Annotated in this window: 58 protein-coding genes (1 of these 58 running past the window's edge); 36 read left to right on the top strand and 22 right to left on the bottom strand. The window is 40.0% G+C overall.

Going from position 1 to position 57,671, the window contains the following annotated elements; all coding sequences use genetic code 11:
• On the top strand, nucleotides 1-1,035 hold the 3' portion of the coding sequence (locus P8610_RS16300; RefSeq protein ID WP_394605274.1) for a S8 family serine peptidase. It extends 654 nt beyond the left edge of the window; 1,035 of the gene's 1,689 nt are visible here — the last part of the coding sequence; the start codon falls outside the window, past its left edge; it ends in the stop codon at nucleotides 1,033-1,035.
• Between the two features lie 332 nt (nucleotides 1,036-1,367).
• Here the strand turns inward: P8610_RS16300 and P8610_RS16295 are convergent, their stop codons facing one another.
• From P8610_RS16295 to P8610_RS16285, 3 genes are all read right to left on the bottom strand, one after another.
• Nucleotides 1,368-2,408: an acyltransferase family protein gene (locus P8610_RS16295; RefSeq protein WP_394605273.1), complete on the bottom strand. Its 1,041-nt coding sequence runs from the start codon at nucleotides 2,406-2,408 to the stop codon at nucleotides 1,368-1,370.
• A gap of 165 nt (nucleotides 2,409-2,573) precedes the next feature.
• On the bottom strand, nucleotides 2,574-3,608 hold the full coding sequence (gene ytvI / locus P8610_RS16290; protein WP_066235986.1) for a sporulation integral membrane protein YtvI: 1,035 nt from the start codon (nucleotides 3,606-3,608) through the stop codon (nucleotides 2,574-2,576).
• Nucleotides 3,609-3,754: 146 nt separating this feature from the next.
• The gene (locus P8610_RS16285; RefSeq protein WP_394605272.1) at nucleotides 3,755-4,579 is read right to left on the bottom strand and encodes a YihY/virulence factor BrkB family protein; all 825 of its coding nucleotides are present in this window, start codon (nucleotides 4,577-4,579) and stop codon (nucleotides 3,755-3,757) included.
• Between the two features lie 437 nt (nucleotides 4,580-5,016).
• Here P8610_RS16285 and P8610_RS16280 point away from each other — a divergent pair, with 437 nt between their 5' ends.
• Nucleotides 5,017-5,724 (top strand): TerC family protein, encoded by a 708-nt coding sequence (locus tag P8610_RS16280; protein ID WP_394605271.1) that lies wholly within the window; start codon nucleotides 5,017-5,019, stop codon nucleotides 5,722-5,724.
• 238 nt (nucleotides 5,725-5,962) lie between these two features.
• Here P8610_RS16280 and P8610_RS16275 read toward each other — a convergent pair whose 3' ends face one another.
• The 3 genes from P8610_RS16275 to P8610_RS16265 are packed head-to-tail and all read right to left on the bottom strand — an operon-like array spanning nucleotide 5,963 to nucleotide 8,650.
• Nucleotides 5,963-6,943, bottom strand: a complete 981-nt coding sequence (locus P8610_RS16275) for an ABC transporter permease (RefSeq protein ID WP_394605270.1) — start codon at nucleotides 6,941-6,943, stop codon at nucleotides 5,963-5,965.
• Nucleotides 6,936-7,850, bottom strand: coding sequence for an ABC transporter ATP-binding protein (locus P8610_RS16270; RefSeq protein ID WP_289496804.1), 915 nt, complete (start codon nucleotides 7,848-7,850; stop codon nucleotides 6,936-6,938). Before P8610_RS16270 ends, P8610_RS16275 begins: the two co-directional genes overlap by 8 nt.
• Nucleotides 7,847-8,650 carry an SGNH/GDSL hydrolase family protein gene (locus P8610_RS16265; protein ID WP_394605269.1) on the bottom strand — a complete coding sequence of 268 codons (804 nt, stop codon included), beginning with the start codon at nucleotides 8,648-8,650 and terminating at the stop codon, nucleotides 7,847-7,849. The genes P8610_RS16270 and P8610_RS16265 overlap by 4 nt, the downstream gene beginning before the upstream one ends.
• 145 nt (nucleotides 8,651-8,795) lie before the next feature.
• On the opposite strand from P8610_RS16265, the gene P8610_RS16260 reads away from it, so the two are divergent.
• From P8610_RS16260 to copZ, 8 genes are all read left to right on the top strand, one after another.
• Complete coding sequence (locus P8610_RS16260) at nucleotides 8,796-10,007, top strand: DUF418 domain-containing protein (protein ID WP_394605267.1); 1,212 nt, start codon at nucleotides 8,796-8,798, stop codon at nucleotides 10,005-10,007.
• 448 nt (nucleotides 10,008-10,455) lie between these two features.
• Nucleotides 10,456-10,650, top strand: coding sequence for a hypothetical protein (locus P8610_RS16255; protein WP_394605266.1), 195 nt, complete (start codon nucleotides 10,456-10,458; stop codon nucleotides 10,648-10,650).
• Nucleotides 10,651-10,708: 58 nt separating this feature from the next.
• A complete protein-coding gene (locus P8610_RS16250; RefSeq protein ID WP_289496800.1) occupies nucleotides 10,709-11,023 on the top strand; it encodes an ArsR/SmtB family transcription factor in 315 nt (104 codons plus the stop codon).
• A 17-nt stretch (nucleotides 11,024-11,040) separates the two neighbouring features.
• On the top strand, nucleotides 11,041-13,095 hold the full coding sequence (locus tag P8610_RS16245; RefSeq protein WP_394605264.1) for a heavy metal translocating P-type ATPase: 2,055 nt from the start codon (nucleotides 11,041-11,043) through the stop codon (nucleotides 13,093-13,095).
• A gap of 84 nt (nucleotides 13,096-13,179) precedes the next feature.
• The gene (locus P8610_RS16240; RefSeq protein ID WP_394605262.1) at nucleotides 13,180-13,725 is read left to right on the top strand and encodes a TVP38/TMEM64 family protein; all 546 of its coding nucleotides are present in this window, start codon (nucleotides 13,180-13,182) and stop codon (nucleotides 13,723-13,725) included.
• Between the two features lie 79 nt (nucleotides 13,726-13,804).
• Nucleotides 13,805-14,092, top strand: coding sequence for a metal-sensing transcriptional repressor (locus P8610_RS16235; protein WP_066236004.1), 288 nt, complete (start codon nucleotides 13,805-13,807; stop codon nucleotides 14,090-14,092).
• Between the two features lie 16 nt (nucleotides 14,093-14,108).
• Nucleotides 14,109-16,511 carry a heavy metal translocating P-type ATPase gene (locus P8610_RS16230; RefSeq protein ID WP_394605261.1) on the top strand — a complete coding sequence of 801 codons (2,403 nt, stop codon included), beginning with the start codon at nucleotides 14,109-14,111 and terminating at the stop codon, nucleotides 16,509-16,511.
• 12 nt (nucleotides 16,512-16,523) lie between these two features.
• A complete protein-coding gene (gene copZ, locus P8610_RS16225; RefSeq protein ID WP_394605260.1) occupies nucleotides 16,524-16,733 on the top strand; it encodes a copper chaperone CopZ in 210 nt (69 codons plus the stop codon).
• A gap of 277 nt (nucleotides 16,734-17,010) precedes the next feature.
• Here copZ and wrbA read toward each other — a convergent pair whose 3' ends face one another.
• From wrbA to P8610_RS16210, 3 genes are all read right to left on the bottom strand, one after another.
• Nucleotides 17,011-17,637 carry an NAD(P)H:quinone oxidoreductase gene (gene wrbA / locus P8610_RS16220; RefSeq protein WP_289496795.1) on the bottom strand — a complete coding sequence of 209 codons (627 nt, stop codon included), beginning with the start codon at nucleotides 17,635-17,637 and terminating at the stop codon, nucleotides 17,011-17,013.
• A gap of 97 nt (nucleotides 17,638-17,734) precedes the next feature.
• A complete protein-coding gene (locus tag P8610_RS16215) occupies nucleotides 17,735-18,178 on the bottom strand; it encodes a hypothetical protein (protein WP_394605259.1) in 444 nt (147 codons plus the stop codon).
• A 507-nt stretch (nucleotides 18,179-18,685) separates the two neighbouring features.
• A complete protein-coding gene (locus P8610_RS16210; protein WP_394605258.1) occupies nucleotides 18,686-19,351 on the bottom strand; it encodes a phosphatase PAP2 family protein in 666 nt (221 codons plus the stop codon).
• A gap of 328 nt (nucleotides 19,352-19,679) precedes the next feature.
• Between P8610_RS16210 and P8610_RS16205 the strand changes: the two genes are divergently transcribed.
• The 7 genes from P8610_RS16205 to P8610_RS16175 all read left to right on the top strand — a co-directional run bounded on the left by P8610_RS16205 (nucleotide 19,680) and on the right by P8610_RS16175 (nucleotide 24,133).
• Nucleotides 19,680-19,904 (top strand): hypothetical protein, encoded by a 225-nt coding sequence (locus P8610_RS16205; RefSeq protein ID WP_394605257.1) that lies wholly within the window; start codon nucleotides 19,680-19,682, stop codon nucleotides 19,902-19,904.
• A gap of 244 nt (nucleotides 19,905-20,148) precedes the next feature.
• Entirely contained in the window at nucleotides 20,149-20,364 is a 216-nt protein-coding gene (locus P8610_RS16200) for a hypothetical protein (RefSeq protein WP_289496791.1), read from the top strand.
• 399 nt (nucleotides 20,365-20,763) lie between these two features.
• Nucleotides 20,764-21,321: a DJ-1/PfpI family protein gene (locus tag P8610_RS16195; protein ID WP_394605256.1), complete on the top strand. Its 558-nt coding sequence runs from the start codon at nucleotides 20,764-20,766 to the stop codon at nucleotides 21,319-21,321.
• A gap of 209 nt (nucleotides 21,322-21,530) precedes the next feature.
• Nucleotides 21,531-22,175 carry an FMN-dependent NADH-azoreductase gene (locus P8610_RS16190; RefSeq protein ID WP_394605255.1) on the top strand — a complete coding sequence of 215 codons (645 nt, stop codon included), beginning with the start codon at nucleotides 21,531-21,533 and terminating at the stop codon, nucleotides 22,173-22,175.
• Between the two features lie 123 nt (nucleotides 22,176-22,298).
• Complete coding sequence (locus P8610_RS16185; protein WP_394605254.1) at nucleotides 22,299-22,910, top strand: nitroreductase family protein; 612 nt, start codon at nucleotides 22,299-22,301, stop codon at nucleotides 22,908-22,910.
• A 102-nt stretch (nucleotides 22,911-23,012) separates the two neighbouring features.
• Nucleotides 23,013-23,192 (top strand): YtzI protein, encoded by a 180-nt coding sequence (ytzI, locus tag P8610_RS16180; RefSeq protein ID WP_394605253.1) that lies wholly within the window; start codon nucleotides 23,013-23,015, stop codon nucleotides 23,190-23,192.
• 17 nt (nucleotides 23,193-23,209) lie between these two features.
• Nucleotides 23,210-24,133 carry a DNA-3-methyladenine glycosylase family protein gene (locus P8610_RS16175; protein ID WP_394605252.1) on the top strand — a complete coding sequence of 308 codons (924 nt, stop codon included), beginning with the start codon at nucleotides 23,210-23,212 and terminating at the stop codon, nucleotides 24,131-24,133.
• Between the two features lie 236 nt (nucleotides 24,134-24,369).
• Here P8610_RS16175 and P8610_RS16170 read toward each other — a convergent pair whose 3' ends face one another.
• From P8610_RS16170 to P8610_RS16145, 6 genes are all read right to left on the bottom strand, one after another.
• Complete coding sequence (locus P8610_RS16170; RefSeq protein WP_394605251.1) at nucleotides 24,370-25,299, bottom strand: ATP-grasp domain-containing protein; 930 nt, start codon at nucleotides 25,297-25,299, stop codon at nucleotides 24,370-24,372.
• Nucleotides 25,300-25,397: 98 nt separating this feature from the next.
• A complete protein-coding gene (locus P8610_RS16165; RefSeq protein WP_394605250.1) occupies nucleotides 25,398-26,606 on the bottom strand; it encodes a DUF4129 domain-containing protein in 1,209 nt (402 codons plus the stop codon).
• Nucleotides 26,600-27,814 carry a DUF58 domain-containing protein gene (locus tag P8610_RS16160; RefSeq protein WP_394605249.1) on the bottom strand — a complete coding sequence of 405 codons (1,215 nt, stop codon included), beginning with the start codon at nucleotides 27,812-27,814 and terminating at the stop codon, nucleotides 26,600-26,602. Before P8610_RS16160 ends, P8610_RS16165 begins: the two co-directional genes overlap by 7 nt.
• A gap of 1 nt (nucleotide 27,815) precedes the next feature.
• Nucleotides 27,816-28,757: an AAA family ATPase gene (locus P8610_RS16155; RefSeq protein WP_394605297.1), complete on the bottom strand. Its 942-nt coding sequence runs from the start codon at nucleotides 28,755-28,757 to the stop codon at nucleotides 27,816-27,818.
• Nucleotides 28,758-28,929: 172 nt separating this feature from the next.
• Nucleotides 28,930-29,517: a 3D domain-containing protein gene (locus P8610_RS16150; protein ID WP_394605248.1), complete on the bottom strand. Its 588-nt coding sequence runs from the start codon at nucleotides 29,515-29,517 to the stop codon at nucleotides 28,930-28,932.
• Between the two features lie 221 nt (nucleotides 29,518-29,738).
• Entirely contained in the window at nucleotides 29,739-29,897 is a 159-nt protein-coding gene (locus P8610_RS16145) for an aspartyl-phosphate phosphatase Spo0E family protein (RefSeq protein WP_289496780.1), read from the bottom strand.
• Nucleotides 29,898-30,114: 217 nt separating this feature from the next.
• Here P8610_RS16145 and P8610_RS16140 point away from each other — a divergent pair, with 217 nt between their 5' ends.
• Nucleotides 30,115-31,689, top strand: coding sequence for a cation:proton antiporter (locus P8610_RS16140; protein ID WP_394605247.1), 1,575 nt, complete (start codon nucleotides 30,115-30,117; stop codon nucleotides 31,687-31,689).
• A 23-nt stretch (nucleotides 31,690-31,712) separates the two neighbouring features.
• Here P8610_RS16140 and P8610_RS16135 read toward each other — a convergent pair whose 3' ends face one another.
• On the bottom strand, nucleotides 31,713-31,877 hold the full coding sequence (locus P8610_RS16135) for a Spo0E family sporulation regulatory protein-aspartic acid phosphatase (RefSeq protein ID WP_394605246.1): 165 nt from the start codon (nucleotides 31,875-31,877) through the stop codon (nucleotides 31,713-31,715).
• Nucleotides 31,878-31,907: 30 nt separating this feature from the next.
• The gene (locus P8610_RS16130; protein WP_394605245.1) at nucleotides 31,908-32,036 is read right to left on the bottom strand and encodes a hypothetical protein; all 129 of its coding nucleotides are present in this window, start codon (nucleotides 32,034-32,036) and stop codon (nucleotides 31,908-31,910) included.
• Nucleotides 32,037-32,330: 294 nt separating this feature from the next.
• Here P8610_RS16130 and P8610_RS16125 point away from each other — a divergent pair, with 294 nt between their 5' ends.
• The 12 genes from P8610_RS16125 (at nucleotide 32,331) to P8610_RS16070 (ending at nucleotide 46,137) form a co-directional block, all read left to right on the top strand.
• Complete coding sequence (locus P8610_RS16125; RefSeq protein WP_394605244.1) at nucleotides 32,331-33,644, top strand: hypothetical protein; 1,314 nt, start codon at nucleotides 32,331-32,333, stop codon at nucleotides 33,642-33,644.
• Entirely contained in the window at nucleotides 33,641-36,433 is a 2,793-nt protein-coding gene (locus P8610_RS16120; protein WP_394605243.1) for a DEAD/DEAH box helicase, read from the top strand. Before P8610_RS16125 ends, P8610_RS16120 begins: the two co-directional genes overlap by 4 nt.
• 246 nt (nucleotides 36,434-36,679) lie before the next feature.
• A complete protein-coding gene (locus tag P8610_RS16115; protein WP_394605242.1) occupies nucleotides 36,680-37,612 on the top strand; it encodes a hypothetical protein in 933 nt (310 codons plus the stop codon).
• Between the two features lie 19 nt (nucleotides 37,613-37,631).
• Complete coding sequence (locus P8610_RS16110; protein ID WP_394605241.1) at nucleotides 37,632-38,402, top strand: SDR family NAD(P)-dependent oxidoreductase; 771 nt, start codon at nucleotides 37,632-37,634, stop codon at nucleotides 38,400-38,402.
• 71 nt (nucleotides 38,403-38,473) lie between these two features.
• Nucleotides 38,474-38,602: a hypothetical protein gene (locus P8610_RS16105; protein WP_394605240.1), complete on the top strand. Its 129-nt coding sequence runs from the start codon at nucleotides 38,474-38,476 to the stop codon at nucleotides 38,600-38,602.
• A gap of 152 nt (nucleotides 38,603-38,754) precedes the next feature.
• Nucleotides 38,755-39,033, top strand: coding sequence for an HU family DNA-binding protein (locus tag P8610_RS16100; RefSeq protein ID WP_066236049.1), 279 nt, complete (start codon nucleotides 38,755-38,757; stop codon nucleotides 39,031-39,033).
• A 170-nt stretch (nucleotides 39,034-39,203) separates the two neighbouring features.
• Nucleotides 39,204-41,048 carry a PAS domain S-box protein gene (locus P8610_RS16095; RefSeq protein ID WP_394605239.1) on the top strand — a complete coding sequence of 615 codons (1,845 nt, stop codon included), beginning with the start codon at nucleotides 39,204-39,206 and terminating at the stop codon, nucleotides 41,046-41,048.
• A 54-nt stretch (nucleotides 41,049-41,102) separates the two neighbouring features.
• Nucleotides 41,103-41,351, top strand: a complete 249-nt coding sequence (locus tag P8610_RS16090) for a hypothetical protein (RefSeq protein WP_289496769.1) — start codon at nucleotides 41,103-41,105, stop codon at nucleotides 41,349-41,351.
• Nucleotides 41,352-41,427: 76 nt separating this feature from the next.
• A complete protein-coding gene (locus P8610_RS16085) occupies nucleotides 41,428-41,871 on the top strand; it encodes a helix-turn-helix transcriptional regulator (protein WP_394605238.1) in 444 nt (147 codons plus the stop codon).
• A gap of 100 nt (nucleotides 41,872-41,971) precedes the next feature.
• Complete coding sequence (locus P8610_RS16080) at nucleotides 41,972-43,720, top strand: metallophosphoesterase family protein (RefSeq protein WP_394605237.1); 1,749 nt, start codon at nucleotides 41,972-41,974, stop codon at nucleotides 43,718-43,720.
• 277 nt (nucleotides 43,721-43,997) lie between these two features.
• The gene (locus P8610_RS16075; RefSeq protein ID WP_394605236.1) at nucleotides 43,998-44,438 is read left to right on the top strand and encodes a chemotaxis protein CheW; all 441 of its coding nucleotides are present in this window, start codon (nucleotides 43,998-44,000) and stop codon (nucleotides 44,436-44,438) included.
• A 10-nt stretch (nucleotides 44,439-44,448) separates the two neighbouring features.
• Complete coding sequence (locus tag P8610_RS16070; RefSeq protein ID WP_394605235.1) at nucleotides 44,449-46,137, top strand: methyl-accepting chemotaxis protein; 1,689 nt, start codon at nucleotides 44,449-44,451, stop codon at nucleotides 46,135-46,137.
• A gap of 224 nt (nucleotides 46,138-46,361) precedes the next feature.
• Here the strand turns inward: P8610_RS16070 and P8610_RS16065 are convergent, their stop codons facing one another.
• The 3 genes from P8610_RS16065 to P8610_RS16055 form a co-directional block, all read right to left on the bottom strand.
• Nucleotides 46,362-46,592 (bottom strand): hypothetical protein, encoded by a 231-nt coding sequence (locus P8610_RS16065; protein WP_289496764.1) that lies wholly within the window; start codon nucleotides 46,590-46,592, stop codon nucleotides 46,362-46,364.
• The gene (locus P8610_RS16060) at nucleotides 46,589-46,909 is read right to left on the bottom strand and encodes a YbjQ family protein (protein ID WP_289496763.1); all 321 of its coding nucleotides are present in this window, start codon (nucleotides 46,907-46,909) and stop codon (nucleotides 46,589-46,591) included. The genes P8610_RS16065 and P8610_RS16060 overlap by 4 nt, the downstream gene beginning before the upstream one ends.
• A 64-nt stretch (nucleotides 46,910-46,973) precedes the next feature.
• Nucleotides 46,974-48,350, bottom strand: coding sequence for an FAD-binding oxidoreductase (locus P8610_RS16055; protein ID WP_394605234.1), 1,377 nt, complete (start codon nucleotides 48,348-48,350; stop codon nucleotides 46,974-46,976).
• A gap of 118 nt (nucleotides 48,351-48,468) precedes the next feature.
• Between P8610_RS16055 and P8610_RS16050 the strand changes: the two genes are divergently transcribed.
• On the top strand, nucleotides 48,469-49,032 hold the full coding sequence (locus P8610_RS16050) for a BsuPI-related putative proteinase inhibitor (RefSeq protein ID WP_289496760.1): 564 nt from the start codon (nucleotides 48,469-48,471) through the stop codon (nucleotides 49,030-49,032).
• A gap of 438 nt (nucleotides 49,033-49,470) precedes the next feature.
• Entirely contained in the window at nucleotides 49,471-51,615 is a 2,145-nt protein-coding gene (locus P8610_RS16045) for an ATP-dependent Clp protease ATP-binding subunit (RefSeq protein WP_394605233.1), read from the top strand.
• Nucleotides 51,616-51,764: 149 nt separating this feature from the next.
• On the opposite strand, the gene P8610_RS16040 is transcribed toward P8610_RS16045, so the two are convergent.
• Complete coding sequence (locus P8610_RS16040; RefSeq protein ID WP_394605296.1) at nucleotides 51,765-51,848, bottom strand: putative holin-like toxin; 84 nt, start codon at nucleotides 51,846-51,848, stop codon at nucleotides 51,765-51,767.
• Nucleotides 51,849-52,273: 425 nt separating this feature from the next.
• On the opposite strand from P8610_RS16040, the gene P8610_RS16035 reads away from it, so the two are divergent.
• Entirely contained in the window at nucleotides 52,274-52,903 is a 630-nt protein-coding gene (locus P8610_RS16035; protein WP_394605231.1) for a hypothetical protein, read from the top strand.
• Nucleotides 52,904-53,492: 589 nt separating this feature from the next.
• On the opposite strand, the gene P8610_RS16030 is transcribed toward P8610_RS16035, so the two are convergent.
• Nucleotides 53,493-53,681, bottom strand: a complete 189-nt coding sequence (locus tag P8610_RS16030; protein ID WP_394605230.1) for a hypothetical protein — start codon at nucleotides 53,679-53,681, stop codon at nucleotides 53,493-53,495.
• 200 nt (nucleotides 53,682-53,881) lie between these two features.
• Here P8610_RS16030 and P8610_RS16025 point away from each other — a divergent pair, with 200 nt between their 5' ends.
• The 3 genes from P8610_RS16025 (at nucleotide 53,882) to P8610_RS16015 (ending at nucleotide 57,569) form a co-directional block, all read left to right on the top strand.
• Nucleotides 53,882-56,284, top strand: a complete 2,403-nt coding sequence (locus P8610_RS16025) for a penicillin acylase family protein (RefSeq protein ID WP_394605228.1) — start codon at nucleotides 53,882-53,884, stop codon at nucleotides 56,282-56,284.
• Between the two features lie 85 nt (nucleotides 56,285-56,369).
• Nucleotides 56,370-56,657, top strand: coding sequence for a hypothetical protein (locus P8610_RS16020; protein ID WP_394605226.1), 288 nt, complete (start codon nucleotides 56,370-56,372; stop codon nucleotides 56,655-56,657).
• Between the two features lie 573 nt (nucleotides 56,658-57,230).
• The gene (locus P8610_RS16015) at nucleotides 57,231-57,569 is read left to right on the top strand and encodes a VOC family protein (protein WP_289496751.1); all 339 of its coding nucleotides are present in this window, start codon (nucleotides 57,231-57,233) and stop codon (nucleotides 57,567-57,569) included.
• The last annotated feature ends 102 nt before the right edge of the window (nucleotides 57,570-57,671 follow it).

Raw genomic sequence — 57,671 nt, 5'->3', positions numbered from 1 at the left:
GAAGGGGATGCCAATCCTGCTAACAAAGGTGTTGCACCAGGTGCAGCTTTAGTCGGTGTAAAAGTTTTGGACAGCAAAGGGTCAGGAAGCATGAGTACCGTTACGGCTGGTATTGATTGGGCTGTTCAAAATAAGGATACGTACGGAATTGAGGTCATTTCCCTTAGCCTTGGTACATCTGGAAGTTCAGATGGAAAAGATGCGACTTCAGTAGCGGTAAACAATGCATCTGCTGCTGGACTTGCTGTAGCGGTTGCAGCAGGGAATTCAGGACCATCTTCATCTACAATTGGATCACCAGGAGCGGCTGATAAGGCGATCACAGTTGGAGCAGGCGCTGATCTTGGTGAAGGTGGATTTAATCTGGCATATTTTTCATCTAGAGGTCCAACAGCTGACGGCAGAGTGAAGCCAGATATATTTGCACCGGGATATAACATTACAGCAGCAAAAGCGAACTCAGGCAATCAATATATATCATATAGCGGTACAAGTATGGCAACCCCATTTACCGCAGGGACAATAGCACTCATGCATGATGCTAATCCTTCTATCACAGAACCGCAAATAAAAAATGCATTGTACTCTACGGCTATCGATTTTGGAAAGGCGGGTAAAGATAATGAATACGGCTATGGCAGACTAGATGGACACGCTGCAGTTAAAACAGCAGGCGGATTAAGTGGATCAGGCCCTGCTGTACCTGATCATTTTTATAAGCGTGGCAGTCTGAGTTCAGGTGGATCTCAAACTTTCTCACTTAATGTAACGTCAACATCATATCCAATATCAATGACTGTCATCACAGAAAATTATAGCCCAGGATGGCTCATCTTCCCAGCATCACACAACTATACGGTATCTTTAATTGACCCAAGCGGGAAAACAGTAGTTAGTTCATCGCAAAATGAACGTCAAGATCATGCGTTCTTCAAGCCGACAACCACAGGAGTCTATCAGGTAAAAGTCTCATCCAGCAGAGGAAGCGGGGCATATGATCTAGACGTCAGTGCAGGAGCATCTAGTTTAAATTAATTGAAGTTTAAGGTGCGTGCCTGCAGCTTAAGAATCTTGCGTTGAAGATTCATGCTGCACTGTTGTTTTGGAAGCAGCTCCTTTTATGCTCTAGGATGTTTGCTTTTTAATATTACTTTCTTCTTAGATAAGTTGATTGGAGCGTAAGGTGCGAGACTCCTGCGGGATGAGTGGGGCAGGTGAGACTCCTGAAAGCGCAAAGCGCTAGGAGGCTCACCGCACACCCCGCGGAAAGCGAGCACCTGGAGCGGATATCAACCCCTCACAAGAACTACAAATTTACATTTAAAAAAACCGCAGCGCTCATAGGCAAGCTGCGGTTATTTCTTTATTTAACTTTCACTCTCTCTTGGCTGAGGAGGCTTCGGTTTTAATAACTTCTTTAGCTTTGACCAGCGCAGTTCAATGAACGGCTGTGCCAGAGCAATAACAGGTTTGCTCGCTAAAAACAGTGTCACGATAACAGCTAAGAAAAGAATCATAAAGTATGCACCATTTTCTTCTATCGATGCAAATAAATCAGTTGTAAATAAATACTTCAGCACAAATCCATGCAGCAAGTAGATATATAATGTCCGTTCACCAAACTCCGTGAAAAACAATTTTCGGCGTGGCAACAGTGCTAAGAAGCTGAATGTAGCAGCAAACATCACCCCGTACATCCCTAGCCTAATAAACCCACCGTACCACGTATTGTATCCAAGGATTTCAGAATATGAAGATGAGGACAACAGCCATTCTTTTGTACCATCCGGAAAAATAAAATGATACGCGATAAATAAAACAATTAGGAATGCAGCTGATACCGCTTTTGCTGTTGGCTTTAGGATCTTCTTAAAGTCTCTCTTCTCAAGCAGATGTCCCAGCAGAAATACTGGGAAGAAGACAAACGTTCGAAGCAGACTTAAAAATGTTCCGATATCGTGAATATAACCTACAGCAACACCAATTCCGATGGCAAGTACGAGCGGATATTTCATCTTGACAAAGACTTTTAATAGTACGTTCCAAAAAACCAAACTCAACAAGAACCAAAGTGTCCAATGCGGTGAGAAAAAGTCTAATTTCACTTCACTCTTGCCATACAAATCATAATAGAAAAAGCTGTAGATTAACTGAAAAACTAAATAAGGAATAAGAACTTTTTTAAAGATTTTAGGCAGATAGCCGTCACGCCAAACCCCTTTTGTGAAAAATCCTGCGATAAGGATAAAGGCAGGCATATGAAACGTGTAGATAAAGTTATAAATCGTGTAAAGCCAATCGTTTTGACTTTTTATCGGGGAAATAAAGTGCCCGAACACGACTAGGAAAATAAGTATAAACTTTGCGTTGTCGAAGTAATAATCGCGTTCTTTCGTTGCAGTGCTCATCAAGATTCCTCCAATAATTATTCACCATGTAAAGTATTCGTCTGAATTCCGCATTTGTTTTCCTTCATTTCTATAATTCCCAAGATAGTAGGTGTTTCTAACCTATTAATTAGAAAAAAACGCATTTCCTATTAAAAAGGAAACACGTTTTCATGGTTTGCTTCATTAAAAATCAATTTTTATTTTAATAAATCCTGCACTTCTTAACGCTTCGTATATGATGACGATTGCAGGACCAACAATTAAACCAATAAAACCTAAGAGCTGGAAACCAATATAGAGCGAAACTAGTGCAGCCAGTGCAGATATCCCAAGACTTGATCCTAGTATTTTCGGTTCTATGATTCTTCGGACAATCGTAATTACACCGAACATGATTAAAAGTCCGAAAGCAAGATGATCATTATTGTTGATAAAGAAAGAGTACGCTGCCCACGGAACTAGGAACGAACCTGTACCAAGGATAGGGAGAATATCAACAATAACGATTAACAGAGCGAGTATAACCGCATACTCTACGTCTAGAATCATTAGCCCTATTAAAGCTAATAGATATGTAACGAAGCTTAAGATGATTTGTGCTCTAAAAAACCCTACGGTTGCTCTGGATAACTGACTAAAGACCAGTTCAACTTTTTCACGTGCTGATGTTGTGAACAAGTTAAGAAACTCGGCATAAAGCCGTGGAAGGTCCAGTGAAAATAAAAATACTGCGACTACGTAAATAATAAAATAGATCAGTAATCCAGGAATGGCAGTGATCAATCCTAAAATACCTGAAGTTAAATTTTTTGCTGTTTCAACCCCATAATCCTTTAAACCTACTAATCCCTCTTCAAGCGTTCTGACCACTTCAGGAGGTAATGTAGCATAAAAGTTTTCCATTTCATAAAACGTATTTTCTGCTACTTCAAACAGATGAACAGAGTAGGATGGAAGAACCGTTATAAACTCAATCACCTGTATAACAAGCGTTGTTGTTAGCCAGTAAGAAAGTATTCCGAATCCAGCAAGATACAATATAAATGTAACAGTGACGGCCAATAATCGTCTGCCTTTAAAAAGTCTAATAAACAATTTCACTACTGGTTCTAGCATTATAGCCGTAAGCAATGCAAGAAGGAGAGGTATACTGTAAAAGACAAAGATGACGATTCCGGCAAGCAAAACGAGTAATAAGATTAAGTTTTTTACAGTCATTTTCCAGCCCCAATCCCCGTAATTTTTATCCAGTCAGCATTTTGGTATCATTATCCATTATGACCGAAAAAAAAGATGTAAATTCTTCGTATATACACAATGATGTTACGATAATGTGAAAAAGTCAATTGAAGAAAGTGAAGTTTTCAAAAATCTTTTTTATTTTTCAACTGCCATTTTAAAGCCAGTATCGCATTCAACTGTCCGCCTGCAATTAAGATCATGGCAGAGATATAGAACCACACCATCAATGTTAATAATGCGCCTAAATTTCCGTATATTTGTCCGTAATCAAAAATAAGTACATATGAAGAAAAAAGATAAGAAAACAAATGCCATCCAGCCGTTGAAAAAATAGCTCCAGGCCAAACGTTGCGAAAAGTGAGATTTACGTTTGGGGCAAATCTATACAGAGCGGAAAAGATAGAAAGCAGTACGGAAAAGCCGATTAAATAACGTGCAGTCTCCCAAATATGCCAAACGGGATGTGAAAACCCTGTTCGTTCAAATATGTATATCCCGATCGTTCGTCCGAATACAGGCAGTAAAAGAGCTGTAATAACCGCAATAACAAGCCCGAACGTTAAGAACATGCCTAAGAAGAGTTCTTTAAAAAAGGGACGGCTCTCTTCTACTTGATAGGCTTGATTGAACACACGGATGATGGCATGTGTCCCTATAGTCGCGAGCCAGATCATAATGATTAATGATAGAGATAAAACATCGCCTCTATGTTCATCCAAAACAGCAACTAGATTATACTCTAGTAAAGTATATGCTTCTTCTGGTGCGATAGACTGGAAAAGAGAAAGAACATAAGCGGATGAGATAGGCAAAAAGCTCAGGACGGTAAAGATAAGAAAAATAAAAGGAAACAAAGAGACTAAAAAATAGTAGGCAAGCTGTGCAGACAAATCGAATACTTTATCTTCAAAAAAACGATGAAACCACTGTTTCATAAACCAGCGCATGAGGGCAGCCTCCAAAATAGATCATTCTAAGGTATCTATCATGCATTATTCCCGTAATGAAAAAAAAGAACGCTTTTTCTGAAACAAAACGTTCACTCATTCGTATCAATGACTTGATGTTGATGACTCAATGCTGTTCAAGATTCATTTATCTGCGTCTTGATAAACAACAGTGGTAACTGCAAAAACAACTAAAGGAGAGGTTACTTGTGTAGGTTGAGGCTGGATAATCGGACAACAACATGGAGAAAATGTCTCGACAAAATAGTGGGACGCCACAAAACAGAACACAGGATTTGTACTTATTAAAACAAGGCAGAACACATGCAGTGTACTCATTTTTTTAAGTGGTATGCACGCTGAGAATATTCATTTCCCTTTTCAATAGACATAGGGTTATACTATTATACAGATGTTCAACAGGGAGGATTTTTTAAATGGATTTTATTACACCAGATTTCTGGTCAGCCTTATTGGCGATCGTTGTTATCGACCTAGTCTTGGCTGGTGATAACGCTATTGTAATCGGCTTGGCTGCTAGAAACTTACCAAAAGAAAATCAAAAGAAAGTTATTATCTGGGGTACTGTCGGTGCTATCGTTATTCGTGCGGCTGCAACACTTGCTGTTGTATGGCTTCTTAAGATTCCAGGTTTGCTTCTTGCAGGTGGACTGATTCTTTTATACATTGCTTACAAACTGATGGTAGAAGAGAAAGATCATGATATTGAAGCACAAAACAATGTTTGGGCTGCAATTAAAACAATCATTATTGCGGATGCGGTAATGGGACTTGATAACGTACTTGCAGTAGCAGGGGCGGCACACGGTGATTTCCTACTCGTAGTGATCGGCTTGTTAATCTCAGTACCGATCGTTGTTTGGGGAAGCACATTGTTCTTAAAAGTAATTGATAAATATCCGTTTATCATCACTATCGGAGCTGGTGTTCTTGCATGGACAGCTTCTAAAATGATCGTTGGCGAAAAGTTTATGAAGCCTTATTTTGAAAATGGCTTTGTAAAATATGGATTTGAAATTCTGGTGATTCTTCTTGTTCTAGGAATCGCTACCCTTAAGAAAAGAAAGATTGCTGAAGAAAGAGCATCAGCAGAGACGAACCTATCAAAAAGTGAAGCACAATAAAACCGCCTAGTGCGGTTTTTTGTTTTGTAATCTAATGTGTGATTTTGCTTGAATTGTAGTGAGCTAGACAATTGGACAGATTATGTTGTCAAATGGCTAAATTATCGTGCTGATCAGACAGATTATTGATTGAATCAGACAGATTAACTCCGAGAATGGACAGATTAGGCCCTCAATTCAAATAACGAGACACATAAAAAAGGAAACCGGCTTCGGTTTCCTTTTCCAATTTCCTATCTTAGTAGATATCTCTTTTAGAAAACGTAACAAATGCAATGATGAACCCAGCAATACCCCATACGGCAAGGACGCTCATCGAGAAGCCCAAAGACATTCCTTCGATCGGAGTCGCCATTCCGCTTACATAGTTTGTAAGGTTCAAGTTCACCATAAAGAAGTATTTCGCGCTTTCCCAAGAAGATACCATGTTTGCTAGAATAGCACCTGCAATGAGAGACGCGAGCATAATTCCAATAACGGCTGCTGTGCTGCGCAGGAGTACGGATAGCATGAAGGTCAGTGTACCTACGATCATACAGACGTACCATACGAGTCCAAACTCCATCAGAATATATTGCCACTGAGGAACGATGTGTACATTATCTGTTAAAAGTTCATCGCCTGAGACTGTGAATCCTGTCAGTAAAGGCATGTTCCAGCCGCCATAGCCAAATACCACTCCAGAAATCCCGTAGGATAGGACAGCGACGGATAAGACGATAAACGAAACTGAAAGCAGCATTGCTAAATACTTGCTTAGTAGAATTCGCCATCTTTTTACAGGCCGTGTAAGCAGCAGCTTGATCGTACCGCCACTGGCTTCTGATGATACAAGATCAGCTACAATTACCATTACGAGAAGCGGAAGAAGAAGATCAATCGAGTTTTCAACAAATATTCGCATGAACGTGGGTGCCCCAGGTGCACGGGGATCAATGTCGTTCTCTAAATAATATTGCTGCTGAGAAAGTCTAATCTTCAAATACTTTCGCCATTCATCTTGAATACGGCTGGAGCTTAATCGATTCTGTGTATCAGTAATCTCTTGCTGCAGAACCGTTCGCCAATCTTGATTGCCTAATTTTTCACGCTGCTCTTGAATTTCTTTAAACTGTGCATAAGTAAAAAGAGGGACAAGGAAGGCGATAATCAGGATAATGACGTATAGCCTTTTTTTTCTAAGAAGCTTTAACATTTCATTCCGGACAAGATTAATCAATACTTTCGCCTCCTGTTACTTCTAAGAACAGATCTTCTAACGAAGGAAGCTGAGTTCTCATTTCTTTAACTTTTACTCCGGCCTTTACGAGTTTTGCATTCCAATCTGGCAAAAGCGGTTCATTGTATAAAGTGATCAGTGTATCATCCGCACCTTCAGTTACTTCGGTTTCCTCAGACAGAAGCTGTTTTGCAAGTGTTAGGGGTTCCGCTTTCCAGATCACTCGTTCTTGTTCCGCTAGCAAATTTTGAACTGAATCCGTCCGAAGCACAGCCCCTTTCGAAATGATCGCGACTCTGTCACACATGAGCTGAATCTCACTCAATAAGTGAGACGAAACAAGAACGCTTAAGTTTTCCTCGCGTGCCAGCTTGCGGATGAATTCACGCATTTCACGTATACCAGCAGGATCTAGTCCGTTTGTAGGCTCGTCCAAAATAAGAACTTTCGGTTTTCCTAATAGAGCTTGTGCAATGCCGAGGCGCTGTCTCATTCCAAGTGAGTAGGTACTCACTCTGTCGTGAATACGATTAGATAAACCAACAAGTGTAACGACTTCATCTAATCTTGATTTTGGAATAGAGTTATCCATTTTGGCAAAGTGTTCAAGGTTTTCCCAACCCGTCAGGTAGGGATACAGTTCAGGGTTTTCAACGATACATCCTAAATGTTTCATCGCTTCAGTAAACTCTGTCCGCACATTTTTACCGCCGATTTTTATCGTTCCTGAAGTGGGGGAGATCAAGCCGACAATCATTCGGATAGTTGTCGTCTTACCCGCTCCGTTCGGTCCAAGAAAGCCAAATACCTCTCCTGGTACAAGGGTAAAAGAAACACCTTTAATGATCTGCTTGCCTTTTATTTTTTTCGTTAGATTTTCTACTTGCAGTGCTGGGACTTGGCTCATGATTTCTTTTCCTCCTGTTCAAAGTTGATCAGTGAGGCTACACGTTCTGCGATCAGCTTATAACCTTCAGTGTTAGGGTGGAATTGATCGGTATATAAATAGTTTTCAACTTGAAGCTGAAAAAGATCAAAAGTAGGGATGTAGACAATATTTTCATAGCCTGCTGCTGTTTCGGCAGATTGAAAGTTCCAATCTCTTACGATTGAAGAAGTGGTACTCGCATCAGGCATATTGCTAAAAGGGTTGTACAATCCTACATGGTATATGACCGCATCTTTATTAAGCTCTCTTAGCTGCGAGTAAATCTTTTTAACATTGTTTAAATAGATCTGCTTTTTGCCGTTGATCGCGTTCATGTCTAGCGACTCTAATGCGGCACCTTGCTGAAATAAGTCATTACCGCCAATCGTCATAACAATAACATCAGCTTGTTTGGCTTGACGCTGTATCTCACTTTGCTGAAGCTGCTTTAATAGCCCGCGTGAAGTTTCCCCTTTTATTGCGGTATTGAGAAGATTGATGTCTTGATCTGTCTTATCATTTAATCGTTCTGTTAAGTAACCGGTGTACCCTTTGCCATCAGCATCACCCGTTCCGCGGGTTAAAGAATCTCCCAATGCAAAAATGGTGAGTGTGCCGTCTTGCTTTTTCGTTGTTGTTGACTCTGTTTTTTCTTTTGGCTGTTCCACTTTCTCATTAGCAGAAAACTGATCTTGCAACGTCCAGCCTAGACCAAACAGCCATAACAAAGTAGCTGCAATAGAGACAATCGATACGATCGTTAACGTATATTTTTTCAAAACCGCTTTCATCCTTCCCAAAATGCATGATCTGTTCTTATTAGGATAGCAAAAAATGAATCATATTCTAACTTTTTTGCCTATTTACGGTAAAATAAACCAAAGGGAGTGGAATCATGCGAAAAAAATTGAAGTGGGGCCTATTATGAAGTTAACGCCAGTAAAAGATCATGAACGGATACAGTCCTTAGATATCATGCGCGGCATAGCCATATTTGGCATATTACTCGTAAATATGAAGTCCTTTTCCGGACCTGATTCACCAATCCGTGCGTTAAGCTATGAATATTTCAATGAACCATACAACGTTTGGACAAATGTGCTGTTAGAGTTTTTCGTTCAAGGAAACTTTATTACGATGTTTTCGTTTTTGTTTGGATTTGGCATCGTTTTGATGGGAGAGAGGGCAGCAGAGAAAAATCGCAGTTTTGCACCTGTCTTCCTAAGAAGGCAGTTCGTTCTCCTGATTTTTGGCATCCTTCATGTGCTCCTATTTTGGTACGGAGATATCTTGATCATGTATGCTGTAGTTGGTTTACTCATGCTTGTATTTTATCGATTTCCTAGAAATGTGCTGCTCATCACAGGGCTGGTTTTGATTACAGCATACAGCTTATTTATGACCACATTAACGTATAACTATTGGACAAGCGGAACTGCACTAGCATATCAAAGCACTCAAAATGAACTTCAAGAACAGGAGATTCAACAGTCGATTGAAATTTATAGTGAGGGTACCTACACTGAAATCATGCAGGAAAGAATTAGAGAATGGACAGACTTAAACCGTTATTTTCTATTCTTTATAGCAGGTCTTTTACCAATGTTTTTGTTCGGTGCATTTGCCGCTAAAAAAAGAACGTTCACAAACAGAGGGTTATGGAAACTTTGGCTGCTGTCACTCATACTTGGAGCTGGGAGCAAAATCCTTCCGGTTATTTTCTTTCCTTATAAAGGGGAGGATTGGCGCTATGACACCGCGATGTCATGGGGATATGAGTTTGGCGGAGCGATGATGAGCATCTTTTATATATGCAGTATTGTACTTCTGTACCGGGGCGGTAAGTTTAAACGTTTGTTTAACTATTTTCAGTTTACAGGCCGGATGGCTTTTACCAATTACTTAACACAATCCATTATTGCTACAACGATTTTTTACAGTTATGGTTTCGGCCTATACGGAGAATATGGCCCGCTTACAGGGGTTTTTATCGCTGCAGCCATTTTCACACTGCAAGTGCTGTTTTCGAAGTGGTGGCTTCAAAGATACACCATGGGACCGCTTGAATGGGTGTGGAAAACATTGACCTATGGTAAAAAGCAAAGATTAAAAAGAGCAGAAGCAAGCAACGGTTAAAGAAGCTGTGAACGCAGCTTCTTTTTGTTTGAGATTGTTTTCGTAAAACAGTGTTGCTTTTGAGAGGAGTTGATTTCCGCTCCAGGTGGCTCGCTTTCCATGGGGCGTACGGTGAGCCTCCTGCCGCTTTGCGACATTAGGAGTCTCCACCTGTCTAATTTCATTGGCTAGCCCCTCGAGGTCAAAAGTTAAATGGTCATGAAGGCAAAGTGCGCCTTCCTAGCCCATTCACCTTTTGCTTGTCGGGGCTGAACGAGCCACTTCCACTTTTCGTACTGACCGCTCGTCCCATAGGAGTCTCGCCACCTTCTGCTCCAATCAACTTGTCAATGAAGAGAATGAAAAATGCCTATTCGTATATAGCTTCTAGAAAGTCACTTTTCTAAAAGATTGATGCTTTTTCAAGTTCATTTTTATTTGCTTCTGTGTCAGTTGATTGGAGTGCAAGATGCGAGACTCCTGCGGGACAGGCGGGCAGGTAAGACTCTTATACGTTAAACGTACGAATGTGGCTCACCGCCTGCCCCGCGGAAAGCGAGCAGCCAGCCTGGAACGAAAATCACCCACTTTCAAGAGCAACAAAGACTCCCCAAACAGCATTTTGCTTTGCACATTTTTCAAATATTCGTTACACTCTAAGTAACATATATGAGCATATGTTCATATAATGATTGAAAGGTGATAATGAAAGGGTGGCTGGGATGTCTGATCAAAATAACAAATATGAACAACTTGATGAGGAAACACTATTTATCGTATCTCAAACTTTCAAAGCACTCTCAGATCCTACGCGCATCCGAGTTTTGCATTTGTTAGGGGAAAAGGAATGCAGTGTTTCAGAAATAGCAGAAGAACTCGCACTCATGCAATCCACAGTTTCTCATCAATTACGCTTTTTGAAAAATTTAAGATTAGTAAAATTTAGACGTGCAGGAACAACACTTTATTATTCAATAGATGATGAACACGTTATGACTCTCTTGCATCAAACGATACATCATGCAAGACACGACTAAAGAGAGGAGGGGGAAATATGAAAGAGCATAAGATTACAGGATTATCTTGCGGTCACTGCGCCTTAAGATTACAAGAGGAGATACAGCAGCTTCCTGGCGGTGAAGAAACGAAAGTTCAATTCAACTCCAGTAAGATTGTTTTGGATGAGAAAATGGATATGAGAGCAGTTCGTTCTATTCTTTCTTCAGAAAATGTACGCTTTGAATCAGACGGAGAGCCAACAGGACCGAACTGGCTGATGATCGGTTTATATGTTTCTGTAGCGTCTTTTATTGCAGCATTAGGCGCAGAATGGGCACTGAATTCTTCGTATATACCCATTCTGTTATATGCGATAGCCACAATCACTTCAGGTTATTCAACGTTTATGAAAGGCCTTCGCAATCTTACAAAGTTCAAATTCGATATAAACACATTGATGACAGTCGCGCTGATAGGGGCGGTTGCGATCGGAGAATGGAAAGAAGCTGCACTTGTTGCCATTCTGTTTGGAATCAATGAACTGCTTGAATCATATGGAATGGAAAAGGCACGCCGTTCAATGGAGACTTTATTAAAGGTTGCTCCAAAAGAAGCTCTGCTTTTAAAAGATGGTAATACAGAAACCATTTCGATTGAAGAATTAAAAGTCGATGATGTGGTTCTCGTGAAAACCGGTCAAAAGATACCATCAGACGGTATTGTCGTTTATGGTAAAAGCTCAGTAAATGAAGCTGCGATAACGGGCGAATCGCTGCCTGTAGAAAAAGAGAACGGGGAACCGGTTTTTGGCGGAAGTATCAATAATGAAGGTGTTCTTCACGTGAAAATCACGAAAACGTACAATCAATCAGCACTATCAAAAATTTTGGCTCTCGTCCAAGAAGCACAGGAATCAAAAACACCGACTGAGCTGTTTATCAACCGTTTTGCAAATTATTACACACCCATTATCATGATTATCTCTGCACTCGTTATACTGGTGCCACCGCTTTTATTAAACGAGCCGTGGGGTGAGTGGTTTTATCAAGGTCTTGCCGTATTGATCGTTGGCTGTCCTTGCGCTCTTATTCTTTCATCACCAATCGCTATTTTGTCTGGAATCACGGTAAATGCACGAAACGGCATTCTGATTAAAGGCGGAGCTTATTTAGAACAACTCGGAAAAATAGAGATCATCGCGTTTGATAAAACAGGTACTTTAACCTTAGGAGAGCCGCACGTTGTGGCAGAGCAAGCGTTTCACCCTGATTTTTATAAAGTGGCATACGCCATTGAAAGATCTTCGTCTCATCCGTTAGCAAAAGCGGTTATTGCGAAGTGCAGGGAACTCGGTACAGAAGAAATTGAAGCCGAGGAGATCACAACTGTTTCTGGACAAGGAATTACAGCAATTGTGAACGGAAAAACATATCGACTAGGAAACGAAAAGATAATTGGTGATATACAAGCGGACGGAAACGTAGAAAGTGTAATTACTTCATTAAAAGATGAAGGAAACACAATCGTATTGGTAGCAAGTGAAAGTGAAATTCTAGGTGTGTTTGCCATAGCGGATGAGATCAGAACAGAAAGTCCAGCTATCATCCGGGCTCTTCATGAAAAAGGTGTTAGAGAGACTGTGATGCTAACGGGAGATCATCCCGCAGTAGCGGAAAAAGTAGCAAAACGTACAGGAGTTTCCGCTTTCTTTGGAGGTTTGCTGCCAGAAGAAAAGGTAGAAAAGGTAAAGTCACTAAAAGCGAGTGGAAAAGTAGCCATGATCGGTGACGGAATTAATGATGCACCTGCACTGGCAACCGCTGATTTAGGAATTGCAATGGGAAAAGGAACAGACAGTGCCATTGAGACGGCAGATATCGTTCTTATGCAAGATCATTTAGGCAAACTGCCAGATGCTGTTCAGGTATCCAGAAAAGTAAACAGAATCATCAAGTGGAACATTGGTTTATCGCTTGGACTGAAACTTTTGGCTCTACTCCTTACCATCCCAGGGTGGTTAACGTTATGGATCGCGATTTTATCTGATATGGGCGCAACTATCCTTGTAACGCTAATCAGCTTAACCGTTTTACTTCATAACCGAAAATAAGTAAGACCAAAGCCATGCACTCGCATGGCTTTTTTAGTAGGATAGATAAGATAAGGGGAAGCTTTTAGAGGAGGAACGTACATAATGTCGGAAACCGTATTAACCTTTTTTCAAGAATATAGCGAATGGGCCATTTTGATCTCTATTTTGCTTAATATTGTGATCGCGATTTTAGGTGTCGTTCCATCTGTTTTTTTAACCGGTGCCAACATTATTTTCTTTGGCTTTTGGAATGGTACCTTCATTTCATTTATCGGAGAGGCTGCAGGAGCTGCAGTTTCGTTCGCTTTATATAGAAAAGGGTTTAAACAGGCTACAAGAAAGAAGCTAAACGGGTACCCCCGGGTGGTAAGATTGTTAGAAGCAAAAGAGAAAGATGCGTTTCTTTTAATCGTATCTCTAAGGTTATTGCCATTCGTTCCATCAGGAGTAGTTACATTTGCAAGTGCGATCGGAGCTGTTTCAGCAGGGGTTTTTATTTTAGCAAGTTCGATTGGAAAAGTGCCGGCACTATTGCTTGAAGCTTATTCGGTCTATAACATTGCAGAGTGGAACATGGAAGGAAAGATAATTTTAGGGGCAGCAGCTGTAATAGGTATCTACACAATTGTTAAAAAGAATAGAACATAAGCTAATAATTTGCATACCATAGGGGGGGTATAGTATATTATAAAGTATAAAGCATCCCATTATGAAAGGGTGATACGCTATGGAACAAAAAACACATCGCTGCGACAGTGATAAACAAGATTTAAACAATCGTTTAAAAAAGATAGAAGGCCAGGTGCGCGGTCTTCAAAAGATGATCGAAGAAGACCGGTATTGTATTGATGTTCTCGTGCAGATATCCGCGGTAACAGCAGGTTTAAAAAGAGTCGGCTTTCAACTGATGGAAAGCCACACACAGCATTGTGTAGCAGATGCGATCAAGTCTGGGAATGGTGAAGACTCTATTGAAGAATTGATGAGAGTAATTAAACAGTTCTCCAAATCGTAAAAAGAAGGTGAAAACCATGAGCGAAAAGGAAACGAATATTGGAATTACAGGAATGACTTGTTCAGCCTGTGCGGTCCGGATTGAAAAAGTATTGAACAAAATGGATGGTGTTGACGCCAATGTGAACTTAGCCATGGAAAAAGCTTCTGTAAAGTTTGATCCTAAAGTGACCACGATTGGAGAGATTGAACAAAAAATAGAGAAGCTAGGCTATGGGGTAGCTAAAGAGAAAGTGGATCTTGATATATCTGGTATGACATGTGCCGCTTGCTCTACGCGGATTGAAAAAAGTTTAAACCGAATGGACGGCGTTTCTGGCGCCACCGTCAATTTAACGGGAGAAACAGGGACGATAGAATACAATCCTTCTATCGTTTCGGTGGATGATCTTTTAAAAAAGATAGAAAAACTAGGCTATAAAGGATCCATCCAGCAAGATAGGGAATCGAAGAAAACGAAGAAAGAAGAAGAAATCTCGACCAAGAAAAGAAAATTGATTCTCTCTATCGTTTTATCGCTGCCGCTTTTATATACGATGATTGCTCATATGCCTTGGGACTTTGGCTTGCCGCTTCCTCATCTTTTGATGAACCCTTGGTTTCAGCTAGTGCTCGCTTCTATCGTACAGTTTTATATCGGTGGGCCATTTTATGTAGGGGCGTATCGAGCGCTTCGAAATAAGAGTGCAAACATGGATGTACTTGTGGCGTTAGGAACATCTGCGGCTTTCTTTTATAGTGTTGTAGAAGCGTTCAAAACAATCGGAAACCCTAACGAAATGCCACAGCTGTATTTTGAAACGAGTGCGGTTTTGATTACGTTAATTTTAGTAGGTAAATATTTTGAGACACTTGCAAAAGGAAGAACAACCGAAGCAATCTCTAAACTGCTGAACCTGCAAGCGAAGGAAGCTACAGTTATTCGTGATGGAGAAGAAGTAAAGATACCACTAGATCAAGTAGTTGCAGGTGATGAGCTTCTCGTAAAACCAGGCGAAAAAATACCTGTAGACGGCAAGGTGCTTTCAGGGAATTCTTCGATTGATGAGAGCATGATAACAGGGGAGTCTATACCAGTTGAAAAAACAGCAGGTGACTTTGTAATCGGTTCGACGATCAACAAAAATGGAACGCTGAGGGTGGAAGCACAAAGAGTTGGTAAAGAGACTGCTCTCGCTGGGATTATTAAGATTGTTGAAGAAGCACAAGGGTCGAAAGCACCTATTCAGCGAATGGCTGATTACATCTCTGGCATATTCGTTCCAATTGTTGTGGGGATAGCGGTTGCCGCTTTTATCGCATGGTATTTCTTTGTAGATTCGGGCAACTTGCCTCAAGCACTTGAAGTGGCGATTGCCATCTTAGTTATTGCTTGTCCGTGTGCATTAGGTCTTGCAACACCGACATCCATTATGGTGGGGACAGGTAAAGGGGCCGAACAGGGTATTCTCTTTAAAGGAGGCGAATATCTTGAGGGTGCACACAAAATAAATGCTATTCTTTTAGATAAGACCGGAACTGTGACAAAGGGGAAGCCTGAAGTAACGGATATGGTTGAGCTAAGAGAGGGTTTTCTATCTGAAGTAATCTCGGCTGAAAAAAGTTCAGAACATCCTTTAGCTGAAGCGATTGTGGAGTACGGAAAAAATAAAGGAATTTCTTTGACAGATCCAGATTTCTTCAATGCCATTCCAGGGCATGGAATTGAAGCTTCAGTGAATGGAAAAGCGGTGCTAGTTGGAACGAGAAAGCTGATGAAAGAAAAATCGGTTGATTATTTAGAGCATGAAGAAGCACTTGAAAAGTTTGAACGTGAAGGCAAAACCGCTATGCTAGGGGCGATAGATGGTGAACTCGTTTTACTTATCGCTGTTGCTGACACTGTTAAAGACTCATCAAAAAAGGCGATTACCCGGTTAACAGAAATGGGTATTGATGTGTATATGATCACCGGTGACAATGAGAGAACCGCACATGCGATTGCCGAACAAGTAGGTATTTCAGGTGTTTTTGCTGAAGTCCTTCCAGAAGAAAAAGCGCGTAAAGTAAGTGAGCTTCAGGAAAAAGGGATGATTGTTGCGATGGTGGGTGATGGGATCAATGATGCACCTGCTCTTGCAACAGCTGATATCGGAATGGCAATCGGAACAGGCACAGATGTGGCGATCGAGGCGGCAGACGTAACACTTGTTGGGGGAGATTTGAATCATATCCCAAAAGCAATCGAATTAAGCCGGAAGACGATGCGAAACATTCGGCAAAACTTGTTCTGGGCCTTATTTTATAATTCAGCAGGGATTCCAATTGCTGCATTCGGCTTGCTTGAACCGTGGGTTGCCGGTGCTGCAATGGCCTTCAGCTCTGTGTCAGTTGTCACGAATGCATTGCGATTAAAACGATTAAAACTAAATGAAAATTAGGAGGAATAAAGAATGGAAAAGAAAACATTAAAAGTAGACGGAATGACGTGCGGACATTGTAAAGCTGCGGTAACGAACGCACTTACTGAATTGGATGGAGTGAAAAATGTGGTTGTTCACTTAGAAACAGGAAACGTGGATGTGGAAGTGGATAGCTCTAAAGTAACGGACGCAGCTATGCGTGAAGCGATTGAAGATCAAGGGTATGACGTGAAAGCATAATATTAATAAGCTTCTTCATATAGAGGGAACTGAAAAAGTCACCAAATAAAATGTTGGTGCTGTGATCTCCGCTCCAGGGTACATGCTTTCCGCGGGGCGGGCGGTGAGCCCCATGCCGCTACGCGCCTTTATGGGTCTCACCTGTCCCACTCGTCCCGCAGGAGTCAGTACCCTTACGCTCCAACCACCCCATGGTTGCATCCTAAACCAAAAGAAAGGCTCAAATCAGCTCGCATTTACGAGGTGGTTTGAGCTTTTTTATACTGCTTGTCTCTTTTTATAGGTTACCTTTAAGTGCTTTGGCTACTTTCGCCACTCGTTCTCCGAGGCGTGACGCCATGGTTTTTTCGGCATCTTGAGGCTGTTGGCTTCCGTCTGCTCCCGCAACCGTTGAAGCCGCATATGGAGAACCGCCAATTCCTTCTGATGTCATCTGTTCAGGATTCTCGCCGTATGGTAAGCCAACATAAATCATTCCGAAGTGCATAAGTGGTACGAATGAAGTGATAGCTGTAGATTCTTGACCGCCATGAATCGTGTTAGAACTTGTTATCACTGCAGTGGCTTTACCTTCTAGATCTCCATTTGCCCAAAGGCCGCCTGCCGAATCAAGTAATTGTTTAATCTGAGCAGGCATCATGCCGTATCGAGTTGGAATGCCCCAAACGATGCCGTCTGCCCATTTTAAATCATCTAGTGTTACTTCAGGTATATCAGCTTGAGCTTCCTGGGCTTTAACGTAAGCATCTTGCTGTGACATATATTTTTTCGTAACTTCAAATTCTGGAACTTTAACAACCTTTACCTCAGTGCCATCTACTTGCTTAACGCCTTCAGCTGCTGCGAGTGCCATTTCATAAATGTGGCCATAAGAACTATAATAAACAACCAAAATATTAGCCATGATATTACCTCCTTAAATAATCGGACTTATGTACACTTCCCGTTTTTAACCATTTGAAATCATAAAAAATCCGCCTGATTTTTTCAGGCGGCTGCTTTTAATAATATGGATATGGGTAAGGATACGGCGGGTAGTACGGATAGTAAGGATAGGGATACGGCGGATAATAAGGATACAGAGATAAAGCAGCAAGTGCTGCAAGCGGATAGATCTGACGATAAAAGCGGCGGTAATATGGACGACCATACGATTGACGCTGATATCGCTGGCCGCTTTGCTGCGTTTGCTGGGCCTGTTGCGCCTGTTGGCCCATTTGCTGCTGACTCATTTGTGGACTTTCTTGTTCAGCTTCTTCTGCAGGCATCATGTTTTGTGGTACCATTATATACACGTTTTTTTTGTCTAAATCAGTAATGATGCCTTCAACTTCCTGACCTTCACGGGTTTTAATCGTGACATGATAATACATATGCTGCTTGCACATCTGGTGCATACTTTCTGCGCGCATCTGTTCTTGCAGATCCTTATTTTCATTGCTCATCAATTATCACTCCTTCCCATGTTATTTTTATTTTCAATTTAGCCAAGTTATGCCTATCGTTAAAACATTGGGGCTCACCGTACGTCCCGCGGATAGCGAGAAACCTGGAGCGAAGATCAACTACTCTCAGGAACCAAATAGTTTGCGATTTCAGCTTTTTAATAAGAATCTAGCGAAAAACGCATCTTGATTCTTGTCTTTTTGATTAAGAAGTTATTTTCAGTCTTTTAAAATTAAAGGTGCAGTTTCGTGTCCCGAAATTGGTCAATACATTTACCTGGCGGGGCATTATGCTCGAGCAATCCAGAAGTTTTGGTAAGTAATCCAGAAATTTCGTCTGTTTATCCACGAGATTTGGCTCTAAATCCAAAAGTTTTTGCCATTTATCCAAGAGTCTACAATCCTCGACAAATTCAACGCTTTTTACTTCCCACACATACAAAAAAGCCATCGACCCTTCCAAAATGCACAAAAAAAGAACCGCTTTTGACAGCAGTCCTTTGTGAATTAGCTTTTTTCTGAGCTTTGAAGCTTGGTTTTGAACATTCGTTTAAAGAAGGTGGATACAGTTTCGGCTTCGAGATAATAAAATAACTTGAAGAGAAGACTTCCTAATAAAATTCCGGCTACTACGTCCAGTACTACATGCTGTTTTACAAAAAGGGTTGATAAAATGATGCTATAAGCAATGGACGAAACGATAATATCTTTTTTTATGGTCCACATTTTACTATGACGGATGCCTAATACCATTAGGTAACTGCTCAACACGTGAATACTTGGAAAGCAGTTAAAGGGTTGATCGGCACCGTAAACGTATTGAACAATTTTTGTCAGCATTCCTTCTGATGCTAATTCCGGCCGCGGTACAGTGGTTTGAAAAAAGAAGTAAATGACATAACATGCCAGCATTCCTACACAAAAACTCAATAGGGTTCTGTAGTAAATGGCTCTGTCATAAATACAAAAGTAGACAAACATTAAAAAGATAAAAGCGTACCAAAGCACATAAGGAACAATAAAAATTTCAACAAATGGGATTTGATGATCTACTGCTGTAATAAGTTGTCTCGCTCCACGCTCCCCATGATTCAACACCTGATAGATGATATTCAGCAAAGGGATAGAGAGGAGGAGACATAATGCTAGAATATTTTCTTTTACGATTTGCAATACGAACTACTCCTTTGTCTATATCATCAACTTATTACCTTATTCCCGATTTATAAGGTTTTACACGTTTTCTTACACCTTATTGATATTACCATAATATGGTTAAAAGGTCATGGTAAAAGAGAATTATTTTATAAACATTTTTAGAACATTATTTTATTGTTTTAGTCTTCCCTGTAATAGGTGTAAATCGTTTTCCACTATTTGTGTCAATAAGAAATTATATCCGTTATAAATTTTGACTTTTCTGATAAAACGAATATAATGAAGGTACAACCGTAAGACCTAATGCATAATTAACCTACCTCTTCGAAAGGGAGTGTTATGGATGTATGTAGGCAATACCATTAAAGTAGATCGTTTCAATGGTGAGTACTTTTTAATCAGTCAAAAGTGGCTGATGGAAGTGGTTTGGAAAAAATACAACATGCCCTTACAGGATTTTTTATTGTCGTACGATAAATCAGACAGCGATTATATTTTTTCGATGGCTGAAAGGCAATCCATTGATTTTCAAGTAGCATATGACGAAGACTACCTGTACATCGGGTAGTTTTTTTAATTTTATCATTCTAAAAGAAAAAGCTTGTTGTTTTAAATCTCATTTTTATTTTCTTCTGTGCCAGCCAAGGTGCGAGGCTCACCGCAACGCCCCGTGGTAAACGAGCAGCCTGGAATGGAAATCAACTACTTTCAAAAGCAACAATGCAAGCGAAAACAGTTTTTCATTAAAAGGAATGTCAAAAGCCCTCCTTCCTACATACACTGTGTTTAGGATTCAGGGGGAGGGTTCGGAAATGGCTAAGAAAAATGCAAAGAAAAATATTAAAAATAAATATGATAGTGCCGTAAACAAATATCAGCACACGCAAAAAATGGTAACGAGCGAAACATGCATTGCCTGTAAAACCCAGTGTGCTAGGGGTTTGGATTATATCGACCGAATGTCTAAACCAGGAGCGTTAGGAAAAGGGGTTCCCTGCCACCTGACAAAAGGAAGAGGACATAAATAGTATGCATTGTTTTTTATGGCTGGCCCATTGAATTGTGGGTCGGTTTTTTTGTGTTTATGCTCGCTCTGCAGAACATAATTAATTTGGAGGGCAAACACTGTAATTTGTGCGACATTTATACTAGTGAGTCCATTATCTTTTTGTTCATAAAAATGATGTTGTGAATTGATAAGTGTACTAAATCTAACCAGAAATAGGGGTTACTTAAACAAAAAAATAGTAAATATAAGATTGTTTCTATCTAATAAGTTGGGAAAACTGCATGAATTTTACTAAAAAGAAAGCACATGTTCTCCTTCAATTTTCCCAATACAAAGCTTGAATACATCCTGCTACAATAGTGATACACCCTCTTCCCAGCAAGACGGGTAGAAAAGTAACAGGAACGGGTGAATACCATTGAAGAAGAAAGTACTTGTTTATTTGTATCCTCAATTTAGAGAAGTTGAAGTAATGACGACTTTATCTATAATCGGTAAAAAATATGAAGTGCTGCCTTTCTCGCTGTTGCCAGGAACTGTTACGAGTGAATGTGGTTTGCTGATGCAGCCCACGATTAAAGTGAAAAATATAAGTCCAATGGATTATGAAATGCTGATCATCCCTGGAGGGAAACAAGCATTTACTCAAGGAAATCCAAGGCTGCTGCATTTGTTGCAAGTGTTTAACAGAGAAAATATTAAAATCGCAGCGATTGGTAACGGAGCTGTTATTTTAGGACGAGCAGGAATAATAAACGGCAGGTCCTACACCGTTTCATTGCGCGATGATGAATTTGCTAAAGCCAATAGCTGGTTAAATGGGACTTACCAGTCGAAACAAATCGTGGAAGATAAAAATTTGTTAACAGCCAAAAGTCACGCTTATATTGATTTTGGATTAACGATCGGGGACCGTTTGAAGTGCTTTGACGGCCTTGAAGAATATAACTTTTATAAAGGTACAAGTTCCTTTTGATGGAACACTAAATTTGCTCCCCTTTACGCTTTCTGGCTTTCGCTGGAAAGCGTTTTTTTATTGGTAAAAAATACTAAATAAAATCATGATAATAATTAAAAGTTCAATGCTTGACAAAAGTAAGTTAAGGTTTTATGATGTAAAGGAATCAACTTACTAAAGAGAAGTTAATCACTAAAATAGCAAAAAACCAAGGGAGAGAATCAACAATGAAAGTACTTTATATTAATTCAAATCCAAAACCAATCGATCAATCATTCGGTCTTCGCTTAGGACGTCACTTTTTAAATGAGCTTTCCAATCAGGACGAAAACATCAAGATCGAGACGATTAACCTTTATGAAGAAAACATTCCGTTTATTGATGCAGATGTTCTTGATGCATGGGGGAAATTAGCTGCCGGCCAAGAGCTTTCACCATCACAAATCGAAAAAACAAGCCGTATGGGTGAGATTTTAGAGCAGTTCTTATCTGCAGATATGTACGTATTTAACACACCAATGTGGAACTTGAGCTACCCTCCAATGCTAAAGGCATACATCGATAACGTTGTAATGGCAGGTAAGACGTTCAAGTATACAGAAAATGGACCAGCTGGATTATTAGGCGGAAAAACAGCTGTACACATCCAATCTCGCGGCGGTGTATATTCCGAAGGTCCTGCACAAGCTTTTGAATTTACGAATGGATACCTTCAAGGCGTAATGGCATTTATCGGTATTACTGATTATCACCATGTATATACAGAAGGAATGGCTGCAGCTCCAGACCATGCAGAAGATATTTTAGCCGATGCAAGAGAAAAAGCTACAGAACTTGCAAAGGAATTAGCAGCAGCTAAGCGCAATGCGTAATCTTTGACTGCAACTGATAACCCACTATAATTGGTGGCATAGTAAAGAGGTGTCGGCTACTACAGGCACCTCTTTATTGCGAAGTTAAGTCAGCTAAGAAATTCGGAGCAAGGAGTGGAGAGAATGAACGAGACATTTAAAGTCATGGAAGAACGATCTTCTGTCCGACTGTATCAAAAAGATAAAGAGATACCGAATGAGACACTTCATAAGATTTTAGAGATGGCTGGAAAAGCACCATCTGCCTGGAACCTTCAGCACTGGCGCTTTATTGTTGTAACGTCACAAGAGCAAAAAGAAAAGCTTTTCCCGATTGCGTATAATCAAAAGCACGTACTTGATGCCTCTGCAGTTGTTATTGTTTTAGGAGATACTGAAGCAGACAAAGTGGCCGCCGAAGTGTTTGAAAAAGCTCCTGAAGAAGCACGAACCATCTTATTAAAAAACATTAACTCTGCCTATTCACAAGGGCGTGCAATCGGAGAAAGAGAAGCGCTTAAAAACGCATCTCTTGGAGCGATGCAGCTTATGCTCGCAGCTAAAGCAGCTGGGGTTGACTCTTGTCCAATGACTGGATTTGATCATGCAGCAATCGTGCCAGCACTGGGTATTCCAGAGCGTTTTATTCCAGTCATGATGATTACGCTGGGATATGCGGACGGTCCAGCAAAACCGACTGACCGTTTTGATATCAACCGGCTCATCATGCATGAAAAGTACGAAGAAAAACGATAAACGTTAATTAAAGCAGTTGTGCCTTACTACAGGCATGACTGCTTTTTAGATGGGAAAATGTGCTATCATACAGGTGAAGTCAGTTTTAATAAAGGAGTATATATGAGTACGTTAACCATTTCTATATTAATAACCCTTGTTATCATCATTTTTGTGATTATCATTTTCGCGGCGGCTATTACGAAAGGTTATTCTTATAAACATACTGTAGATCAGTTAGAGGATAATCCATATGTAAAAAAAGAAGAAGATAAAACTGAAGCAGACAATGAACGTTCATAAGAAGGGAAGAGTAGAGGATGAAGTTTACATTAGCACCTAAACCGCCATTTGATTTTCAAAAAATGATGCAGCGATTGACGGTTACAGGTAAAACTCATGTCTTAAAGCTTAATGAGCAATTTACAAAATACGAAAAGATCATACGAATTGACGATGTATATTGTTACATAAAAGTTGTTTCAAGCGGTACTGTAATCCAACCCTTTTTAGAGTGCTTAATAAAACCTTTAAATGGTGAAGTGAATGAACGAGAAGCAAAAATTAAGATTCAGCAGCTTTTCTCAACCGAAATTGACCTTTCGCCTCTATATAAGCATTTCGCTGTGCATAACGAATTAGCAGATGTACTAAATCGTTTTGAAGGCTTAAAACTTCTAACTGATACAGACTTATTCGAATCGATTGTGAAGATCATTATTGGCCAGCAAGTCAATTTGACGTTTGCCGGAACACTGACCGAAAGGCTTATTGAAGCTGCAGGGGATGAGGTAGAGATAGAAGGAGAGGCTTTTCAAATCTTTCCAACACCAGGCGCTGTTTCAAAGCTTACATACGAAAATCTTCGTGAGCTGCAATTCAGCCAGCGAAAAGCTGAGTACATCATTGATTTTGCAAAACTAATCGCAGACGGAAAGCTCAATTTAGAAAGCTTATGGACGATGACGGATGAACAAGTAATGAACACCTTGCTTCCTATAAGGGGAATCGGCAAGTGGACGATTGAATGTTTGCTTATATTTGGTATGGGACGAACGGACGTGCTTCCGGCAGCTGATATCGGATTAAGAAATGCCATTCGAAAAGTCTGGCAGTTAACGGAGCAGCCTACAGAAGAAGAAGTGAGGAAACTTGCAGAGAATTGGAAACCATGGCGTACGTACATTACCTATTATTTATGGGAGAGCTTAAATCAGACACCTGCTGTTGTCGATCATACATAAGAAAAGGTGAGGAGCCTCTTTAAGCTCTCACCTTTTTCTAGCTCTTGGGGTAGTTGATTTCCGTTTCAGGTGCTCGCTTTCCGGGGGGCGTGCGGTGAGCCACCTCGGCGCTTGTGCGCTTATGCGTCTCACCTGTCCCGCTGATCCCCCAGGAGTCTCCCACCTTACACTCCAATCAACTTGTCAACGATGTCTTTTGAGAGTAAGTCCAACAACTTCTTTTTTAGAAAAGAATATTACAGCTCATTACCTAAAAACTCAGCTATTGCCTTCATTCCGTAAATGCCTGCTTTTTCTTCTGCATCTCGGTTGTAATTCGTATTTGTGTTCACATCATATGCGTATACTTTCCCATTTTTATCTGTAATAATTTCAATTCCAGCGAACGTGATGCCATTCGCTTTCAAAAATGCTTCGTAATTCTCCTGAAGGGGAAGTTTAAAGTCCTCTAAGATCTTAAACTTCGGCTCTGGTGTAACTGGTTGCTCGGTAATCGGGCAGAACTGATCACCAATCTGGCAAGCGTCAGCCGGGCAAAGTTCAAATCCTTCTGATGTATCTACGCGTACAGCATATAAAAACTTACCGCCAATAAATTCACAGCGAACAATGTAAGGTTCAGGTGCTTTGATATAGTCTTGTAAAAGGGTAATGCCATCAATTGATTCGTCAAAAACTGAAGAATTCACATATGTTTCAAGAGCCGCTTGGCTTTGAAACAACTGAACACCGAGTCCTTTGCCAGCACGGTTGTGTTTTGTGATAAAAGGACCATCAAAGGTTTTTGCTGCTTTTAATAACTCCTCTTTTCCATAAGCTGCAATCGTGCGTGGAACAGGTATATCAAAAGCCTTTAAAGCAGTATATTGATTTACTTTGCTGATTTCAAGTTGAAGAGCTCTAGAGTTATTGAACACTTTCCGCCCGTAGCTTTCGAGCCAAGCTAAAACAGCGGATGTATATTCAGGTGCAAATCGATGTCCTCTTGTGTGAGAAGAAGCACTCATCCGGTTATAGAAAATGCCTTCTGGCGGAGCTTCTGTTAAGTCAATGTGACCCTTTGCCATGTGCCAATCTTCGAAGGGAAGTCCTAGTTCTTCAAAACGCTGATACAATGGAGCCGTCCATTCACTGTTTTCATGTATAACATAAATCTTTTTAGTCATAGTATCCTCCTTAACGCCCTAATTCCGACTACTTCTATAACTATAGTCTATATTATGATGGATGTAATGAACAGTAAACAGATTGAAAGAAGAAGCCTTTATTTAGACTTCTTCTTCTGAAGATGATCTGACTTTTCAAGTTTTTTAATAACTTCAGCATAATGGTTGAATTCATCATTCGTAATGGTTTCTTCACCGTATCGAACTTTTTCATATACTTTTAAAACAGACTCCGCTTCGTCTCCAGTCAATTTAAGCCGTTCAAACCAAAGGGCAGGGGATTCACCTTGCAGTCTCGAAAAGCCGCGTTTATCCATTGCTTTTTCAAAGCGTAAAAATCGCTTTCGTGTCCGATCATTAGAGTGCAGCCATCTTTTTTTAGAAAAGTAGTTGCCTTTCATGTCTGCCTGACTTAAGGCAGATAAATTGTCGCTTAATAAAAGATCTTGCCTGCCGAGCAGGAGCGCTTTTTTTCTCCAAATATAAAATCCGACGATTAGAACTAGCAGGATAACAACAGACCACCACAGAATCGAAAAATCGGAAGCTGCATACTTTTCAGGCATTAGTAGGTCTTCTTCAACAGTGCCTGTATTAATTTTTACTTTTTCATCCTTTTCGAATAACTTGATTAAATATTGAATGGGAACGGCGAGAATGCTAAACAGTTTCCATAATGGAACGGCCAAAATATAGTACATCACGAATAATAGCCCATCAACTAGCCAATAAATGAATTGTTTAAGCGGTCCTAAAAAGATGAGAATCACTGCACTTAAACCAGCAATGCTAATTGGGATAGAGAAATCTTTCCATAGTTTATCAGCAGATGGATTCTTAAAATAATGAACCGTCATCTTTATAAAAAGCATAAACATAAATTGGAGCCAGACAGCGCCATACATGACGGTGTAACCGTCTTTGAAAAAGAAAGACAGCAAAAGAGAAAGTACTACTGATACGGCTAAAAGGAGCTCTAGATCAGCCTTTAGTGGATCCTGCCAATTTTCTGTGCTTCTCCATATGAAAATAGATGAAAAAATAGCTGAAAACAGTAGTGAAGATGTTAACAGCCAAAATAAAAAGATAGCCGATATGAGCGTAATGACGAGAGTTCCTTTTATTAGAGCCGGCTTATACGTGAAGAGAGAGCCGCTCAGTGCAATAATTGGAATCAATGCTGTTATATAAAACAAGAGATCTTGCCAAGTACCTCCCTGTAAAACCAAGACATACAACAAAAATAGAAGCATGCTATCAAAGATCATGTTCATTCCGTACAAAATAAACCGCTGACTGTTTAACATGTTGCGACCTCCTGTGCCCGATATGGCATCAGAAATGCTTCAGGATCACTATGGCTGATATAGAATAATCTTCCCCCAGCTTGTATCCATTTCTTTGTTATGAAAACAGTATCAGCATCACTTGGAATATGTCCTAAAAGGATTACAAACGGAACTTTGCCAGCGAAATTCCGGTTTATTTTTGTCCACATGTATTGAGGCTTAACCGTTACATTTGATCGGTCTATGCGAGCAAGTCCTTCTAATACTCTACTGAGATGCTGAGTTCCGCTGTCTGTAGGGACATGATACATGCCGAGCGGACCAGGAACTTTGAAATTGATGTAAACTTCAAAGGGAATTCCTTTTTCAGCCGCAAACTGACACATGAACGCCAGATAACTGACTTCTTTTTCAATCTCATCTGCTGTTCTCGTATCCTTATGATCAGGCTGTATCGTATATACAAACGTCCAATGATAGACCACCGTTTTTTCGAAAACTTTTGTTTGAAGTGTTCCTGTCCTTGCAGTTGCTTTCCAGTGCAGTTTATGAAAAGAATCTCCATAGGTATAATCTCTGTTGCCTGCTGGTAATGATGCATTCTCAAACAGGGCAAAAGGGCGCGACGCTTCACCTGTTCCTTGAAAGAAAAGATGCTCTATTCGATGGACAGGAAGTGGTTTCGGATACACGATGATTTCAGTTGGAAACAATTCTCGGAACGTTAAGGATTGTCCACTCGTTTGCAGCGGGTCATGGATATGCAGCGTCACATTCGAGATTCTTGTCGTACCGCGTTTTAGAGCCACAAATGGGATTATTTGTGTGTATGCCGTCTTTCGATAAATAGCAAATGGGCGTTTCACTTCTATTCTGCCTTTGGATAAAGCGGAATCATCCGTTTCTATTGAAGAGATAATGTTTTTATGTGTAAGAAAGATCTCTCCTCTAAAAGATGGCCAGAATCCTTTATGGAGAAGCTTTACAGAAAAGGCATCCGAGTCCCCAGGAAACAGCCGATAGACTTGTCTAACAGGATCCACATGCAAATCTTGAGCAGCGGAATTGAACTGCAGCAATGTGGCACCGTAAAAGAACAAGATAAACAGCCCTAGCAGAAAGAGAAATGAAATATTACGGTAAAACCCAATGATGAAGAGTAGCGGACTAAAAAGAACGAGCACCTTGAAAACAGGCTTAATCCATACTTGATTACTCCACTGCATGTTATCTTCCTGCCTCAGATTCTACAGGCACATCAATCGATTCCAAGATGTCACGCAGCACATGCTCTTTTGTTTTTCTCATCGTTCCTTCTATCGTCAGAACTAAGCGGTGAGCCAAAACATATGGAGCAACATATTGGATATCATCAGGGGTAACAAAGGTCCTTCCTTGTATAAAAGCCGCACCTTGAGCCGCTCTCATAAAAGCAAGGGTTCCACGAGGAGATACACCATTCTCAATAAACTCATGGTTCCGAGTAGCTTGAACGATAGAAAGCAAGTAATTTTCAACCTCATCACTCACATGAATGTGCTGTACCTCTTGCTGCATTAATAGAATATCTTCCAGTGAGAAAATGGGTTCGAGCGTATCTTGCGGATTTTTTGAACGATACATATGAAGCATTTCTTTTTCTTGATTGTAATCAGGATATCCAGATGGAAGTTTCATAAAAAAGCGATCAAGCTGCGCTTCTGGAAGTGGGAATGTTCCGTGAGATTCAATCGGATTTTGAGTAGCAATAACTAAGAACGGAGACGGAAGTTTAAGCGTTTCACCATCTATCGTTACTTGTCGCTCTTCCATCACTTCTAAAAGACTGGATTGAGCACGGGGGGTTGCACGATTAATTTCGTCAGCTAATAAAATGTTGGTCATAACTGGTCCAGGCCTCATCTCAAATTCCTGGTGTTTAGGATGAAAGAATTGAATTCCAGTGATGTCAGCAGGAAGAATATCAGGAGTGAACTGTATTCGTTTAAAATCTCCTCCGATCAAGCGCGCGAGACTTTTGGCAAGAACCGTTTTTCCAGTGCCTGGAACATCCTCTAGTAATAGGTGCCCTTTATTGACAATCGCAATCATCGTTAGTTCAACAAGCTCGTCTTTACCCGTTAGAACTTGTGCAATAGCATTTTTAACTGTAGTCATTTCATGCAGCATGCTCATATATGTACTTCCTTTCTAAATATATAATCCAACTTTACCATTATTATAATATTTAGAAAATGAAAAATGTAATATATTTGAAATTAATGTAACAAAATGATTAGCTTACCGCCTCATATAACAGCAAGAACAAAAAAAAGATGGGGTCTAATTGCCCCATCTCGTGTTAGTTTATAATTGTGATATTAACGTTTTTTCTACCCCAATTGACTGCATCTGAATAGTTCTTCATGAATACATCAATTTCATTCCCTTTAATTCCGCCACCAATATCATCAGCTACTGCATAGCCATAACCAGGAACGTAAACAACAGAACCGATTGGTATAACATTTGGATCAACCGCGACAACTTTTGCATAAGGAATTTCTTTTAAGTTTGTCCCACCATACGTTGTACCGCTGCAGCCATCACAACTTGCTGTGTAAGCTGTTGAAGCAACCGTCATGGATTTTTTTTGTACGTTATTTTGAATGCTGTTAAATGTTTGTGGCCCAGCAATCCCATCTACTAATAAGCCTTTTGCTTTTTGATAGTTTGTAACCGCTTGTTTCGTAACAGGACCGTAATAGCCTGTTGTAACAGCAAAATCGTAATATCCCATCGCTTTAAGTTTTCCTTGAAGTTCATATACGTCATTGTCCCAAACACCTGGTCGGAGAGTGTGATCACCCATTGCTGCAAATCCGCTGACTGGAGCAGAAACGAGCAATCCGAATGCTAGAGCCCCTGTAATTACCCATTTTTTTATCATGATAACTCCTCCTAATATGTATAATTGGTTAAATACGCCTCGGTTGCCAATTATACTAATGAAATGTAACAAACTCATTAGGAGAAGGTAACAAGTAGATTACAATAATATATTCATATAATAATAGGTAAATAAGGTAATAAGTGGTTTTTAGTAAAAAAAGAGAAAGTTTAATGGAATTTTCTTTCAACTCGACAAATTTCCCAGGAAATAGACAAGATTTACGTTTCGTCTACAGATTCTTGCTTAAATCCATCAAGACTATTTAATAGCTGATCTAATTCTTGACTGCAGATTACGGTTTCTCGTGCTGTAAGTCCATAAGTTTTCCCAAGACAGAGCAGTACTTCACGTTTTTCCTCAATTAATTGTAATAACATGTTTTATTCACAACTTTCATGAGAGATTTTGTCTTAAATTAATATGCAATAGATTTACGAAAAGAGAAAGGGTTTCGTCGAAAAAAGTGGTAATGTTACAAAATACTACATAAAAATGAAAGATAATGTCGAAATGCTCTTAATCGTCATACTTCTGTCTGAATTGAATTAGTTTAGGGAAATATAAAGTGATGTAAGAGATTGAGAGGAGCTTGTTATGCATCACTCACTAAATATTGCTTTGGTATTATTAGCTGTTGCTGTTGGTGTGACTGCTCTAGCAAAGAAAATTAACAAACCATATCCTATTGCTTTGGTCATTGTTGGCGGAATCATTGGTCTCGTTCCAGTTCCAGAGCTGGACCCAATAAAAGGCATTATTCAAGAAGGACAAACATTTCAATTCATTATTATCTCTTTATTGCTTCCTACTTTGCTAGGAGAGGCAAGTATAAAGCTTCCATTCAGTCATTTGCGTGATCATGCAAAACCTATCATTGCGCTTGCGATCGGCGGAACGTTTCTCACGTTTTTAATTGTCGGAGCAGGCTCTTATTATGTACTCGGTCTTGGACTTCAAACCGCTTTTGTATTCGCAGCACTAATGAGTGCAACAGATCCTGTTTCAGTGCTAAGTATCTTTAAATCACTCGGAGTGAACAGGAAACTTTCTACAATCATTGAAGGTGAGAGTTTATTTAACGATGGGTTAGCTGTTGTCCTTTTCATGATAGCTTCGATCTATCTGCCATCCTATATTGAAATGGGTGCAGGTGGTTTTGTATCAGCACTGCTGATGCTGTTAAAAGTGTCGTTTGGCGGTGTCCTTGTTGGTGGAGGATTCGGCTATATTTTTTCAAAGTTTACGAGCTGGTATGATGATTATCCACTAGAGATCTTATTTTCTATTCTCTTATTTTATGGAAGTTTCTTAATAGCTGAAAGCATTCACGTTTCAGGGGTCATTGCAGTAGTTGTAGCTGGACTGACATTTGGAAACTATGGAGCGAAAATCGGAATGAGTCCTACAACAAAAATAAACATCCATTCGTTCTGGGATGTGTTAGCTTTGTTCGCCAATTCTCTCGTGTTTTTACTTGTAGGTTTAGAGATTGCTTATATTAATATTAATGATAAATGGGGACTGATTATTAGCAGCATTATCATTGTTTTAATTGCAAGAACAATCGCGGTCTACGGAACACTGTTTTCTATTAAGGGTATACCAACAAAGTGGAAGCATGTTTTAAATTGGGGAGGACTTAAAGGTTCTTTATCCATTGCGCTTGCTCTTAGTTTACCTAATGATTTTCCTGGCAGAGAGAATATCATTATTTTGGCGTTTAGTGTGGTGTTCTTTTCGTTGCTAGCACAAGGCATGACGATTTCTGCTCTTATCAGTCGATTAAAGATAAAAGGTCCTAACAAGGAGAAAACAGAATATGAAGAAGTGATAACAGCTGTAAATAGATATGATCATGCCATACAGAGACTATACCAGCTGAAAAAAGAAGCAATTATTTCATCCATTGTATTCGAAAAGTGGAAAGCATTGTACGTTCATAAAAGTGAGGAGTCAAAAAAGAAATTAGATGAGATGTATGAACAGCATCCAGAGTGGAGAAAATCACAGGAATATAAGGCATCAATTGAAGCTTTATACGCAGAACATGAGGCAGTTGAAAATCTTCTTCGGAAAGATATGATTTCCAGTCAGCTAGCTGAAGAGGAAGTCGAACGGATAATTAATAAGATTGAGCAGCAAAGAACAAATTATAATGAGCAAGAATAGAATGGCCGGTGATCGGCCATTTTTTATGCTTTTTGTTCTAATTTCGCGTATTGGTTCAATAACTGATCGAGCTGCTGACTTACAGTTACGAGTCTAGGATGTGTTAGTTCATAGTTAAGTTGAGAAGAAATACGATATAACTCTTCTCTTAATAAAATAATGCGTTCTTGTACAGTATTTTCTTTCATTGATGTATCTCCCTTTTATAGCAGGTTCTGTTAGAAGCCTTTGTTGGAATCTGCAAAGTTGCTTTTGTAAGTGTTGATTTCCGCTACAGGTGCTTCGCTTTCCGGGGGGCGTGCGGTGAGCTTCCTGCCGCTTTGCGCCCTAGGAATCTCACCTGCCACACTCGTCCCCCAGGAGTCTTGCACCTTTCACTTCAATCAACTAGACAAAGAGGAAAAATGAAAGACATATGAAGCAACTGTTTTTAGTAAACAGTTTTTAGTAAGAATCATTTTATGTGTGCAAATCAACGCTCTTGTTTATCTATTATCGGAAGAAAATACAACAGTTTAAATGATTAAATGTGTTTTCTTTGGTCAATTTCCGCTGTTTCCTTTAAAATAGATATGATATACATGAATGATTACTTTATGAATTCGCTATAATTGGTAATAAAAAGGAAGGGGGGAGACGGAATGAGACCAACTGAAGAACATGAAAGTGAGCAGAACGAGACTCACTATGATACACCGGAACAAAAAGTTCAAAACACACATTCTGTTCAGCTGTGGCGAGAGTATTTTTCAGAGCGGTTCGAATCATTTGAGAGACGTAAAATGCAAACCGTCTCCTTTCGCGATCTTGTAGAAGGAAAAGATACGAGCTATACGTTTGTTCATATTTACCGTGATTATTATCCTGCTCTCTTGAATGCAGGACAGTTTTTTGATGAAGATATCGCTTACTTATATAAATATCATGTACAGATCGAGACACTGATAAGATTGTTTTCATTTGAAGCACAATATGGTGTAGCTTCCTATATGCAAGCAAACTTTGATGCAACAGTTGAGAAGCTTTCTGATCAGATGTATGTGACGTTGAAACAAATCAACAGTGAAAAATTGCTGCAAGAAAATAAAAAACTTGTAGAAGAAAGCTTACGGAATTTTCAAAGTCTATATGAAATTCCCCCTAAGTGGGGACATCTGCTTTTTTATCTTTTTCAGATCAGCTGGTCGCTGCTTTATATGGACCAAGCTTGGGTAACAAAGTATGAAAAGCAGTTAATAGAGGAAAAAGAAAGCGGGAAGACTTCTCAAATGCTGGAGCTGGCGCTAGTTCATTTTGCTTTTGCAAGCGGAAATGACGCTCTCGCTTTTGAACGGCTAAGCCAAAGTGAAAAGAAAGTCGAAATGGTTCATTATCTCGTTTGGATGAAGTTATTAGTAGACAAACAAGAATGGGACCGCCTTTTATTGTGGCTTCTTGATTTAAAGCCAAACTTTTTAGAAGGGGTCGGCACGTATTATTATCATTCAGACTCACGTGAATTTTTCCATGAGTATTTAAGTTATTTTTGGAAGTACGCTCAGCATACAGGAGACGAAGAGCAATATGAAGACATGCTGATTGAATTTTTGCCGATAACCTTTTATGAATATGGAGAATATTTGATGGTGATCGGCGAGCATGAACGGTGGGTAGAATTACAAGTTATTATGGGATATTCACCAGAATTAATTCAAAGAAAGGACTTGAAAGAGGTTGTGTCCTTTCAAAAAGAGACCGTTCTGCCAATCTATCATCAAACGATTGACAGATTGATTAATGAAAGAACGAGAAAGTCTTATCAATCAGCCATTAAACATTTAAAAACCCTTCGTTCTCTCTATTTTGATCTTGGAGAAGAAGAACGCTTTTCAGAGTACATCGATAAGATTGCTGCTGTATATGGGCGGCTTAGAGCCTTTCAAGAAGAGCTTAGGAAAGGAAAGTTTATTTCATGATCGATACAAGCAATCTTTTGCTTCACGCGAAATGGCTTCAGGGAAATATGGTTTTATGGGCCACTAAACAATCGAAAAGAGTGCATGTAAACGACTGGAAACCTCTTTTATTTACATGGCATCAGCCTTCATTTTACGGAACGATGCTCGATATTGACGATGATCAGAACATCTATTTAACTGCTGGAGAAGCCTTTATCCTTTTTAATCGGTATCCCGATTTCTTTCTCTCTCAAAACAACTGGGAAGATGTTTCGAGAACTTTTGTTAAAGAGGCAAACGGCATCTTTAGCCTTTTAAAGAAAGAGAAGGTTACACCAGATTTTGAAGCATGGAAGACAGGGAATTGGGCATGGAAAACAGGAGGAGAACCTATCGAATCTCAGTGGATAAACGAAGCGCTCTCCACATTGCCCAATGATGACTCTATTCCTTTGCCTTCACGTTTTAACAGAGAACGCATGAGGGGAATTCCTCGACAAGTCATATCAGCCTTAAGCCATTTGGATGAGGATGAATGGCTTGTTAAGATTGGCTGGAAAGAAGATCCGAAGCCATTTGAGCTTGTTTTTGAATTGTCAGAGCCCAATGAGGATGAAGAGACTGGTAATGATGTATGGCACTTGAACGTCTTTCTTCAGGAAAAAGAGGACGGGATTCGTGTACCTTATCATGGAAAAAGCACTCTCCTGCCTGAAAAGTGGAAACCTTTTAAAGAAATGCTCGAATCAGATATTGAACTTGTGTCGAAACTCATTTCCTGGTTAAAGCTTACGAATCGGAAAGAAGTTCGCAGTGAAATATCGGAAAAAGAAGCCTGGGATTTCTTGACTCTTAAAAGCAATATGCTGAAGCAAATTGGAATGACTGTTGTTCTGCCGGAATGGTGGCAAACGGTTCAGGAACTGCAGCCTAAGGTTAAGGCGAAGATTAAGACAAAATCTCAAGTAGCTGGTGGAGCTCCTTCATTTCTTGGATTAAATGCGATTATGCAATTTGATTGGAGAATGTCTACAGGTGATGAAGAGCTTTCAGAGGAAGAATTCCGTAAGCTGGTTGATGGAAGCAGAAGGCTTGTACGCAGAAATGGTCAATGGTACAGAGTGGACCCTGAATGGATGAAGCAAGTTCGGCACTTAATCAAGAATGTGGACCGTACGGGAATTCAATTGAAAGACGTGTTAGAGCAGCATCTTCTGAATATGGAGACCAATCCAGCTGAAGATGGCCTTGAAGGAATAGATGGAGAAGGTCCGATGCTCGACATGGAATGGGATGAACCCCTGAATTTATGGATGGATCAGCTGTCTGAGATTAAGTCACTACCTGTCGAACCAAAGGCTGAGAATTTACAAGGAACGTTAAGAGAATATCAGCAAACGGGAAGCTCCTGGATGTATTTTCTTCGAGAGTTTGGACTTGGCGGCTGTCTGGCAGATGACATGGGCCTCGGAAAAACGGTACAAACGATTGATTACTTTTTAAAAGTGAAGGAAAAAGAGAAGCAGGAAGGGACATTTTTACTTGTGTGTCCTACTTCCGTTATTGGAAACTGGCAAAAAGAGCTGGAGCATTTTTCACCGACCCTGACGGTTGGTCTTCACTACGGTTCAAACCGGAAAAAAGGTGAAGATTTTGCAGAATGGTATAAAAAGTATGATGTCATTATTACTTCCTATACGACATGCCAGCTCGATTTTAACGAGATGGGCGGAACGTACTGGGAAGCGATCGTGCTTGATGAGGCACAAAACATAAAGAACAGCTATACAAAACAGTCAAGAAGCATCCGTAAGCTGAACGGCCGACATAAGATTGCTTTAACAGGAACCCCTGTAGAGAACAGACTATTAGAACTTTGGGCCATTTTCGATTTTCTGAATCCAGGTTATCTAGGAAGTGAACCCTCATTTCAGAAAAAATTCGTCGCGCCAGTTGAAAAAGATAATGACAGTTTGCGCTTGCAGCAGCTAAAACAGCTTGTACAGCCTTTCTTGCTTCGACGCACGAAAACGGATCCTGCCGTTCAGCTTAATCTGCCTGAGAAACAAGAAATCAAAGAATATTGCCCGTTATCAAAAGAGCAGGCTTCGTTATATGAGAGACTGGTTCAAGATACGTTTGAACAGCTCGAAAAAGTGACTGGCATGCAAAGGCGCGGCCTCTTGCTGGCTATGCTTGGCAAACTAAAGCAAATTTGCGATCACCCGGCTCTTTATACGAAGAACGATAAGTTAACGAAATTAGAAGATCAATCGATTAAGTTTGCAAAGACCATTGAATTGATTGATGCTATCATCGAAAAGGATGAGAAGTGTCTGATTTTCACTCAGTTTATTTTTATGGGTGAACTAATTAAGAAATATGTAGAGAAAAAGTTTGGCAGAACCGTCCTCTTTTTGCACGGAAGTCTAACGAAGCAAAAACGAGATGAAATGATTGAAAGCTTTCAAAATGGAGAGCATCCTATTTTTATCTTATCTTTAAAAGCTGGAGGAACGGGGCTTAACCTGACAGAAGCGAACCATGTCATTCATTACGACAGATGGTGGAATCCTGCGGTAGAGAATCAAGCAACTGACCGGGCTCACCGTATCGGGCAAAAGAAATTTGTTACGGTTCATAAGATGATCACACTCGGCACGCTTGAGGAAAAGATAGATATGATGCTTGAAAGCAAGAAAGAGCTATCCGAAAAAGTGATTCAAAGTGAAAACTGGATTACTGAACTATCAACAGATGAATTGAAAGATCTATTCACGCTTAGAAAAGAATGGGTAGAGTCGTAAAGACATGGCTTATAAGTCATGTCTTTTTTTTTGTATTTGAGTGGTCATTTAGAAAGGGAAATTTCTTTTTATGTGATGACCTCTGATTTTTATGTGATTAATCGTCATTTTTATGTGATGAGTGAACATTTTTATGTGATCATAAGCTTTTTTTATATGATGCTGAATCCATCAAATTTATTTTCGTCATCTTCATCATTTTTTTGATAAACTTATTTTAATATCCAAAAAATAGGGGTTGTGAAATTGATGCAAATTGAATCCATACTAAGCTGGGGGATGTCTGCCGTCTTTTTTTTGCTTTTGGCGCTGATCTACATAAAAAAAGCGGACCGGGAAGAACGTTTTCTAGGCTGGAAAATGGTTGGCTGTTTCTTTTTAGGAACTTTTTCATTGCGCTTGGAATCATGGGTCTTACCCGTAGGAATCGGGGTATTCCTCATTTTTTTCCTGCCTAAGATAATTACGAATAAACAAGCAAAAAAGTGGGCTGCTTCGCTCGGGGTTGTATCCTTTGCTTCAAGTCTAATCATTTCGCACTCCGTTGAAGCGTATTACGAAGGAATGATACACATAAAGGCATCTGCAGCCAATGCGTATGAAATGAATTTTTTTAAAGAGTATGAGAAAGTGAAAGCAGCATTGGATGCAGATGGTGAACTTGCTATCAATAATGTGGAACTATCGTTTGAAAAAGATGGGAAGATAACGCAATTTAACTATGAAGCGAATTACATGAGAGACGACCGCAACATGAGTGCGTGGATCACCCTGTTAGATGGAAAATATCAAGTAGTTACACACATTCAGAAGGACGAAACAAAAATGATGATGGATCATCAAAATTACATTTCTTCACCTAGCATTTATTTTCAGGCTCTGGATCTGCACGGTTTAAAAAAAATGGTACCAAAAGGTGATCTATATTATGTGAATTTCACAAATTCTGACGAGGTGCCTTTTGATATTGAAGATGGATCCTTTTGGGATATTGAAAAAGCAGGAGTCCAAAAACATACGAAAGCCGCTGCAGTTGACGAAAATACAAATGCTGAAGAAGAAATGGATCCTCTATTTTCCTATCAAATTAGTATAAACACCATGAATGCAGTGGGGGCTGGATCTTATGAATCCGATCAACAGCGATTTTTCATCATATCCCCGGAGCTTTATAACTAAAATAAAGGAGGCAACTAATATGTATTTACCGTCATTTTCATTAAAAGGCAAGACAGCGCTCGTAACGGGTGCTGGCAGAGGGATCGGACATGCGATTGCAATTGGTTATGCTGAGGCTGGAGCGGATGTTGTCATCGTTTCTAGAACACAATCAGATCTGGAAAAAACAGCTGAAATCATCGAGAGTACAGGTTCAAAAGCGTACATATTTGAAGCGGATGTAACGAATAAGGATCAAATAGAACAAATCTTTGAAACACTAGATTCGAAACAGATAAAAGTCGATATTCTCGTAAACAATGCCGGCATGAACATTCGTTCAAAAGCTCTTGATGTATCTGATGAAGAGTGGAATACGATCATGAATACAAACCTGCGTTCAGCGTTTTTGTTTTCTCAAAAAGCAGGGGAAAGAATGAAGGAAGCAGGTGGTGGGAAAATCATTACGATCTCTTCTGTTGCCGGTCATGTTGCCCTCCGAACAGGAGTAGTCTATGCATCTACGAAGGCGGCGATCATTCAAATGACAAAGAATCTTGCACTTGAATGGGGAGAGTATGGCATTAACGTAAACAGCATCGGTCCTTGGTATTTTAAGACACCACTTACGGAAAAATTACTTGCCGATCAAGAGTACTTGAATGATATTTTAGCTGTAACCCCGCAAAAAAGAGTAGGAGAACTTCCTGATCTCGTCGGACCAGCTGTATTCCTCGCAAGCGATGCAGCAAATTATGTAAACGGACAAACATTATTTGTTGATGGTGGAATGACGATACAAGGTTTTTAAAGGCTCATTTCTAAAAGATTGTTGCTTTCAAAAAATTTAATTTCTTCTATGACAGTTGATTGAAGTGGAAGGTGGGAGACTCCTGCGGGACAGGCTGGCAGGTGAGACACTTAAAAGTGAAACGTACGAATGTGGCTCACCGCCTGCCCCGCGGAAAGCGAGCACCTGAAATGGAAATCAACCGCTTCCAAGAACAATAAAGTTTGTGCAAAAAGCCCTTTTTAACGTATTAATTATTAAACTATATAAATATTTTTCGGAATTTTATATATTTCTGTATGAAACTCCTAATATCCGTTAATAATGTTGCTACACAAGCAGTTAATTTAATGTTTGAAGGGAGCAACTCATAATGAAAAAGATGGATTTAGTAGATGCAGTTAGAAATGCAACAAGTATGAACAAAAAAGAATCAGCGCTTGCCGTTGATGCTGTGCTAGATGCAATTACAGATGCTTTGAAAAACGGAGAGAGCGTGCAGCTTATTGGTTTCGGAACATTTGAAACAAGAAACCGTAATGCAAGAAAAGGGCGCAATCCTTTAACTGGTGAAGAAATTATGATCCAGGCAAGCAACGTTCCAGCATTCAAGCCAGGAAAATCGCTAAAAGAAGCGGTTAAAGCCGTTTAATCGTCACCAAATACAGAAGACGCTTTCCTCAAAGGAAGCGTCTTTTTGTCATATTTAGGCGAAAAACAAATTAATTTGACGTGCGAATGTTCAAAATATTTGAAGGAAACGAGACCCTTTTATTTAAATAATAAACGTTAAGAAAGTTTTAGTAAAAAGGGTGGATTGAGATGAAAGTAATAAGCCAGGACGAACTTCCTGCAGTTGCCACTTTAAAAGAGATGATTGATGTCCTGCCTGAATTTGTTTGTTTAAGATATCCGGATGGAACTTGGGCAGAAGCAAACCGGTTCGCTTTGAACATTTATGGTATATATGAAAACGATTATAAAGGAAAAAGTCTTGAAGAAATGCAGACAAGACTTTCGGACGACGCTATCGAACGGTGCAACCTCTCTGATAAAAGAGCGTGGGAGTCAAGAAAACCAATAAAAACAGCTGAAAAGATCCAAATGAAAAGCGGCCGCGTCGTTATGCTGGAACTTATTAAGCAGCCAACTTTTACGAAGGATGGAAAGCCGCAAGTATTAGTGGTTACCGGGAGAGACATTACTTCTCATAAACAGAAAGAAGAAGAACTCAGCGTTGCCCTTGATCTTTTGGAATCCGTATTAAAAGGGACGACTGATGCCATTCTTATTATAAATACGAGACAAGAAGTGATTAAAGTAAATGATGCTTTTATTCAAATGTTCGGCTGGGCTGAAGAAGATTTTGCAGAAGAAAATGAGGATTACCCAGTCATAACACCGGTACATCTGCAAGGAGAATCAAAGGAAATTATTGATCTGTTGAAGCAAGGGCAATCGGTTCCACTGCATGAAACACAGCGTATCCATAAAGATGGGACAGTTTTTGATGTGTCTGCTTCTTTTTCGAACATCTGTGATATGGATGGAAAGATAATGGGATTTGTCATTGTTTACCGTGATATTACTTCTCAGAAAAAAGTAGAGCGTGCTCTAAGGGAAAGTGAGGCGAAATATCGTTTGATCGCAGAACATTCTACAGATTTAATTACTGTGATTGATCCATCAGGCATGATTCAATATGTATCTCCTTCTCATTTTACAGTGCTCGGCTACAAAGAGGGTGAGATCAAAGGTGCAATACTGGATCTTGTTCATCCGGAAGACTTGGAGAACCTATCCGATTCATTTATGAAATCACTTGTGAAGAAAGAGCCGTTTCAGACAGAGTTTAGACTACTTCACAAAAATGGCGACTGGATTTTGCTCGAGACTCGCGGTGTGCCTGTTATGACGAAAGAAGGTCATGTTGAAAGCCTAGTGACGTTTGCAAGAGACGTAACAAAAGCGAAGCAGACTGAAGAACTGATGCTGAAATCAGAGAAACTATCTGTTCTGGGGGAACTGGCTGCCGGAGTAGCACATGAGATCCGGAATCCTTTGACTTCCTTAAAAGGATTCACAAAACTATTAACAGATGCAGATGATGTGATCCGTCTAGAATATCTACGTATCATGGAGTCAGAGCTAAACCGAATCAACGACATCGTCGGGGAGTTAATGCTGGTTGCTAAGCCACAGGCGGTAAGCTTTGAACATACGAATATTCAAGAACTGATCTATAGCGTAGTAAGATTATTAGAAACTCAAGCTATTATGAGGAACATTCAGATCTGGGTGAACATCTCTGATAACATTCCGCTTGTTTACGGGGTGGAAAATCAGCTTAAACAGTTGTTTATTAACTTGTTGAAAAATGCCATCGAAAGTATGGAGAAGGACGGCGAGATCCACATCAGGATTAGTTCCCGCAACAATTCTGTTGTTCTTGAACTAAAGGACCAAGGATGCGGTATTCCTGCAGAGCGTCTGAAAACTCTTGGAGAACCCTTTTACACGACAAAGGAAAAGGGAACAGGCTTAGGGCTGATGGTTTGTTTTAAAATTATTGAAGAACATGGTGGAGCGATTCAGTTCTCATCAGTTGAGAACGAAGGAACTCGTGTGGAAATCGAACTTCCAACAGCACCTGTTTCAACAAAATAAAGGTTTATAGAGCACGAAATCCGACCACACTGTGTGTAAGGGAGTGTGGGAACGATGGATAAATACCGAATCTTTTTTGTGTATCGTGTGAAGAATTTAAGTTATATTCACGTACATGGAATGAACATGGAGAATAAGAAGTTGTTCACTGTTCTGATCTCTTCTCCAAACGATGAGATGAACCTCGCACAGCATCACGAAGAGCTTCCAAATGAATTGTTATCACTGCTGGAAGTTGAAAGCACCCGAATTAACGCAGGGCTTTACGATCTTGCTCATTGGGAACCTTATACGTATAGTTAATGCTCCTTTCGTTTTTGTTGAAAGGAGTTTTTTTGTGTAAAATGTTCCTAAAAGGATAAAAGGAGATTTTTCTAACATGACACAAGATCAAATTGTGGATCTGTTAACCGGCAAGATTAAACTTGTTCGAACAGAACTTGGCTATACACAAGATAAGATGGCAGATATATTAGGCATTTCAAAAAAAACGTTAGTCCAAATAGAAAAGGAAAGAATAAAAGCGAGCTGGACCGTTATCGTTGCTTTGTGTGCATTGTTTCGGAACTCTGAAATTCTTAATAGCACACTTGGCGGGGATCCACTTGATGTTATGGAAGTCGTAGTCCACCAATATGTTGCCCGTTCAAAAGAGAAAACGTGGGGCGGGCATGTTTGGTGGAAGGAGATAGATTCAAATAAAGGTTACCGGCTTCAGCAGAATGTGATTAGCCAGCATTACCGAATTCTTGATGGAAACGACTATCGTGTTTATAGTTCTTTTGAAGAAAAGGAAGCAAAGAAGAGATTAAAAGAGATATAGTAAAATAACTAATTCATAAAATATTTAAAGTGCTGTTACATTAAATTTACGTTGTGCTGTTACTTTCAAGATGCAAGTTATTTTGAAGGGAGAGCAACACATGAACTGGAAAACAAAGCTAACAGCGCTTGTTATCTCGGGCGCATTAACGATACCTGCTGGACAAGCTCATGCCTTTTTATCTGGTATTGACAAGCAAGATGGCGGGATTGGAAACACAGAAAACTATTTGGATAAAGTACCTAACATAGCACTGGATCCAAAAGTTGATAATATTCTTTATCCGCTTATGGCAACACCTGCAATAAAAAAGAATGGCTCAGAATTAACAATTAAGGTAGATACAAAAGGAAAAGAACCTGCAGGATGGGATGTTTCTCTAAATCCAACAGAAGCTGCTAAAGTGGAAGGAACGTTTAATCTTCCTGTAAAAAGTGTTCAAAAAGGATCATCCTATTGGAAAGACAGCTCTTCCGTTTATGAAGTAACGGTACAGATTCCTGATGATGTACCAGAAGAAATGTTTGATCTGAAAGTTTCATACACAGGAAACGGAACCCGTATTACAGATGATGAACCGAACTCGGTTAAAGTTGTAAAGAAGTTCAAAAAAGATTTTAAGTTCATGCACTTAACGGATATTCATGTAGGCTCTCCAAGAAATATTGCAGACCCTGCTAACGTAACTGAAGCGGGTATGTGGCACCCTGATGAGTCAAAACGTTGGCTTTACCTTCAAAAGACAATCAATCAAGTCAATCTTTTAAAGCCTGACTTTGTTGTAATGACTGGAGACTTAATGTACGGTCAGATGAATCCGCAAGAATATATTTACGAGTATGAAGAAACCTACCGCATCTTGAAGAAGTTTGATGTTCCTGTATACATCGTTCCGGGCAACCATGATTATTATGCACAAGATGCCACGTTAGCCGATGGAGCAAAGTATTGGGAACAATATTTCGGTCCGCAGTATTTTTCATTTGATTACGGCCCGTATGCTCACATGATCGGGTACAACTCTTACGACTGGCACAAGTTTGACCGTCAAGGGCATGGCACAGTTTCAGTACCAACATGGGGTGGACAGATCCGTGATCAGCAAATGGAATGGATTAAGAAAGATTTAGCGGATAATAAGGCAACAGCTGAAGCCGGACAAGTAAAGGGATTGTTCTCACATCACAATCCAATCTGGCGTGACCGTGATATCTGGCCATCAACTGATCCGGATGTAACGGAATATTGGAAAGAATATGATGCTAAACATGACCCTCAAGATTTGAGCACGCTCATTAAAGGCGAGAAGCTGGGCATTGAGTACGATCAACAATGGCACGGGGAAGGTTCACATGAATTGATTGATATAATGAAACAAAATTCAGTGGATATATCACTTCACGGCCATACGCACATCGATAATATTACAGAACAAGACGGAATTTTGTATTCTACAACAGCTTCTGTAGAGTTATCTGCAAAGCCATGGGTTGGTTATCGATTATTTGAAAAGAATCCAGACGATAATAAGTTCAGCTCTTACGTTTACGAAGGTCCAGACAAATCAATGCCGGTTTATGAAAATGGCAATACGTCCGCAGGAGTCGTTTCCTTTGAAAATAAGTTTGAGCTACCTAATGATGGATCCCAAGTTACGCAAACAGCGGCGCTGACTAATCGTTTGAATAAACCAGTAACAGTAAATATTCCGTTTTATATGAAGCAAGGCAGCTATACACCATCTTATGGTGAAGTAATTGAAACGCAATTGTATGGCACGAAACAGTTTGTAGAAGTGCAGATTACGATACCTGCAAACAGTGTAAAGGAAGTTGAATTAAAAAGATAACAAATTGAAACGCCTGGGCAAGAGTGCCTGGGCGTTTTTTGGTGTGATGGGAAGTGTCGGTTTTAAGTCGAAGTCGAATTTCCGCTGATTTGTGGCTAACGAGAAATTATTTAAATTAATGGACGCGCGAGTTAAAAAATAAATCCTTTTCACTCTCTTGTAACTCTTTTACAGCCATTTTTTAAAAACTAAAACATTTTAATGATAAAACCGATAAAAAGAATGGGACTTATGAATATCGTTTAACGTCGAAATACCTAGAAAAGGAGCAAGTGAGATGTCACTTAGCACTCAAACAATAAAGATTGTTATTATTATGGCCGGCGATGAACAGTACGGCTTGCCGATCGAACATGTGGCTTCGATTGAGCGAGTTCTGGATATTACACCAATGCCGGAAATGCCGTCAGAGGTGTTGGGAGTCATTCATCTGAGAGGAAATGTCATACCGATTATTGATTTTGGCCATCTCATCGGAAAGCGTAAAACAGAAACAACAGATAAAACGAGAATCGTTATTTTGCAAAATGAGGATCGTTATTTAGGGTTGTTAACAGAAGAGGCAACAGATGTTATTGATATTAAAGCAGATTCCATACAGTCACCAGGAAGCTTTAGCCCAAAAGAAAATTCATTGATACAGGGTGTTTCCAAACAGGATGAGGATCTCATCATTGTGCTTAATTGCCCTGTTATTTTTAAAAACAGAAATATATAAGAGGTGACGTATGAAACTAACGCTAAGAAAGAAGCTTGTTGGCTCATTTTTAACCGTAGCTGTTCTATTTGCAGCAACGTGTGGGGTGTTCTTTTATTTTCTAAAAGACATGCAAAATCAATACAGTGATTTATTAGACAGAAGATCAGTAATCTTTCAAAATGCCAAAGAAATAGAGCTTCAGGCGACCATTCAGAATAACAGTATCCGTGAATATTTGCTTGATCAATCATCGGAAAGCAGTGAGAAGCTCACGACGGCAACGAAACGGATCGAGACACTTGTAAATGAAACGATGAAACTCGCACAAGTTGATGCGGATAAGAAAAGACTCGAAAAAATCTACTATTTAAACAACGATTATAAAAATGAGTCAAATCGAGTTCTGCAAAACTCAATGAGCAACATGGAAGCGGCAAACGAATATGCAAAAAGCACTTTATTTCCGCTAGGAAGAGAGATGCGAGATGTAACGGAAGAGATGGCGAAGAGACAAGCAAATCTAATGGATGAAGGTAAAATTATCGTTGCTGATGAAGAGAAGTTTATTGTTACTCTTGTTACAATCTTAGGAATCGTAATCGTTATTGCGGCTCTCGCAATCGGGTATACCATCTCACGTATGATTTCAAGACCTGTAATCAAGATGGCAGATATGCTAAATGATATCGCTGATGGTGATCTTACAATGGATCCGATCTATGTAAAAAATAAGGATGAAATTGGCATGCTCGCAGACGGCATCAATCATATGGGGACAAACTTGGCTACCCTTATCAGACAGGTGAGAGCAACTGCCGAACAAGTTGCAGCGGCCTCTGAAGAGCTGACAGCTTCAGCTGAACAAACGAGTATGGCAACAGAACAAATCGCGACAACCATTGGGGAAGTAGCTGGCGGATCTCAAGAACAGGTTAGTACGGTCGAAAATATTGTTGAAGCGATGAACCAGCTTTCTGCGGGTATTCAACAAATCGCAGTAAGCATGCAGAACATGTCAGAAGCGTCCTCCCGTTCATTAAAAGTAGCAGAAGGCGGAAACAAGACGATACAGCAGACAATAGGTCAGATGGATGCCATTCATACCTCAATGAACAGCACGTCTCATGTGGTTCGAGAACTTGGTGATCAATCACAAGAAATTACTAAAATCGTGGATGTTATTACAGATATTGCTGGGCAGACGAACTTGCTTGCTCTAAACGCTGCCATTGAAGCGGCACGGGCTGGAGAACAAGGGAGAGGATTTGCAGTCGTAGCAGATGAAGTTCGAAAGTTAGCAGAACAATCATCCTCATCCGCACAGCAGATCGGTCAATTGATCACAAGTATTCAAGAGCTTACTGAAAAAGCGGTAGAAGCGATGAAGAGTGGAACAGATGAAGTGACTGGTGGAAGAGAACTCGTGTATCAGTCAGGTGAAGCTTTCAGAAGTCTTTATGAAACTGTAGCAGAAGTCTCCAATCAAGTAGGGGATGTTTCAGCTGCCACTCAACAGATGACAGCTAGTACCGAACACGTTGTCGGATCGATTGATGTTATTTCATCAATGGCAGAAACAGCGGCATCTTCTACACAAGAAGTTTCTGCTTCAGCAGAAGAGCAGCTTGCAAGCATGGAGGAGATTTCATCTTCATCAAATGCACTTTCTCAGCTGGCAGAAGAGATGAACGAAGCCATTAATAAATTTAAAGTTTAGAGGATAAAAGCCGCGGGGTGAACTGGCGGCTTTTTTTTTCTTGTGGCAAAGGTATCTGGTAGCTTTAGCTTTGTGAGCGAGCATAAAACCTCGTGAACGATCATAAATCTCCGTAAGCGAGCATAATTCCCCATGAAAGAGCACAAATCTTCATGTGCGCGAATCCTTAAAACAAAAAATGCTGGCTTCTCAAGGACAAGCATCCTTAAAAAGCCAGCTTCATTTTATTCTTCTTTATAAAAGCGATCACCTGTGTCTGGATTGTAGTAAACGCGTTCTTTTTTTCCAGAGGTTGGATCGATGGAGATTTCCTCAGTCCAGATATAGCCTGAAGGGACTTTTGTTTCACTTTTTTTATAGCGCTTATCGTAATACATCCAGGAGATGATGCCCAAAACAATAAAAATGACGATGGAGATCACTTGCCAGCCGATAAGGATATTTATAATATTCATTGCTTTTCAACAATAACTGCTGTTCCGTATGCGACGATCTCGCTCATGTTATTGCCCATCTCACCAGAATCAAAACGCATCATGACAATGGCGTTCGCACCCATTTCTGTAGCATTCTTGACCATACGATCAACGGCTTGCTTCCGCGCGTCTTCAAGCATGCTCGTATATTCTTTAATCTCACCACCCATGATTCCTCGAAGTCCTGCCATGATGTCTCCTCCGATTCCGCGTGCACGAACAACAATTCCAAAAGCTGATCCTTTTACTTCTTTCACTTCATATCCTGATATGTTTTCAGTAGTAACAACGATCATAAATATTGCCCCCCTATTTTGTTATACAATTAAATACGGATGAAACAAGCTTTCCGTTTCATTTCTATACTATGATTTTACCTGGATTTAAAATGTCATTTGGGTCCAATTGTTTTTTTATAGATATCATGATCGGGAGGGTGTCGGCATGTTCTTTTGCCAAATATTTTGCTTTGCCGATTCCGACTCCATGCTCACCAGTACACGTACCGCCTTTGCTTAATGCATAGGCCACAATACTTTCATTTACCGCGTCTGCTTTTTCACGTTCACGATCAATAGCTGCGTCATACATGAGAATGGCATGAAAATTCCCATCCCCAACATGTCCTAATACAGCGCCAGGGACACCGATTTCATCCATCTTCTCTCTTGCATGAACGATTGCTTCAGACAACTCCGAGAGAGGAAGGCACACATCCGTGAACATCATGGACTTGCCAGGATAGCCATGTTTGAAAGCATAAGCTAAGTTATGTCTGGCTTCCCACAGCTTTGCACGTGCTTTCGAATCACGCTCTTCCACCCACTCTAAGCCTCCAAAGCTTTCAAGCAATTCTTTTGTAAGTGAAGCTTCATATGTAACACTTGCCGGATTTCCTTGAAATTCTAAGAAAAGGGTCGGGGCTTCTGTATATGCTGTGTCGCTGTTGTGATTAACCTGTACGATGGACCGTTCATCCACAAGTTCCATTCTGGCGATTCCCGTGCCTGATCCGAGAACAGCAATGGCAGCTTCAACGGCAGTTTGAACTGAAGGAAATGTACATCGAGCAGCAAGAACTGATTCAGGAATGCCGTAGGCTTTTAACGTGATCTCCGTAAAAACGCCAAGCGTACCTTCAGAGCCGACAAACATGGAGGTTAAGTGATAGCCAGCAGATGATTTTGCAGCGAGTCCGCCTGTTTGAATAATCTGTCCATCTGCTAAAACAACTTGAAGGTTTCTAACCTGATCACGCATGATACCGTACTTTACGCTTGTTGTCCCGCTCGCATTTGTCGCAGCCATTCCGCCGATCGTCGCGTCTGCACCAGGATCAACAGGAAAGAACAATCCATACTTCTTAAGAGCAAGATTCAGCTGTGTTCGTGTTACACCAGGCTGAACTCTTACTAAAAAATCATCCGGACGAATCTCGAGTACTTCATTCATCTCCTGAAAGTTAATTGAAATGCCGCCTTTTACAGGAATGCAGTGGCCTTCAAGGCTCGATCCAGCTCCATAAGGCACAACAGGAATTTTGTGTTCGTTTGCGAATCTTAGAATAGAAGAAATTTCTTCAGCCGATTCAGGGTATACAACAATATCAGGTGAAACAGGATGGTGGTAAGATTCATCACGGCTATGCTGCCAAAGAATGGTTTCGTTTTGTGTAGCGCGTTTTTCAGATGTCCGTTTTTGCATTTCAAGCAATAGATCAGTATGTGCAATGTTCATGTAAACCCGCTCCTTAAACTTTTGAGTTATTATCTATTTTACATGAACAGAGTTAAAAATCCTTTTTAAACATGAAATTGCGTATATATGCCCAAACTAACAAGTGAGGTGATGAACGATGCAAAAACGCAGAAGAGTATGGCATGTTATACTGATCATAATATGTATTTCGATAGTCGTGACAGGCTGTGGAAACAAAGACAGCCAAAACCAATCCGAGGGGAGAGAACAACCGGTGATGGGTGATGGTAAAGGAAGCGAAAAAAAATCACGTCCTGAAGAAGGACAAGACGGGCAAGCAGGACAGAACGGACAAGGCGGGATTGTTGCTGGCAGTATTGAGCCTTCTATTAAAGTACAAGAGCAGCAGAATGCTAAGGGAATATTATTTAGATATGAGTTGAAAAATCAGACCGAAAAAGAGAAGGTTTTTCAATTTTCATCTAGTCAGAAATTTGATTATGTAATTAAAGACAAGAGCGGAAAAATCGTGTACCAATACTCAAGAAATCATATGTTCATGCAAGTGTTAACCTCTTTGAAATTAAAGCAGGCTGATGTTTTCAAACAGGATATCTTAGTCAACGATCTAGAGCCAGGTGCTTATACGCTAGAAGTTTGGTTGACCCCAAGTGGTGAGACAGAAGATTACAGACAAAAAATCACTTTTAATTGGAACTAAATTGGGGAAGAGATGAGTTAAGAGCTCATCTCTTTTTGTTTGTTTTTATTCTAAAAGATTGTTAATTTTGTGCGCAAGGTTGCTGACTCCTACGTGACGAGCGACCAGGTGAAGACTCCTAATGGCGCAAAGCGGCAGGAGACTCACCTTACGCCCCGTGGAAAGCGAGCAACCTGGAGAGGAAATCAACAACTTACAAGAACAACAGAGGTTACGGTAACAGCCTTTTTATGACAGCAAAACAAAATACTTGAAAGTCAAAAAAGGTCAAAGTATAATATGCTTAAAGGTTAATGGTCAAAGAAAGTCAAAGTCAAACTAAAGACTAGAAAGACTTATGAAACCTAGAATCAAAAAAGTTGCGAAACGTAATGCATGCACGTATAATCGCTAATAATTTATACAAATTTTTAAAAATATGAACAGGGGGTTACAAGTATGCGTTGTGAACAATGTGAAGTTAATCCTGCTACGATCCAAATGAGTATCTCAATGAATAAAGATAAGAAACAATTTGTGCTTTGCTCTGATTGTTACCATAAAGTGAAACAAGAAATGAACACTGGAGGAGGAATGAATATGAACTTTTCTTCTTTCGATGATATTTTTCAACAAATGATGAATGGCCAAGCTTTTACAGATCACGCGAACGAGCATGAGAAGCAACAAACTCAAAAGGGAAAACGAGGCGGAGGCTTTTTAGATAAATTTGGCCGGAACTTAACAGATGCTGCTAAAGCGGGGATTATTGATCCGGTTATCGGACGAGACGATGAAGTGCGCCGAGTGATTGAAATCTTAAACCGCCGCACCAAGAACAACCCGGTATTAATCGGGGAACCTGGTGTCGGTAAAACAGCTATAGCTGAAGGATTAGCAACCAAAATTGTAGAAGGCAATGTTCCAGCTAAACTCTTGAAAAAAGAAGTGTATTTGCTTGATGTTGCATCACTTGTTGCAGATACCGGGGTAAGAGGTCAGTTCGAGGAACGTATGAAACAGCTGATTGCTGAGCTTCAAAAACGCAAAAATGTCATTCTGTTTGTGGATGAAGTTCATCAGATTGTGGGAGCAGGTTCCGCAGAAGGATCTATGGATGCTGGGAACATTTTAAAACCTGCACTTGCACGCGGTGAGCTGCAGATGGTCGGTGCTACAACGTTAAAAGAATACCGTCAGATTGAGAAGGATGCAGCGTTAGAGCGTCGCTTCCAACCGGTAATCGTAAACGAGCCTACACTAGATGAAGCGATTGAAATCTTGAAAGGTCTTGCACCTAGATACGAAGATTATCACCAAGTTAAATTTACGGAAGAAGCATTAAAGGCATGTGTAATGCTTTCACATCGCTACATTCAAGACCGATTTTTGCCGGATAAAGCGATTGATCTTATGGATGAAGCGGGATCTAAGAGCAACCTTCAGCATATTACGATTGAAAAATCTTCTATTGAAGAGCGTTTAGAAGAACTCGTAAAAGAAAAAGAAAAGGCAGCTGCAGATGAAAACTATGAACTGGCTGCAAAACTTCGCCAAGAAGAACTGGTACTTGATGAAAAATTAAAAACACAAGAAGAAGATAAAAAAGCAGCGATTGTTCAAGTTGAAGACATCCAGCACATTGTAGAACATAAAACAGGTATTCCTGTTCGGAAGCTTCAAAGTGACGAACAATCGAAAATGAAAGAGCTTGCTTCAAAACTTTCCGCTCAAGTTATTGGGCAGGAAGAAGCGGTTGAGAAAGTGGCAAAAGCGATCCGCAGAAGCCGTGCCGGTTTAAAAGCGAAGAAACGCCCGATCGGATCATTCTTGTTCGTAGGTCCAACAGGTGTTGGTAAAACAGAGTTAACAAAAACGCTCGCTAAAGAAATCTTTGGTGATGAAGACAGCATGATCAGACTCGACATGAGTGAGTATATGGAGAAACACGCTGTATCAAAATTGATCGGTTCACCTCCAGGGTACGTCGGGCATGAAGAAGCTGGACAACTAACAGAGCAAATTCGCAGAAAGCCATATAGCATCTTGCTGCTTGATGAAATCGAGAAGGCTCACCCAGATGTTCAGCACATGTTTCTTCAGATTATGGAAGATGGCCGATTAACAGACAGCCAAGGACGTACAGTGAGCTTTAAAGACACAGTGATTATCATGACAAGTAACGCAGGTGCTTCTGTTAAACAAACGAAGAAACTTGGATTTAACACGGTAGATGTAGAAAAAGAAACACACATCCTTGATTCATTAGGAGGCTATTTTAAACCGGAATTTTTAAACCGTTTTGATAGCATTGTACAATTCCAGTCGTTGAAAGAAGAGCATCTTGTGAAGATTGTTGATTTGATGCTGCAAGAGCTCTCTGATCAGCTTCAAGAGCAAAATATTGAGATTATGGTAACTTCGGCTGCAAAACAAAAGCTTGCTAAACTGGGGTATCATCCATCATTCGGTGCGAGACCACTCCGCAGAATCATTCAAGAGCACATCGAAGATAAGATTGCAGATGTATTATTGGATGAAGAGGATGTCAAAAAGTTAACGGTAAACGTTGCAGACGGTCAGATTGTCGTTAAAAAAGCGTAAAACTAAAAAAACCTTGCTAGAGAGTATCTCCGGCAAGGTTTTTGTTTTACAATGCAAAGTAAAGGTTATTCTAATACATAGGATTTTTTACGAAAAAATAAGCCATGCATCTGCATGGCAGAATGAAAAAATCAAAAACTCTCTGTCTTCTAGGAGTCATCTTTGGAGCGGATTATGGTAAGAACAAGCATTGAAAAACCAATCATGAGTGACATCGCTTCAAATACTGTCATCCCCATCCCTCCTTACAAATTAAGGGTAAGACTCGTACGAGAATTAGAGAAGGAAAAGTATTGTATGTTTTCCATTTTATCCCGAATCGCAAAATGAAACAAGAATCGTAATGACTATTTCTTACAACGGCAATTAGGTCAATAGGTTTATTTTACCAATATTATAATTCTGATATTGTACCTCTTGTTTTTGTATGACATTGAATTGGCTGAAAAGACCTATAAAACATACAATTTATCAAACCATATATTTTTAAATCACAGGTGATGCAAGGAATATCGTGAAAAGGAAAATAAGGACACTAAGTAAGAGAATTAAGCATGTTCTGATCATTCTTTTCAACCCCCTTGTGTATATCAATGTATAAGAAAATAAGATTCTTAATGACAGTTATACAAGAAAAATTTTAAGGAGGATTTTAAGATTGGATACGTCTTATGTTTGGTATGTGAGTTATGGATCAAATTTAATGGAGCACCGTTTTTTGTGCTACATTCTCGGTGATCAGCCAGAAGGTTCTTCTCAAAAAGAAAGAGGCTGCAGAAATCCGGCAATGCCGCTTAAAAACGGAAAAGCTGTGCTTCCATATCCTCTTTATTTTGCAAGAGAGCGGACAAAGTGGGGGGAAGGAGGAGTGGCTTTTATCGGACATGAAAAAAGTGATCAATACAAGACTTATGGCCGAAAGTATTTAGTCACGGTTGAGCAGTTTTTAGATGTTACTGCCCAAGAAAATAGCTGTGACGAGATAGAGGCTGATTTAGAAGAAGTCATACAAAAAGGATATATTCATTTTGGACAAGGCTGGTATAGCCGAATGGTCTATCTAGGGGAGGAAGAAGGATACCCAATGGTTACGTTCACGTGTAACCTTGATATGCACGAACAGGATCTGAATCCGCCCCCTGCAACATATCTCACCACAATCGCTAAAGGGCTAAGCCAACTTGGTCTTTCTTGCGGAGAGGCTGTGAAATATTTTGCCCAAACCCCTGGTATAGCAGGAAGGATGAATGAGGAAGAAATTGAGCAAATCATAGGCACTTATTTTTAGGATCTTCTCTAAAGCTTTTGAGTACTTTGTTTTTGTAAGGAAAGTTGAACGGAGATTTCTTTGAGAGTTACTGTCCGGTTGTTACTTTAAATTGTAATTTTTTTCTTGTAAAACAAATGAGGACATAGGATGAAGTTCCCAATCTTGCCTTTTTATTTTCATACATCGTTGAAAAGTTAATTGGAGTGTAAGGTGTGAGACTCCTCGAAAATTGAACATCAAATTTTCTTCGTGCGATGTGTCGCTGCCGTAGCCTTCCTTGTCCTGCGGGACAAGCGGTCAGGTGAGACTCTTAGGGCGCAAAGCGGCAAGAGGCTCACCGCCTGCCCCGCGGAAAGCGAGCACCTGAAACGGAGATCAACCGCTTCTTTGCTTTTTTTGTTTTTTACATAGCATCAAAAATTGCGAAGACATTTTAACATGACTAAAGATTGATAAGGTCTCCATTCAACTGGGGAATTACCGTTAATAGGGATGAACATAGGCCAAGCGTTATATGACTTATGGAACTTACGAAAAGGCAGAATCGATGAGATAATAAAGTCCCCTATACATATAGAGGTGCTTCTAACAAAGAAGCACCTCTTTTTTATGCATTCATCTTAATTTGCTTAATGGAGATAATTCCAGTGGGGCAATTAAATTGATCAGCTATCAACTTTTTTACTTGTTCATGGAGATTAGATTTTCCAGGTTGAATATTAGCGATAATGATATTTCCTTGTGTAACTTTTTCCTGGTCATGGCTGAGTTGAAAATCCACAAGAATTTTAGCCATCTTCTCTCTCCTTATGTTATATGTCTTAAACTACTTGTTGAGATATTCGACATTCTTCCCTAAATCCTGTCTTAATTTATTGAAAATAGTCAGAAAGTATCGAGGTTTTTCAATTCATTTACTTTTCTTCACTATTTACAGGGGAAATCCGTCGTATTAGAGAATGTTATTAGGAAGATTGTCAGGCAGGAGGTATATAGGTGGAGAGAGCGCTTCAGAAGAAAAGCTTTATTAAACGATTAACCTGGAAAAGAAGTTTACTCATCATTGGGATTGCACTTGTTATTATTTTATCAGCCGCAGCAGGTACAGCGTATTTTCTGCTGCAAAAAAGTAAACCTCAAGTAAATGGGACTGTATCCATAACTGGATTAACCGCAAGAGTAGATGTTTTCAGAGATCCTAACGGCGTTCCGCATATTGAAGCAAAATCGATGAAAGACCTATTTATGGCTCAAGGATTTGTTACTGCACAAGACCGTATGTTTCAAATGGACTTAAGCAGAAGGCAGGCATCTGGAATGCTTAGCGAGGTAATCGGGGAAAAGACGATACAGCGTGATAAGTTTTTTAGAACACTGGGTTTAAGAAGAGCAGCAGAAGCTTCTTACAACGAGTATTCACCTGAAATGAAGCAATATCTTGAATGGTATGCAGATGGTGTAAATGCGTATTTGGAGCAGGCAAAGAAAGACAATACACTTCCAATTGAATTTATGCTTGTAGGATATAAGCCGAAAAAGTGGACGGCTGTTGATTCTCTTGTTATCGGAAAATATATGGCATTCGACTTAGGCGGACATTGGGAAGGACAAGCTTTTCGTTATTACTTAATGGAAACGTTTTCAAAAGAGAAAGCATTGGATCTATTCCCTGGATATCCAAAAGATGCGCCTGCGATATTAGAAGATTTAGAATCAGCAGGCATTGATTTTGAAAAAAGTTTTGCAGATTCTGTTATTCCAAACTTTCATAATGGCAGCAACAATTGGGTAGTTGCAGGCAGTAAAACCGAGTCAGGTAAGCCCCTACTTGCCAATGATCCGCATCTCTCACTTGGTACTCCATCCATATGGTATCAGAGTCATTTGAAAGCGCCAGATTACGAAGTTTCCGGTGTTATTTTTGCAGGAATTCCCGGTATTATCGTCGGACATAACAAAACAATCGCTTGGGGTGTGACGAATGTTGGTCCGGATGTTCAAGAACTATTCGTAGAAAAAAGGAACCCAAAAGATCCTTATGAGTTTCAGTATTTAGCCAATTGGGAGAAAGCCGAAGTTATTGACGAGATCATCAAGGTTAAAGATAAAACAGACGTGAATCATGAAGTTGTTATTACAAGGCATGGACCTGTAATCTCAGAGTTTGCTCACCAGGATAAACCCGGAACAGCTCTCTCTTTAAAATGGACAGCACTTCAGCCTTCAAAAGAACTCGAAGCAGTAATTATGATGAACCGATCAAAAAACTGGAAGCAGTTTGAGAAGGCGTTGGAATCTTTCCATACTCCCGCACAAAACTTTGTTTTTGCAAGCACTGATGGAACCATCGCATATAAGGCAAACGGATTAATACCGATAAGAAAGCAAGACTACACATCAATGCCTGTCCCCGGATGGACCGATCAGTATGAGTGGCAAGGATATATCCCATGGGATGAACTCCCGACAAGAGTCAACCCGAAAAACGGATATATTGCTACAGCAAACAATAAAGTAACAACCGATTCTTATCCTTATCACATCTCGGATACGTTTGCGCAGCCATACAGACAACAACGAATTGTTGAAGTTCTTGAGGGTAAAGAAAAGCTTTCGGTAAAAGATATGCAAAACTTGCAATTTGACCAAAAAAATAAACAAGCTGAGGAAATGCTGCCGATTCTTATCGAACAAGTGATGAAAGAACCTCTGGATAAAAAAGAAAAAGATGTGCTGACTGTATTAAACAATTGGAACAAAGTAGACAGTAAAGACAGTGCGGCACCTTTGATCTTTCACATCTGGATGAATCGTTTCAGCGATGAACTGTTCAAGGACGAGATCAGTGATGAGATGTTGAAGATGTTTGATGGTCGTGAGCAAGTGGTGGACGAACTGATTCGAAAAGCGAATGCTGGTAAGCCTGGCCCGTGGATCAAAGAACATGGCGGTTTAGAAAAAGTCACTCAGAATGCATTTAAATCGATGATCTCTGTACTGAGTGATAAATATGGTGGAGATCCATCTAAATGGAAGTGGGGAGATTTTCACACCTTAACATTTGAACATCCTCTGGCAGCTATTAAACCATTAAACCTGTTGTTCAATTCTGAAACACAAGCAATGGGAGGAAGCCGGGTTACAGTGGGCGTTGCTGGGTGGAACCGGGAAACTGGTGATATTACACATGGTGGTGCATGGCGTATGGTGATCGATATGGATGACACCTCTAAGGCATACCATGTCGTTGGCCCTGGTCAATCTGGTCACGTGTTAAGTCCATGGTACGATGATCAAGTGAAAGATTGGGCAACAGGTAAGTACCACGTAACAGTTTTAAACAATGAAAACAGAGGTGATCAACAGAAGCTAGTTTTACAGCCTTCCTCAGAAAAATAAAGATGGTTAGACACTTGTCTCTGTCAAAATAACAGGTTGGACATATGGTGTAGAGAAGGCAAAAACAAGCTGGGAGGTTTACCCTTTGTCATACCACACGTATCACCTGTGCCGCCGATACTTAGGCAGATCAGTGTATATTGATTGTCATTGCGGCACGAGATATCATGGTGTTCTTAAACATGTAGATGATAAAAAAGCATACATTCTGCCGTATAGTTCGGAAGGCCAGGATGAGAGCAGCGACCGCTTCTTCTTTGCACCTGCACTTGTAGGACTAACCCTTGGAACTATCGCAGGTCTAGCATTAGCACCAAGACCGTACCCGATCTATCCTGTTTATCCGCCATACCCTCCGTATCCTTATTATTAAGTTTTAGAGGACTGGACCCATTTTGTGGTTCAGTCTTTTGTTAAGTGTATTGGAATATTAATTAATGGAGAGGTTGACTCAGGTTATGAGTACAAGCCACTTTTTTGTGCACTCTTGAAGGACAGTTTAATGATATGTCCATACTGTAAATACGCTTTAAATTATTTACGAGGTAATTCCATTTTTATACGAGGTAAAGTTCAATAATTCCGTGGATAACACCTATAATTACGCACATAAAAAATTTTATCCGATTTTCGACAAACTACATGAATGCGGTGAGGAAGATTACTACGGTAGAACGAACATGTTAACGCAGGAACAAGGAACATTAATCTGGGAAGGGGAGACTTAAGAGTGAAACGTACGAATGTGGCTCACCACCTGCCCCCGAAAAGCGAGCACCTGGAACGGAATTCAACAACTTTCAAAAGCTACATTGTAAGCGAAAACACTCTTTTTTTTAAAATCAGCAGGAAAATATTATAGTCAGATGGAAAGTAACGTATACACAAATAGGAATCAAATACAATTAAACACATAATCAGAATTTTTTACGAGGGGGTAGTGGAATTGAAGCTCGCATTTTTGTTTCACCCAGTAAAAGATTTACAAGAATCACAACAATATTATGAAGGTCTCGGGATGACTGAAGCTTGGCGAGAAGGAAATCAAGTACTAGGTATGTCCATGAAAGATTGTGAAGTACAGCTGATGATCGAAGAGGACGAGCATGACTTGGGTCCAGGCGGCGTGTTCTTGGTAGATAGTGTCGATGACTTTTATGAAGAACATGAATCCAAACTGGACTTTGTAAAATCACCGTGTACAATACCTCCTGGCAGATACGCTATTTATAGAGACGGAACTGGAAATCCGATTCGAATCATCGATTTTTCAAATAAAGATTAATATCACAAAAAAGCACACTCCAATCGTGAACTGCACCCCAATTGTTAGACACAACTAACAATTGGAGGTGCATTTTTTTTATGACTAAATATTCTTTGGATA

The sequence above is a fragment of the Fictibacillus sp. UD genome (genome assembly GCF_043558025.1).
Taxonomy (GTDB): domain Bacteria; phylum Bacillota; class Bacilli; order Bacillales; family Fictibacillaceae; genus Fictibacillus.
This window is presented reverse-complemented; position numbering and strand designations above follow the sequence as displayed.

Bases quoted from the DNA above. Each gene is read 5' to 3' on its own strand.
- P8610_RS16110 (WP_394605241.1), top strand. From the start codon at position 37,632: ATGTATTTACCGTCATTTTCATTAAAAGGCAAGACAGCGCTCGTAACG.
- P8610_RS16055 (WP_394605234.1), bottom strand. From the start codon at position 48,350: ATGAACATTGCACATACTGATCTATTGCTTGAAATGCAAAAACGGACA.
- P8610_RS16085 (WP_394605238.1), top strand. From the start codon at position 41,428: ATGACACAAGATCAAATTGTGGATCTGTTAACCGGCAAGATTAAACTT.
- P8610_RS16205 (WP_394605257.1), top strand. From the start codon at position 19,680: ATGTATGTAGGCAATACCATTAAAGTAGATCGTTTCAATGGTGAGTAC.
- copZ (WP_394605260.1), top strand. From the start codon at position 16,524: ATGGAAAAGAAAACATTAAAAGTAGACGGAATGACGTGCGGACATTGT.
- P8610_RS16170 (WP_394605251.1), bottom strand. From the start codon at position 25,299: ATGACTAAAAAGATTTATGTTATACATGAAAACAGTGAATGGACGGCT.
- P8610_RS16260 (WP_394605267.1), top strand. From the start codon at position 8,796: ATGAAGTTAACGCCAGTAAAAGATCATGAACGGATACAGTCCTTAGAT.
- P8610_RS16280 (WP_394605271.1), top strand. From the start codon at position 5,017: ATGGATTTTATTACACCAGATTTCTGGTCAGCCTTATTGGCGATCGTT.
- P8610_RS16230 (WP_394605261.1), top strand. From the start codon at position 14,109: ATGAGCGAAAAGGAAACGAATATTGGAATTACAGGAATGACTTGTTCA.
- P8610_RS16250 (WP_289496800.1), top strand. From the start codon at position 10,709: ATGTCTGATCAAAATAACAAATATGAACAACTTGATGAGGAAACACTA.
- P8610_RS16235 (WP_066236004.1), top strand. From the start codon at position 13,805: ATGGAACAAAAAACACATCGCTGCGACAGTGATAAACAAGATTTAAAC.
- P8610_RS16165 (WP_394605250.1), bottom strand. From the start codon at position 26,606: ATGTTAAACAGTCAGCGGTTTATTTTGTACGGAATGAACATGATCTTT.
- P8610_RS16285 (WP_394605272.1), bottom strand. From the start codon at position 4,579: ATGCGCTGGTTTATGAAACAGTGGTTTCATCGTTTTTTTGAAGATAAA.
- P8610_RS16140 (WP_394605247.1), top strand. From the start codon at position 30,115: ATGCATCACTCACTAAATATTGCTTTGGTATTATTAGCTGTTGCTGTT.
- P8610_RS16045 (WP_394605233.1), top strand. From the start codon at position 49,471: ATGCGTTGTGAACAATGTGAAGTTAATCCTGCTACGATCCAAATGAGT.
- P8610_RS16150 (WP_394605248.1), bottom strand. From the start codon at position 29,517: ATGATAAAAAAATGGGTAATTACAGGGGCTCTAGCATTCGGATTGCTC.
- P8610_RS16030 (WP_394605230.1), bottom strand. From the start codon at position 53,681: ATGGCTAAAATTCTTGTGGATTTTCAACTCAGCCATGACCAGGAAAAA.
- P8610_RS16155 (WP_394605297.1), bottom strand. From the start codon at position 28,757: ATGCTGCATGAAATGACTACAGTTAAAAATGCTATTGCACAAGTTCTA.
- P8610_RS16060 (WP_289496763.1), bottom strand. From the start codon at position 46,909: ATGATCGTTGTTACTACTGAAAACATATCAGGATATGAAGTGAAAGAA.
- P8610_RS16120 (WP_394605243.1), top strand. From the start codon at position 33,641: ATGATCGATACAAGCAATCTTTTGCTTCACGCGAAATGGCTTCAGGGA.
- P8610_RS16200 (WP_289496791.1), top strand. From the start codon at position 20,149: ATGGCTAAGAAAAATGCAAAGAAAAATATTAAAAATAAATATGATAGT.
- P8610_RS16090 (WP_289496769.1), top strand. From the start codon at position 41,103: ATGGATAAATACCGAATCTTTTTTGTGTATCGTGTGAAGAATTTAAGT.
- ytvI (WP_066235986.1), bottom strand. From the start codon at position 3,608: ATGACTGTAAAAAACTTAATCTTATTACTCGTTTTGCTTGCCGGAATC.
- wrbA (WP_289496795.1), bottom strand. From the start codon at position 17,637: ATGGCTAATATTTTGGTTGTTTATTATAGTTCTTATGGCCACATTTAT.
- ytzI (WP_394605253.1), top strand. From the start codon at position 23,013: ATGAGTACGTTAACCATTTCTATATTAATAACCCTTGTTATCATCATT.
- P8610_RS16295 (WP_394605273.1), bottom strand. From the start codon at position 2,408: ATGAGCACTGCAACGAAAGAACGCGATTATTACTTCGACAACGCAAAG.
- P8610_RS16245 (WP_394605264.1), top strand. From the start codon at position 11,041: ATGAAAGAGCATAAGATTACAGGATTATCTTGCGGTCACTGCGCCTTA.
- P8610_RS16070 (WP_394605235.1), top strand. From the start codon at position 44,449: ATGAAACTAACGCTAAGAAAGAAGCTTGTTGGCTCATTTTTAACCGTA.
- P8610_RS16135 (WP_394605246.1), bottom strand. From the start codon at position 31,877: ATGAAAGAAAATACTGTACAAGAACGCATTATTTTATTAAGAGAAGAG.
- P8610_RS16185 (WP_394605254.1), top strand. From the start codon at position 22,299: ATGAACGAGACATTTAAAGTCATGGAAGAACGATCTTCTGTCCGACTG.
- P8610_RS16100 (WP_066236049.1), top strand. From the start codon at position 38,755: ATGAAAAAGATGGATTTAGTAGATGCAGTTAGAAATGCAACAAGTATG.
- P8610_RS16075 (WP_394605236.1), top strand. From the start codon at position 43,998: ATGTCACTTAGCACTCAAACAATAAAGATTGTTATTATTATGGCCGGC.
- P8610_RS16255 (WP_394605266.1), top strand. From the start codon at position 10,456: ATGCGAGACTCCTGCGGGACAGGCGGGCAGGTAAGACTCTTATACGTT.
- P8610_RS16095 (WP_394605239.1), top strand. From the start codon at position 39,204: ATGAAAGTAATAAGCCAGGACGAACTTCCTGCAGTTGCCACTTTAAAA.
- P8610_RS16215 (WP_394605259.1), bottom strand. From the start codon at position 18,178: ATGAGCAATGAAAATAAGGATCTGCAAGAACAGATGCGCGCAGAAAGT.
- P8610_RS16270 (WP_289496804.1), bottom strand. From the start codon at position 7,850: ATGAGCCAAGTCCCAGCACTGCAAGTAGAAAATCTAACGAAAAAAATA.
- P8610_RS16040 (WP_394605296.1), bottom strand. From the start codon at position 51,848: ATGACAGTATTTGAAGCGATGTCACTCATGATTGGTTTTTCAATGCTT.
- P8610_RS16190 (WP_394605255.1), top strand. From the start codon at position 21,531: ATGAAAGTACTTTATATTAATTCAAATCCAAAACCAATCGATCAATCA.
- P8610_RS16050 (WP_289496760.1), top strand. From the start codon at position 48,469: ATGCAAAAACGCAGAAGAGTATGGCATGTTATACTGATCATAATATGT.
- P8610_RS16240 (WP_394605262.1), top strand. From the start codon at position 13,180: ATGTCGGAAACCGTATTAACCTTTTTTCAAGAATATAGCGAATGGGCC.
- P8610_RS16175 (WP_394605252.1), top strand. From the start codon at position 23,210: ATGAAGTTTACATTAGCACCTAAACCGCCATTTGATTTTCAAAAAATG.
- P8610_RS16145 (WP_289496780.1), bottom strand. From the start codon at position 29,897: ATGTTATTACAATTAATTGAGGAAAAACGTGAAGTACTGCTCTGTCTT.
- P8610_RS16125 (WP_394605244.1), top strand. From the start codon at position 32,331: ATGAGACCAACTGAAGAACATGAAAGTGAGCAGAACGAGACTCACTAT.
- P8610_RS16080 (WP_394605237.1), top strand. From the start codon at position 41,972: ATGAACTGGAAAACAAAGCTAACAGCGCTTGTTATCTCGGGCGCATTA.
- P8610_RS16160 (WP_394605249.1), bottom strand. From the start codon at position 27,814: ATGCAGTGGAGTAATCAAGTATGGATTAAGCCTGTTTTCAAGGTGCTC.
- P8610_RS16065 (WP_289496764.1), bottom strand. From the start codon at position 46,592: ATGAATATTATAAATATCCTTATCGGCTGGCAAGTGATCTCCATCGTC.